This window comes from Pedococcus sp. P2_E2 (genome assembly GCF_056403955.1).
Genome location: NZ_JBFUEM010000008.1, coordinates 1 through 55,722 on the forward strand (window position 1 = coordinate 1; position 55,722 = coordinate 55,722).

Genomic DNA, 55,722 nt, shown 5'->3' on the forward strand with positions numbered 1-55,722 from the left:
CCTGGGTGAGCCGGCCCTGGGTGAGCCGGCCCTTTCCGTCACCCCGGAAAATCGGCCACTCGCCCGGAAGCAGCCGGGGTATGCCGCGTGCTCACGACCGCGCGTAGGGTCGCGCCATGGACCCGCAGCGCTCGTTCCACATCTCGCAGGTCACCACCGACGACCTGGTCGACCTGCTGCCCCTGATGCGGGCGTACTGCACGTTCTACGAGAGCAACCCGGCCGACGAGGACCTGCGCGCGATGGCCGCCGCCTTCCTCGACGAGGGTGCGGGCGGCACCCAGCTGATCGCTCGCGAGGGCTCGGGTCAGGCGCTCGGCCACGCCACGATGCTCTGGACCTGGGACACCACCCTCGCCCAGCCGCTGGCGGTGATGGAGGACCTGTTCGTCACGGAGCACGCCCGTGGTCGGGGAGTGGGTGCGGGGCTCATCGAGGCGTGTCGTCGGCTCGCAGCCGACCGCGGGGCGGGCTGGCTGGCGTGGGAGACCGCGCCGGACAACGAGACCGCCCAACGGCTCTACGACGGGCTGGGGGCCCAGCGCGACACCTGGTACGCCTATCGCCTGCCGACGGACCGGCCCGCATCCTAGGCTGGGGCCATGCAGAGTCCGCTCTTTGACCAGGCCAACCTCGAAGTCCAGGCGCAGCAGCGGTTCGCGCTGCAGAACCCCCAGATGCTGCGGGTCCACCTCGGTGGCGACGTCCTCGCCGTCAAGGGAGCGATGGTGTCCTACCAGGGGCAGATCCGCTTCGACCACGAGAAGGCAGGCAGCGTCGGCAAGCTCTTCAAGAAGGTCGTGACCGGCGAGGACGTCTCGCTGATGCGGGTCTCGGGGGAGGGCGACGTCTTCTTCGCGTCCGAGGCGGGCTTCGTCTTCCTCATCGACCTCACCGGCGACGCGTTGTCGGTCAACGCCCGCAACCTGCTGGCCTTCGACTCCACCATCGAGTGGGACATCAAGCGGGTGCAGGGTGCCGGGATGCTCAGCGGCGGGCTGTTCAACACCACCCTCCACGGCACCGGGACGGTCGCGATCCACACGGTCGGGCAACCGGTGATCCTCGACTGCAGCCAGCAGCCCACCTACGTCGACGTGCAGGCCTGTGTGGGTTGGTCGGCCAACCTGGTGCCTCAGGTGGTGTCGAGCATGAACGTGCGTTCGATGCTGCGCGGTGGTTCGGGCGAGGCCTTCCAGTACGCCTTCTCCGGGCCGGGCTTCGTCGTGGTCCAACCAAGCGAGTGGACGCCGCCCGCGGCCCAGGGCGGTGGCGGCGGAGGCGGGTTCAACCTCGGCGGCCTGCTCGACGGATGACCACCCCCACACCGCGCGCCGACGCCGAGCTGGTCGCCCGCCTGCGGGCCGACCTGGTCGCCGCGGCATACACGGTCGAGGCGGTCGGTGAACTGCTGGGACCACTCGCGGCAGCGGCCCTCGCCCGGGAGCAGGTGCTGCCCGCGCAGCGGGTCACCGTCGACGTCGGCACCCCGCTCGCGACCCTGGTGCGCCTCTTCGCGCTGGGAGACGCCGTCGACAGCGAGGAGGCGGCGGCCGCTCTCCCCACCCTGGGGTTGTCCGGTGCGACGGCGCTGCGCCTGGTGGCACCGCAGGGGCCGGGCGTCGTCTCGACGTGCGACCTGCGGCCCTACGGCGACGACGACCACGCGTGGTGGATCGCCTCCGACCTCACCGAGCTGCAGACCCGGGCGCCCCTGCGCGAAGACCACGTCCTCGGGATCGGCGGTGCATCGACGACGCTGGCGTCCTGGACGCCGCGGCCGGCTGTCGAGCGAGCCCTCGACCTCGGCACGGGATGCGGGGTCCAGGCCCTGCATCTCGGCGCACACGCCAAACAGGTCACGGTCACCGACATCTCCACGCGGGCGCTGGACTACGCCCGGTTCAACGCACTGCTCAACGAGTGCGAGTGGGAAGTCGTCGAGGGTTCGATGCTGGATCCCGTTGCAGGACAACGCTTTGGGCTCATCGTCAGCAACCCGCCGTTCGTCATCACGCCGCGGACTCCAGACGTCCCGCTGTTCGAGTACCGCGACGGCGGCCAGGCCGGCGATGCGGTCGTCGCCGACCTCGTGCGCTCCATCGGGGCCCATCTCGAACGCGGTGGGGTGGCGCAGTTCCTCGGCAACTGGGAGGTCGTCGGTGAGGCCGACTGGCGCGACCGGGTGCGCGGCTGGGTTGCCGGCACCGGACTCGATGCCTGGATCGTCCAGCGCGACGTGCAGGACCCGGCGCAGTACGCCGAGACCTGGTCCCGCGACGGGGGTCACCACAGCGCCACGACCGAGTTCGCGACGATGTATGCCGCGTGGCTCGACGACTTCGCGTCGCGCGGCGTGAGTGCGATCGGTTTCGGGGTGATCACCCTGCAGCGGCCACTGGAGGAGCGGAGTCCCTTCGTCGAGCTGACCGAGGCGACCGGTCCGGTGGCCGCACCCATGGGTCCGCACGTCCTCTCCGGACTGCGGGCCCGCACCTGGCTGGCCGAGCACACTGACGACGAGGTCCTGGCCGTCGCGTGGCGTTGCGCCGACGACGTGACCGAGGAGCGGCACGGCCGGCCCGGTGCCGAGGACCCGTCGGTGATCCTGCTGCGCCAGGGTGGCGGGCTGCGCCGGGCGGTCCGGCTCGACACGGTGGGGGCGGCGCTGGTCAGCGTGTGCGACGGGACGCTGCCTGCCGACGCTGCCGTGGCGGCGATCGCCGAGCTGCTCGGCTCCGACGTGGGCGAGGTGCGCGCCTCGGCGGTCCCGCTGCTGCGCGAGCTCGTCGCCGACGGCCTGCTCGTCTGACGACGGCCCGCTTCCGGGACTGGCGGGGGCTCGCGAGTGAGTGACCTCTGGGACATTCGTCATGGGCGGGGCCGTTTGTGCAGGTGGGAAACCCTGTTGTGAGTGAGTGCTCACTCACTCATACTGATCCTCATGTCACCACGCGCCCCCGCGATGGCCCCCGAGGACCGCCGGGCCTCGATCATCTCCGCCACGATCCCGCTGTTGCGGGACAAGGGCCGGGGGATCAGCACCCGCGAGATCGCCAAGGCCGCGGGGATCGCCGAGGGCACGATCTTCCGGGTGTTCGAGAGCAAGGACGAGATCATCCACGCGTGCGTCCACGAGGCGTTCGACACGGCCGCCGTGAAGGCCGAGCTGGCCGCCGTGGACCGCGACCTGCCCCTGCGCGAACGCCTCGCCGCCGCGGTCACCGTCATGCAGAAGCACCTGCAGGGCATCTTCGCCCTGATGAGCGTCCTGCAGTCGTCCGGCCAACCGCTGCACCGCCCGATGGACGCGAAGGCGCTGCGGCGCCGCCAGGAGGGGACCGCCGAGCTCGACGAGGCCTTCACCTCCCTCATCGGTGACGATGTCGCCCTGCTGCGCATCCCGGTCAAGAACTTCATCGGCTACCTGCGGATGCTGACGCTCTCCAGCGTCCACCCGATGCTCGATGGCCAGGACTCCACGGCGGCCGAGCTCGTCGACGTCGTCCTCGAGGGCGCTCTCGCCCGCCCGACCACCGCGACCACGTCGCCCACCTCCAGGGGGAAGAAGTAGTGCTGATCCGGATCATTCGTGACTACCTGAAGCCCTACCAGGGCCTGGTCGCCTTCCTCGTGGGGCTCCAGCTGGTCGGCACCATGGCCTCGCTCTACCTGCCCAGCCTCAACGGCCGGATCATCGACGAGGGCGTCGCCAAGGGCGACACCGGCTACATCGTCAGGACCGGCGGATGGATGCTCGCCGTCTCGTTGGTGCAGATCGTCGCCACCGTCGCCGCGACCTACCTGGGGGCGAGGTCCGCCGCGGGTCTCGGCCGCGACCTGCGCGCCGGGATCTTCGCGAGGGTGGGCGACTTCTCCGCCCAGGAGGTGTCGCGGTTCGGCGCCCCGACGCTCATCTCGCGCAACACCAACGATGTCACCCAGGTGCAGACGGTCGTCTTCATGGGTGCGGCGATGATGGTGTCGGCTCCCATCATGATGGTCGGCGGCATCATCATGGCGCTGCGCGAGGACGTCGGGCTGTCGTGGCTGGTCGCCGTCGCCGTGCCGGCCCTGGCGCTGTCCGTGGCGCTGGTGATCCGCAGGATGATCCCGAACTTCCGCCTCATGCAGGAGTCGGTCGACTGGGTGAACCGCGTCCTGCGCGAACAGATCACCGGGATCCGGGTGGTCCGGGCGTTCGTCCGCGAGGACCACGAGCGGGCCCGGTTCGCCGAGGCCAACACGCAGTACACGGGGACGGCGCTCGCGGTCGGTCGGCTGATGGCGCTGGTCTTCCCGATCGTGATGCTGATCTTCAACGCCTCGACCGTGGCTGTCCTGTGGTTCGGGTCGCACCGGGTCGAGAACGGCCAGATGCAGATCGGCGAGCTGACCGCCTTCATGAGCTATCTGATGCAGATCCTCATGTCGGTCATGATGGCGACGTTCATGTCGATGATGATCCCCCGCGCTGCGGTCTCGGCGGGACGCATCACGGAGGTGCTCCACACCGACTCGACCGTCGTCCAGCCCTCCAGGCCGATCGCGATCCCCCGCACGGGAACGAGTGTCGAGCTCCGCGACGTCGAGTTCTGCTACCCCGGCGCGGATGTGCCTGTCCTGCAAGGCGTCTCGTTGACCGCCGAACCAGGGCGGACGACCGCCATCATCGGCAGCACCGGCTCCGGCAAGTCGACCCTCCTGTCCCTGATCCCCAGGCTCTACGACGTCACCGGCGGGTCCGTCCGCCTCGGCGGGGTCGACGTCCGGGACGCGACGCTCGAGGACGTCTGGTCGCGGATCGGACTGGTGCCGCAGAAGCCCTATCTCTTCACCGGTACGGTCGCCTCCAACCTGCGCTACGGCGACTCCGACGCCACGGACGACGAGCTGTGGGAGGCGTTGCGCATCGCCCAGGCGGACGACTTCGTGCGGGCCATGCCCGAGGGCCTGAACGCGCAGATCGCCCAGGGCGGCACGAACGTCTCGGGTGGGCAGCGCCAGCGGCTGGCGATCGCGCGGGCGCTGGTCTCCCGGCCCGAGGTGTTCCTGTTCGACGACAGCTTCTCCGCCCTCGACCTGTCCACCGACGCCAGGCTGCGGTCGGCGCTCAAGCCGGTTACCCGGCACACGGCGGTGATCGTGGTGGCACAACGGGTCTCGACCATCATCGACGCCGACCACATCGTCGTCCTGGACGACGGCTTGGTGGTCGGCGCAGGCCGCCACGACGAACTGCTCGAGACGTGCCCGACGTATGTCGAGATCGTCGAGTCGCAGCGATCTGCAGAGGAGGTGGCGGCATGAGCTCGGAGGGTGTGAAGACCGAGGAGGAGAAGGCTGCGGAGGCGCGGCGCGGTCCGGTGGCGAACGCCGCCCAGCGGCGGGGGCCGATGTCGATCGGCCTGCCGTCGGAGAAGTCTCGCAACTTCGGCCCCTCGGCCAAGCGACTGCTGTCCCTGCTCCGCCCCGAGCGGGCAGCCCTGTATGCCGTGTTGGCGCTGGCCGTGTGCAGCGTCGCCCTGAACGCCGTGGGGCCCAAGATCCTCGGCAAGGCGACCGACCTGATCTTCGCGGGGGTGGTCGGGAAGTCGTTGCCGCCCACCGCTACTCGCAACCAGGTCGTCGAGGCGTTGCGCGCGCGCGGCGACGACACCTTTGCCGACATGGTCGCCAGGATGCCCCACCTCGTGCCCGGTTCGGGGATCGACTTCGGTGCGGTCGGTCGGGTCCTGCTGTTCGTGCTCGCGCTCTATGCCGTGGCCAGCGTGCTGTCGTGGGCGAGTGGCTGGATCCTCACCGGCGCCGTCAACCGCACGATCTTCATCCTGCGTCGCGACGTGGAGGACAAGCTCAACCGGCTGCCGTTGCAGTACTTCGACGCGCAGCCGCGCGGTGAGCTGCTCAGCCGCGTCACCAACGACATCGACAACGTGGCGCAGAGCCTGCAGCAGACGATGAGCCAGCTGCTGACGTCGCTTCTCACGGTGGTCGCGATGGTCGGGATGATGCTCTACATCTCGCCGCTGCTCGCCCTGATCGCGCTCGTCACCATTCCCGTCTCGATGTTCGTCACGGCCACGATCGGCAAGCGCTCACAGAAGCACTTCGTGCAGCAGTGGAAGAGCACCGGTGAGCTGAATGCGATCGTCGAGGAGACGTTCACGGGGCACCAGCTGGTCAAGGTCTTCGGCCGGCAGGACGAGGTGCGCGCCGCCTTCCGGACCAAGAACGACGACCTGTTCGACGCCGGCTTCGGCGCGCAGTTCATCAGCGGCATCATCATGCCGACGATGATGTTCATCGGGAACCTCAACTACGTCGTGATCGCGGTGGTCGGCGGGCTCCGCGTGGCGAGCGGGTCGATGAGCCTCGGTGACGTGCAGGCGTTCATCCAGTACTCGAGGCAGTTCACCCAGCCGCTGACCCAGGTGGCGTCGATGGCGAACCTGCTCCAGTCCGGGGTGGCTTCTGCCGAAAGGGTTTTCGACGTCCTGGACGCTCCCGAGCAGCGCCCCGACGCAGCGGAGCCGACGACTCTGGAGGACCCGCACGGACGGGTGCAGTTCGAGGACGTGTCGTTCTCCTACGACCCGGCCAACCCCCTCATCGAGCACCTCGACCTCACCGTCGAGCCCGGTCAGACGGTGGCCATCGTCGGGCCGACCGGGGCCGGCAAGACCACCTTGGTCAACCTCATCATGCGGTTCTACGAGCTGGACTCCGGCCGGATCACACTCGACGGGGTGGACATCACCGACCTGACGCGGCACAACCTGCGCAACGAGATCGGCATGGTCCTGCAGGACACCTGGCTGTTCGGCGGCACCATCCGCGAGAACATCGCCTACGGCCGGCCCGGCGCCAGCGAGGAAGAGGTGCTGGCCGCCGCCACGGCGACCTACGTCGACCGGTTCGTGCACTCCTTCCCCGACGGCTACGACACGGTGCTGGACGCCGAGGGCGGCAACATCAGCGCGGGCGAGAAGCAGCTCATCACCATCGCGCGGGCGTTCCTGTCCGACCCGGCGCTGCTCATCCTCGACGAGGCGACCAGCTCGGTCGACACGCGCACCGAGCTGCTCGTGCAGAAGGCGATGTCGGCCCTGCGGCACGACCGCACCAGCTTCGTGATCGCGCACCGGCTCTCCACCATCCGCGACGCCGACGTGATCCTCGTGATGCGCGACGGCCAGATCGTCGAACAGGGTTCACACGACGAGCTGCTCGCCCGGGGTGGCGCCTACGCGGAGCTGTATGCCGCGCAGTTCAGCGGTGCGGCCGTGGACGTCGACACGGGCGAGGCCCCCGCGCCGGACCTGGCGGGCGCCAAGGTCTGAGCCAGCCCTGGCTGGTGGCGGCGTGCGCCCGGGTGCCGATTCGCGGCATACGCCCTAGGTTGGGCTGACCTCCGTCGACGCACCGCCCAGGAGCCGCTGATGTCCTTCCTCGCCCCTCTCGCCGTCCCGGCTGCCGACACCCTCATCGACGCCAACTGGCTGGACTACTCGCTGGTCGCGATCTACTTCGCGTTCGTCCTGGGGATCGGCGTCATCGCCCGGCGCTCGGTGTCGGACTCCATCGACTTCTTCCTGTCGGGTCGCTCCCTGCCTGCGTGGGTCACCGGTCTGGCGTTCATCTCTGCCAACCTCGGCGCCGTCGAGATCATGGGGATGTCGGCCAACGGCGCCAAGTACGGTCTGCCGACGGTGCACTACTTCTGGGTCGGTGCCATCCCGGCCATGCTGTTCCTCGGCGTCGTGATGATGCCCTTCTACTACGGCTCCAAGGTGCGGTCGGTCCCCGAGTTCATGTTCCGGCGGTTCGGCACCGGGGCCCACCTGGTCAACGCCATCAGCTTCGCCGTCGCCCAGCTGCTCATCGCCGGGGTGAACCTGTTCCTGCTCGGCTCGATCGTGCACGCGCTGCTCGGCTGGCCGCTATGGGTCGCGTTGATCGTCGCGGCGCTGATCGTGCTCTCCTACATCACCCTCGGCGGTCTGTCGGCCGCGATCTACAACGAGGTCCTGCAGTTCTTCGTCATCGTGGCGTCGCTGCTGCCGCTGACGCTGATCGGGTTGCACCGCGTCGGCGGGTACGGCGGGCTCAAGGACAAGCTGACCGCCTTTGCGGAGGCTGCGCCCGCGTCGGCCAAGGTCCCGCCTGCCGCCCAGCAGCTCGAGTCCTGGCCGGGGCAGGCGTTGTCCGGCTTCGACTCGGGGTTCCTGTCCGTCATCGGGATCGTCTTCGGCCTCGGCTTCGTGCTGTCCTTCGGCTACTGGACGACGAACTTCGTCGAGGTCCAGCGCGCGATGGCCTCGAAGTCCATCTCGGCCGCTCGCAAGACGCCGATCATCGGCGCCTTCCCCAAGATGTTCGTGCCCTTCATCGTGATCCTCCCCGGCATGGTCGCGGCCGTGCTGGTGAAGGAGATCATGGACCTGAAGAACGGCGGCACCCCTGCCGGTGGGGCCAGTGGCGAGGGGGTGAAGTACAACGACGCGTTGCTGCTGCTGATGCGCGACGTCCTGCCGAACGGCCTGCTGGGACTGGCGATCGCGGGCCTGCTCGCGGCATTCATGGCCGGCATGGCAGCCAACATCTCGGCCTTCAACACCGTCTTCAGCTACGACCTGTGGCAGCGCTACATCCGCAAGGACCACAGCGACGACTACTACCTGCGGATCGGCCGGCTGGCCACCGTGGGGGCGACCGTCGTCGCGATCTTCACCGCGTCGATCGCCGGCAGCTTCTCCAACGTCATGGACTATCTGCAGACGCTCTTCGGCTTCTTCAACGCCCCGCTGTTCGCGACGTTCATCCTCGGCATGTTCTGGAAACGGATGACGGCCACCGCCGGTTGGGTCGGCCTCGTCAGCGGCACCCTGTCGGCCGTCGTGGTCGCCTTCCTCTCCGAGGACGCCTTCGGGTCGGCGAGCCTCGGCGTGATCCACCTGGCGGGTCAGGGAGCCAGCTTCGTCGCGGCCTCGGCTGCCTTCGTCGTCGACATCATCGTCAGCGTGCTCGTGACGATGGTGACGAAGTCGACCCCTGCGTCGGAGCTCAAGGGCCTGGTCTACTCGGAGACACCCCGGGAGGACCTCGTCGACCCCGAGGAGGCTTCGCTGCCCTGGTTCCAGCGGACCCTGCCCTTGGCCGGGATCGCCCTGGTCATGGTCCTCGTCCTCAACTTCGCCTTCTGAGAGGAGTAGTCATGACCGACAAGAAGTCCGACCCCACGGCCAAGGCATCGGGTGGCCACGCGGCTGGTGCCTTCGACATCCGCAACATCATCGGTGCCCTGCTGGGCATCTACGGTGTGCTGCTCCTCCTGGCCGGGTTCTTCATGGACACGGCGGAGGCCAAGACCGGAGGGGTCAACGCCAACCTGTGGACCGGGCTCGCGCTCGCTGTCGCCTCAGCGGTGTTCCTCGTCTGGGCCCGCCTCAAGCCGATCATCGTGCCGGAGCACGTCGAACCGGTCGAGGACGACCCGACCCGTCCAGCTCCGCGACGCCGCCCCGGCGGCCACTGAGCCCCACCGCCCGACGGTGAGGGTATGCCGGGTGCTCACCACCCGGCATACCCGGCTGCATGTGTCGTGGATCAGTGGGTCTCGTGAACCGGTTGGCGACGCAGGGCCTGGCTGCCGGTGAAGGCGAGGACCGCCGCGGCGGCCACGCCCAGTGCGCCGCCGCTCACCCACATCAGTCGGGGGCTGAGCTCGAACAACGCCCCGGCAAGCGGTGGCGCGATGACCGTGCCGCCGATCGAGGCCGCGCCGTAGAGGCTCTGGTAGCGGCCGTGCATGCCGTCGGGCGCACGGTCCGACGCGTGAGCGGTAGCCGTCGGCTTGTAGAGCATCTCGCCGGCGGTCACCACGGCGACGGCGACGAGCACCACCGCGATGCCCGGTGAGGGCGCCACCACGACCCACCCCACGCCGACCAGCAGGAACCCGAGCGCGATCAGTCGCTCGGGCGCGCGCTCGCGCAGGCGGTGCGCCAGCCACGGCTCGAACACCACGATGAGCGCGCAGTTGAGCGAGATGGTCGTGCCGTAGATCCACGGGGCCGCACCGAGCGCGTCGAGCTGCCAGGGGACGGCGGAGTAGGCGAACCGGTAGGCGGTGTCGGCGGCCACGACGGTCAGCAGGAGCAGGACGAAGCGCGGGTCCTGGCGCAGCGCGGAGAGCAGGCGGGTCGGCGTGCCCTCCGGCAGGGGGATGCGCGCGGCCGTCGGCACGACGAACAGCACGACGCCCAGCATCAGCAGGCTCGCCACGGCGTCGATGACGAAGATCGCGCCGAAGTGGTGCACGGCCAACAGCCCGCCGAGCGGTGGGCCGAGGACGGTGCCGGCGTTGTTGACCGCTCGCATCGACGCAGTGGCCTGGCGGCGGTGCTGGGTGGGCAGGGCGCTCGTGACGAGGGCGAACGACACGGGTCGGCCCACGCCTCCGAGCGCGCCCATGAGCGCCAGCACCACTGGCAGGGCAGCGGTGGGAGTCAGGGGGACGAGCAGGCAGCCGACGGCCGAGGCCAGCGATGCGAGGGCGAGAGTCCGGCGCAGCCCGAAGCGGTCGCCGACCGAGCCGCCGGCGAGGTTGCCGGCGATCATCCCCAGACCCCAGACGGCCGCGATCGACCCGGCGGCGCCCTCGCTCAGGCCGCGGTCGGACACCAGGTAGAGCGGGATGAAGACCCACGCCATCGAACCCAGTGCGTTGACGAAGCGGCCGACGAGGAGCCACTGGACCCAGCCCGGGAGCTCCTTCACGCAGGAGTCCCCACCGGGAGCACCCTCACCACATGGCCTCGAGGTCGGGGTGTCCGAGGGCGGGCGGGTCGTAGGTCGGCTGGTAGAGCGTCATCGTCCCGGCGCCGGGAACCTTGAGCTGGATGGTCGAGCCCCACTGCTGCTCGGTGACCTCGCCCTCGAACTCGGCGCCCCGCCCACGCAGCTCCGCCACGGTGGCGGCGAGGTCGTCGCAGATGAGCGAGAGGTCGAAGCGCTGGTCCGTGCCGCCGGACTGTCCGCCGTGCTCCCACGACGCCGGGTGAACCCCGAGCTCGCTCGGGCCGGAGGCGAAGATGAGCCATCCGCCGCCGGTGTCGGTTGCGGGGAACTGCAGGACGTCACGGAAGAACGCACGAGCCGCGTCGGGATCCTCGGCGTAGACGAGGGTGTGCAGTGCGGTGATCATGAGTCCACGGTAGAAGCCCGGCGGCGCTCCAGCCCGTCGAGGAGGACGTCGAGCCCGAACTCGAACTCGCTCTGGTCGTCGCACCAGCCCAGGGTCGAGCCAGGGTCGTCGTGCGCGACCTCGCCGAGCATCTCGACGAGGTGGGGGATCTGCACCGCCATGGCCGCGAGCAGCTCCTCCGACGCGCCGTCCGCGGCAGCGTCGCCGGGGTCGAACAGCTCCTGCGAGAACCCGATGACCCTGCTGCCGAGGGCGTGCAGGGAGTGGTGCGTCAGGTCGTTGCTGAACCCGCCGGCCCGCAGGATCGCCACGACGCCGTCGAAGTACCGGACGATGTCGAGGCTCATCGTCGTGCGCGTCTCCAGGACGCCGGGCGCCCAGCGGTGGCGCAGCATGACCTCGCGGGCGGCGAGGGCTCGCGCTCGCAGTGCGCCACGCCAGTCGGTCGCCGGGTCGGGGGAGTCGAGGGACGCCACGGCCGCCACGATCTCGGTGGCCACCTGCTCCACCATCGCGTCGAGCAGGGCCTCCTTGCCGGCGACGTGGTTGTAGAGCGACATGGCCTCGACGCCGAGCTCCTGCCCGATCCGGCGCATCGACACGGCCGCGATGCCCTCGGAGTCCGCCACGTCCACCGCGGCACGCATGACGCGCTCGCGGCTGAGCGGCGTGCGAGGGGCGTTCTTCGCAGCGTCGCGCGTGTCGCTCTCGACGGTGTCGGTCACGGGTCCTCCCGATCGGCGTGCTTCTCGTCACGAATGCTAGCCGTCAGCCATTGACAGACTTACGGCGTAGGGCTAACTTACACCGTATATTTACACCGTAAGTATCCATCACGAGGTGGGGAGCCACGATGAACGACCTCGACCACACCACCACCTCGGCGCGCGAGCAGGAGGCGACCGGGACGGCATACCGCGAGAGCTCCGGGCCGACGCCCACGACGATGCGAGCGGCTGTCCACGAGCGGTATGGACGGCCGGAGGACGTGGTCGCGGTGCGCACCGTGCCCGTTCCGTCGGTCGGTGCCGACGACGTGCTCGTGCGGGTCGGAGCGGCCTCGGTCAACGCGCTCGACTGGCACTACGTCACCGGGCTGCCGATGTTCGCCCGCCCCAGCCTCGGGCTGCGCCGGCCGAAGCGGCAGGTTCCCGGCGCCGACGTCGCCGGGGTGGTCGAGGCGGTGGGCGCGGCAGTCACGCGCTTCCAGCCGGGCGACCGGGTCTTCGGGGAGGTGTCCGGTGGCGGCTTTGCGGAGTTCGTGGTGGCGCCGGCGGACTGGCTGGTGCCGGTTCCCGACGGCGTCGGGATCGATCAGGCCGCCACCGTCGGCGTGGCCGCGGAGACCGCCCTGCAGGGCCTGCGCGACTGGGGCGGCCTCCGACCCGGCCAGCGGGTCCTGGTCAACGGTGCGTCCGGTGGGGTGGGCAGCTTCGCCGTCCAGCTGGCCAAGGCCCTGGGCGCCTCGCACGTGACGGCGGTGTGCAGCACCGGCAACGTCGAGGCGGCGCGTCGCGGCGGGGCCGACCGAGTCGTGGACTACACGAAGGAGGACGTGCGTTCGCTGGGGGAGACGTTCGACCTGTTCTTCGACAACGCGGGGAGCCTGACCCTGCGCGAGAGCCGGCGCCTGGTGTCACCGGGTGGCAGCTACGTGATGGTCACCTCGCCCAAGTCGAAGTGGGTGCGCCCCCTGCCGCGGATGCTCAGCGTGCCGGTCTACTTCGCCTTCGGCAGCCGGCGCGCCCCTGCCTTCAAGGTCGCCTCCCGCAACCGCGCCGACCTCGAGCTCCTCATCGACCTCGTGGCCCGCGGGCAGGTGAGTCCCGTGATGGACCGGCGGTGGGCGCTCGCGGACGCCGCCGAGGCCTTGCGCCTCCAGGGCGAGTTCCACTCGCGCGGCAAGTCCCTCGTGATCCCCTGACCGGGCCGAGCGGTCAGGCGAACTGCCAGGACCGCTTGCTCAGGCCGAACCAGAAGCCGTCGATGACGCTCTCGTTCTCGAGGCTGCCGGACTCGTATGCCGCGCCGAGACTCACGTACAAGGGCGCCCAGTGCTCGGTGCGCGGGTGGGCCTCACGGGCGGCAGGAGCCTTCTGCATGAAGTCGAGGATCGCGTCGACGTCCTGGCGCTCGAGCGCCTCGGCGGCCCAGTTGTCGAACTCGGCGGAGGCGGCCGGCGGGGTTCCGTCAGGGCCGGCAGCCGGGTTGAACCAGCGCAGGTTGTGGGTGGTGAACCCGGACCCGACGATCAGCGTGCCCTCGTCACGCAGTGGCGCGAGCTTGCGGCCCAGGTCGAACAACGCCCGGGGGTCCAGGGTCGGCATCGACATCTGCAGCACCGGGATGTCGGCCTCGGGATACATCTCCACGAGCGGGACGTAGGCGCCGTGGTCGAGGCCGCGGGTCTCGTCCCGGTGGACGGGGGTGTCGCCGGAGTGCATGAGCTTGGTGACGTCGGCCGCGAGCTGAGGTGCGCCGGGCGCGGCATACGTGACCTCGTAGTAGTGGCGCGGGAAGCCGTAGAAGTCGTAGACGAGGGGGACGTCGCCGGAGGTGGCGGACAGCGACAGCGGCGCTTCCTCCCAGTGGGCCGACACCATGAGGATGTTGGTCGGCTTGCTGAACCTCGTCGACCAGGTCGCGAGCTGGTCGGTCCACACCGGGTCGTCGGCCAATGGGGGCGCGCCGTGGCTGAGGTACAGCACGGGCTGGCGGCTGGCGGTCGCGGACTGGCTCATGGCTGCAGCATACAACGACTAAGGTTGAACATTCAACTAACTCTCCCCATCGTGAGTGAGCCCGCTCCACCGTGAGCGACGACGACCAGCCACGCCTCGCGAAATGCGGACGAGGCGTGGCGGATTTGACCCTCTCGGATACCGTCATCCGCGATGCCGTGTCCATGCAGCGACGAATCCGCTGCACACGGGTCAGGAACTGAGGTTGAACCATGAGTGAGGGGCGCAAGCTCGTCATCGTCGAGTCGCCGGCCAAGGCGAAGACGATCGGCGGCTACCTGGGCAAGGACTGGGACGTCGAGGCGTCGGTCGGCCACATCCGCGACATCCCGACCCCGTCGGAGATGCCCGCCGACATGAAGAAGGGCCCCTTCGGCCGGTTCGGCGTGGACGTCGACAACGGCTTCGAGGCCTACTACGTCGTCGACGCCGACAAGAAGAAGAAGGTTTCCGAGCTCAAGCGACTGCTCAAGGGCGCCGATGAGCTCTACCTCGCCACTGATGAGGACCGCGAGGGCGAGGCCATCGCGTGGCACCTGCTCGAGGTGCTCCAGCCCAAGGTCCCGGTCAAGCGCATGGTCTTCCACGAGATCACCAAGGAAGCCATCCAGCGCGCCGCCAACAGCACCCGCGACCTCGACGTCGCCATGGTCGACGCCCAGGAGACCCGGCGCATCCTCGACCGCCTCTACGGCTACGAGGTCAGCCCGGTCCTGTGGCGCAAGGTCAAGGCCGGCCTGTCCGCCGGCCGCGTCCAGTCGGTCGCCACCCGCATGGTGGTCGAGCGCGAGCGCGACCGGATGGCGTTCGTCCGTGCGTCCTACTGGGACGTCGAGGGGGACTTCACCCCGGACGGCACGTCCAACCAGTTCGGAGCCCGCCTCAGCGCGGTCGACGGTGCGCGCGTGGCCACGGGTCGCGACTTCGCCGACGACGGGTCCCTCAAGGCCAAGGGGGTCGTCCACCTCGATGAGGAGACCGCGAACTCCATTGCGCGACAGGTGATCTCGGCCCAGGTCAAGGTCACCAGCGTCCAGGAGAAGCCGTACACCCGGCGCCCCTCCGCACCCTTCACGACCAGCACCCTCCAGCAGGAGGCCTCGCGCAAGCTGCGCCTGTCCTCCAAGAACGCCATGCGCGTCGCCCAGCGGCTCTACGAGAACGGCTACATCACCTACATGCGCACCGACAGCACCACGCTGTCGGAGGCCGCCCTCACCGCGGCCCGCCAACAGGCGCGGGACCTGTATGGCGCCGAGTACGTCCCGGACGCCCCTCGCCGCTACGAGAAGAAGGTCAAGAACGCCCAGGAGGCGCACGAGGCCATCCGTCCCGCCGGTGACCGGTTCCGCACCCCGGCGCAGGTCGCCGGCGAGCTCCGCGGCGACGAGTTCGCCCTCTACGAGCTGATCTGGAAGCGCACCGTCGCCTCCCAGATGGCCGACGCCCGCGGGTCCACCGCGACGGTCAAGCTCGGGGGGACCCTCGAGGACGGCCACGTCGTGGAGTTCAGCGCCTCGGGCACGGTCATCACCTTCCGCGGGTTCCTCGCGGCCTACGAAGAGGGTCGTGACGAGGAGCAGATCAGCAGGGCTCAGGAGGCCGACGAGGAGCGTCGCCTGCCCAAGCTCAGCGAAGGCGTGGCGATCACCACGCTGCGCGCCGAGGCCGACGGGCACGAGACGTCCCCGCCCCCGCGCTACACCGAGGCAACGCTGGTGAAGGCCATGGAGGAGAAGGGGATCGGTCGACCCTCCACCTACGCCTCGACCGTGGGCACCATCCAGGACCGTGGCTACGTCAACACCCGCGGAAACGCCCTCATCCCGACCTGGCTGGCCTTCGCCGTGACCCGGTTGCTCGAGGAGCACTTCACCGAGCTGGTGGACTACGACTTCACCGCCTCGATGGAGGAGGACCTCGACCGCATCGCTGGTGGCGACGAGCAGCGCGCACGATGGCTGCACCGGTTCTACTTCGGTGGTGACGGCCTCGGTGTCCCGGCGGTCGGCGGCAGTGGCGGCGGCCTCGTCGGTGGTTCCGGGCAGGGCCTCAAGCACCTGGTCGAGGACCTCGGCGAGATCGACGCGCGTGCGATCTCCACCATCGAGATCGGCGAGGGCATCGTCGTGCGGGTCGGACGCTACGGGCCGTACGTCGAGGAGACCGTGCCCCAGGGCGTCGACCTGTCGACCGGTGAGATGAGCGACGATGCGGCGACCACCCCGCGCCGCGCCACCATCAACGACGACATCGCTCCCGACGAGATGACGCCGGCCAAGGCACGCGAGCTGCTCGAGCAGTCCGCCGACGACGGCAAGGTCCTGGGTCAGGACCCCACCAACGGCCGCGACATCGTCGCCAAGGCCGGTCGCTACGGTCCCTACGTCACCGAGGTGCTGGACGAGGAGACCGCAGCCCTCAAGGGCAAGGCCAAGGTCAAGCCGCGCACCGCCAGCCTGTTCAAGGACATGGACCTCGCGACCCTCGACCTCGACACCGCGCTCAAGCTGCTCAGCCTGCCCCGGGTCGTGGGGATCTCCAAGGAGGAGGACGGCACCGAGGTCGAGATCACGGCGCAGAACGGCCGCTACGGCCCCTACCTCAAGAAGGACACCGACTCCCGCTCGCTGGCCACCGAGCAGCAGCTCTTCGACATCACCCTCGAGGAGGCGCTGGCGATCTACGCCCAGCCCAAGCAGCGGGGTCGCGCGTCCACGGCTCCCCTCAAGGAGCTCGGCAGCGACCCGGTGTCGGGCAGGCTGATGGTGGTCAAGGATGGCCGCTTCGGGCCCTACGTCACCGACGGCGAGACCAACTCGACGCTGCGCAAGGGTGACGACCCCGAGTCGATCACCCCCGAGCGCGGTGCGGAGCTGCTGGCCGAGAAGCGCGCCAAGGGGCCGACCACCCGCAAGCGGGCCGCGAAGAAGACGACCAAGAAGGCTGCCACGAAGAAGACGGCTGCCAAGAAGTCGACCGCCACGAAGTCAGCGGCCAAGAAGGCCTAGGGCCCATGCCGATCGAGCAGACCACCGCCCGAAAGCTGGACCAGCGCCTGGCGCGCGAACAGTCCGACAGGCGGCTGCCGTCCGTGTGTGCTGGCCTGGTGCGCGGTGGCGAGCTGGCGTGGTCGGGCGCCGTGGGCACGCTGTCGGGTCGCGCCGACGGTGAGCCCGCCACCGCGGACACGCAGTACCGCATCGGCTCGATCACCAAGACGTTCGTCGGCGTCGAGGTGCTGCGCCTGCGTGACGAGGGACGGTTCGAGCTCAACGACGCGATCAGCGGCCACCTCGCCGAGACGGCCGACACCGCCTTCGGCGGCGTCACGATCGCCCAGCTGCTCTCGCACACGTCTGGCCTGCAGGCCGAGACCTCGGGACCGTGGTGGGAGCGGACGCCGGGTGGCAGCTGGTCCGACCTGGTGGCCAGCCGACCGGCCCTGCGGTTCCGTCCGGGTGCGCGGTTCCACTACTCCAACGTCGGGTATGCCGTGCTCGGCGAGCTCGTGGCGCGGCTCCGCGGCATGCCGTGGGGTGACGTCGTCCGCACGAATCTCCTTGACCCGCTTGGCATGTCTCGCACCTCCATGCGTCCCGTCGCACCCGCGGCGCCCGGCTGGGCGGTCCACCCGCTCGCCGACCTGCTGCACGTCGAGCCTGAGCACGACGCGGGCTCGATGGCCCCTGCCGGGCAGCTCTGGTCGACCGTGACGGACCTCAGTCGCTGGGCCACGTTCCTGGCCGGTGACACCGCCGGCCTCCTGAGCCCGCAGACCCTCGACGAGATGTGCCTGCCCATCGCCGTCAACGACAACCCGGGCCAGGCCTGGACGGGCGCGCACGGTCTGGGTTGGCAGGTCTGGAACCTCGACGGCGTCCGGTATGCCGGTCACGGCGGTTCGATGCCCGGCTTCCTGGCCGGCCTCCGCGTCAACCGCGACACCGGCGACGGCTGCGTGGTCTTCGCGAACGCCACGTCGGGGATGGCCCTCGGCAACGACCTGTTGGACCTGCTCGTCGACCACGAGCCCCTGCCGGTCAAGCCCTGGTCCGCCGACGCGGACCAGGCCTCCGGGCTGGAACTGGTCGGTGACTGGTACTGGGGCACCACGGCATACGACCTGCGCCTGTCGGCCGACGGGCACCTCGTCCTGGGGGAGCCGGGCGCCAACCGCGGCTCCCGGTTCCGGCCCACGGAGACCGGGTGGGTGGGCCTCGACGGCTACCACGAGGGTGAGCCGCTCGTGGTCGTCCGCGGCGCGGACGGCCGGCCCAGCCACCTCGACCTGGGGTCGTTCCGCTTCAGCCGGACGCCCTACGACCCGGCGGCCGACATCCCCGGCGACATCCACCCCGACCGCTGGCACTGACGTACCCAACCAGAGGAAAACGGGTGAAATCGTGACACGCGCCTGATGTGTGCGGAGGACATGTTCTGTCAGGGTTGTGTGGCGAACCCGGCCATATCAGGCGTCACGGCGCGCGCCTAGGGTTCTGCAGAACGCGACGGCTCCGCACCGTCGCACCGAGCCGCACGAGGAGGTGCCGGTGCCCCGCGACGCCACCACGGACACGGATGGAGCCCTGCTCCAGACCCGCGCCCTGACCAAGGAGTTCCGCGGTTTCCGCGCTGTCTCCGACGTGAGCCTCAGCGTCACCGAAGGCACTGTCCACGCCCTCGTCGGGCCCAACGGTGCGGGCAAGACCACGCTGTTCAACCTGCTCACCGGCTTCCTCGCGCCGACCTCGGGGCAGATCCTCTTCCGCGGCGACGACATCACCGGCCGCCAGCCCGAGCAGATCGCCCACCTCGGCATCGCGCGCTCGTTCCAGATCACCAGCCTGTTCGACCAGATGAGCGCCGTCGACCACGTCGAGCTCGCCCTCGCGTCGCCCACCGGGCTCGGCTACCGGTTCTGGCGGTCGTCCTCGCAGATGCGCCAGTTCCGCGACCGCGCCATGGACCTGCTCGGGCAGGTCGGCCTGGCCGACCGCTCCGGTGCCGCCGCGGGGTCACTGGCATACGGGCAGAAGCGGGCCCTCGAGCTCGCCCTGGCCCTGGCCCTGGATCCCCAGCTGCTGCTGCTCGACGAGCCGACAGCCGGGATGGGCCTCGAGGACGTCGATCGCACCATCGCCCTCGTCAAGCAGGTCGCCGAGGGACGGACCGTCGTCCTCGTCGACCACAACATGCACGTGGTGGGGTCGTTGGCCGACACGGTGACGGTGCTGCAGGCCGGGCAGGTGCTGGCCGAGGGCAGCTACGACCAGGTGCGCCACGACGAGCGCGTCATCACCGCCTACCTCGGACAGGCAGGGTGACCCCGATGGCTGGTGAGGTCCTCGAGATCGACGGGCTGTCGGCGTGGTACGGCGAGGCTCGCGTGCTCTCCGACGTCGACCTGCGCGTGGCCCCGGGAGAGGTCGTGACCCTCGTGGGCCGCAACGGCGCAGGGAAGACCACGTTGCTGCGCTCCGTGATGGGTCTGCACCGGCAGGTCGAGGGCACCGTCTCGTGGGCCGGCCAGGCGCTCGGCAGGTCCAGCGCCGACAAGCGGGCCAAGGCCGGCATCGGCTGGGTGCCCGACGACCGGGGCATCTATGCCACGTTGTCGGTGCAGGAGAACCTGCTGCTGCCGCCGATCACCAGCAAGGCAGACGCCTGGAGCCTCGAGCAGGTCTACGAGCAGTTCCCCGTGCTCCAGGAGCGGCGGGACTTCCCCGGCACCAAGCTGTCCGGTGGCGAGCAACAGATGCTGGCCATCGCCCGAGTGCTGCGCACCGGCTCCCGCCTGCTCCTGCTGGACGAGCCGTCCGAGGGCCTGGCGCCCGTGATCGTCCAGCAGATCGGCGACATCATCCGCCAGATCAAGGACCAGGGCGTCTCCGTGCTCCTCGTCGAGCAGAACGTCACGTTCGCCTCGACGGTCGCCGACCGCCACTACCTGCTGGCCCAGGGACGGGTCGTGGAGTCGCTCGACAACGACTCGTTCCAGTCCCGCACCTCCGAGCTGCTCGAGTACCTCGGCATGTGAGCTCCGCTCCCACCAACCGCACCGCCCCACCCGCTCCCACCACCCGCTCCCACCAGCAAGAGACAGACACCCGTACAAGGACCCCAGGAGGGGAACATGCAGCGCACCAAGACCAGACAGTCCATGGCCTTCATGGCCATCGCTGTCACCGGCAGCCTCGTTCTCGCCGCCTGTGGCGGGGCCGGCGGCCCCAGCTCCGCCGGCGGAAAGATCAGTGACGACAAGGTCGTCATCGGTCTGCTCAACGACCAGTCCGGCGTCTACAAGGACCTGTCCGGCCCCAACTCCAAGATCGCGATCCAGATGGCGGTCGACGACTACAAGGCCAAGTACGGCGACAAGGCGGTGGCCAAGAACATCGAGATCGTCGCGGCTGACCACCAGAACAAGCCCGACATCGCCAACACCAAGGCCCAGGAGATGTACGACCGCGACAAGGCCGACATCATCCTCGACGTGCCGACCTCGTCGGCGGCGCTCGCCGTCGCCACCCAGGCCAAGGCGAAGAAGAAGCTGTTCATCGACATCGGCGCCGGCAGCACTGCCCTGACTGGCAAGTCCTGCAACAAGTACACGTTCCACTGGGCCTACGACACGGCCATGCTGGCCCGCGGCACCGGCAGCGCGGTCGTCGAAGGTGGCGGCAAGAACTGGTCGATCGTCTACCCCGACTACGCCTTCGGCCAGGACATGACCAAGTCGTTCACTGCTTCCGTCAAGGGGGCGGGTGGGACCGTGCAGCAGTCGATCGCGACGCCGTTCCCGAACGAGAACTTCGCCACCTTCATCACCAAGGCGGCATCGTCCAAGCCCGATGTCGTCGGGATCATGGCCGCCGGTGGAGACCTGGTGAACTTCGTCAAGCAGTACAACCAAGCCGGCATGCAGGAGAAGGCGCAGCTGGCCGTCGGCCTGATGTTCATCACCGACATCCACTCCCTCGGTGTCGACGCGTTCAAGAACACGACGTTCACGGACGCCTGGTACTGGAACTTCGACGCCAAGAACAAGGCCTGGGCCGACAAGTTCAAGACCAAGACCAACACCCGTCCCTCGTTCGCGCACGCGGGCAACTACTCCGCGGCCCTCAACTACCTCGAGGCGATCCAGGCGGCGGGGACCGACAGCTCCGACGCCGTCGTGAAGCAGCTCGAGGGCAAGAAGATCGACGACCTGTTCCTGCGCAACGGCGAGGTCCGGGCCGCGGACCACAACGTGATCCACGACTCCTACCTCGTGAAGGTCAAGAGCAAGGACCAGGTCAAGGAGGACTGGGACTACGAGGAGGTCGTCAAGACCATCCCCGCGGCCGACGCCTACGGGCCCGCCTCCACCGAGTGCACGATGTGACCCTCGGTCACCACGACTGAGTCACCACAGCGGGAGGTATGCCGCCCGCTCGTCTCGAGCGGGCGGCATACCTCCTCCCCACCCCGACAACCACGGGAAGACGCGCATGAGTGCCTTCATCCAGTACACGCTCCAGGGCCTGGCCCTCGGCGGCTTCTACGCGCTGGCCGCGCTCGGACTGGCCGTGATCTTCGGTGTCCTCGGGGTGGTCAACTTCAGCCACGGCGCCTGCTACATGCTCGGCGCGGTGGGGGCCGCCGTCCTGCTCGACTCGACCGGTCTGGGCTTCTGGTGGGCACTGCCGATCATGACGATCGCGATGTTCCTGTTCGGCGTGCTCATGGAACGCCTGCTGGTCCAGTGGCTGCTGCGGCTCGACCCGCTCTACAACTTCCTGCTGACCTTCGGCCTGACCCTGCTGCTGGTCGACGTGGTCAAGAAGAAGTACGGCGTGTCGGGGCTGCCCTACCCGCTCCCTGCCGGCCTCGGGGGACGGATCACCATGGGTGCGGTCTCGCTGTCGACCTACCAGGTGTTCGCGGCGGTCTTCTCGATCGTCGTCTGCCTCGGCGTCTGGCTGGTCCTGACCAAGACCCGCGTGGGCATGATCGTGCGCGCCTCAACAGAGGATGCCGAGCGGTCGCGAGCCCTCGGCATCAACGTGAGTCGTTGGGTGACACCGGTATTCGGGTTCGGCATCGCCCTGGCGGGCCTCGCCGGTGTGCTGCGCGCCCCCACGGGCTCGGTGAATGCCGACATGGGCAGCTTCTTCATCATCATCCTGTTCGCAGTCGTCGTGATCGGCGGGCTCGGCTCGATCCTGGGCGCCGTCGTGGCCGGCTTCCTGGTGGGTCTCGTCGAGGCCTACGGCCAGGGGTATGCCGGCCGGTTCAGCCAGGTCTTCATCTTCATGCTCATGGCGGTGGTGGTGCTGGTCCGGCCCTCGGGCCTGTTCGGCCGCGAGGAGGCTGCGTCATGAGTGCCCAGCTCGAGAACAAGGTCGACGTCGAGCTGCCCGCCGGGCCGGTGGTGGCCGCTCAACGCCCCCTCGTGCGCTGGGTGATGCTGGGCGTCGGGCTGCTGGTGACGCTCGCCCTGCCGTGGTTCATCTACCCGCCCGTGGCGATGGACATCGCGGCCTGGGCGCTGTTCGCGATCTCGGTCGACCTGTTGCTGGGCTACACCGGCCTGCTGTCGTTCGGCCACGCCGCGTTCTGGGGCACGTCGGCATACACGACGGGCCTGATCGCCAGCCATGTCGGGTTGCCCTTCCCCGTTGCGATCCTGGGCGGCGCCGTCGTGGCGATGGTGCTGGCCGTGCCGATCGGCTATCTGTCGGTCAAGCGGACCGGCATCTACTTCGCGATGGTGACCCTGGCGTTCGCGCAGATGATCTACTTCATCGCCAACCAGTGGCGCTCGGTGACCGGTGGCGAGAACGGCCTGCAGGGGATCCCCAAGAACCTCGGCCCGCTGACCGACACCATCAACGCCGACTCGTTCTACTTCTACTACGCGGCGCTGCCGATCATCCTGCTCGGCGTCTTCATCGCCTGGCGCACGGTCAACAGCCCGTTCGGCCGGGTGCTCGTCGCGATCCGGGACAACCCGGCGCGGGCCAGGGCGCTGGGCTACGACGTGGAGCGCTACAAGATCATGGCGTTCGTGCTGTCGGCCGGGCTCGCGGGTCTGGCGGGCGGGGTGTTCTCGATCAGCCACGGGTTCGCCTCGCTCCAGGAGCTGATCTGGACCACGTCCGGCAAGGTCGTGCTCATCACCGTGCTCGGCGGGATCGGCACGCTGTGGGGCGCAGTGGTCGGCGCCGCCCTGGTCGTCACCCTCGAGGACCAGCTGGCGTCGTCGGGCTTCAACGGCATCGGGATCGTCACCGGCGCGATCTTCGTCATCATCGTGCTGGCGTTCCGCCACGGCATCTGGGGCACCGCTCGCAACGGCCTGAGCTCCTGGCTCCGCAAGCGCCGCCACGCCAGGGACTCCTGACCCCGCCCCCGCGCAGGGGGACTTGACCCTCACGCGGCGTGAGGCGTCACAGTGGTGCGCATGACCGATCGCACGACCAAGGCGCAGCCACTCACGGTGGGGCAGGTGGCCGAGCAGCTCGACGTGACGGTGCGCACGTTGCACCACTACGACGAGATCGGGCTCCTGCGGCCGAGCGAGCGATCGTCGGCGGGCTACCGGCTCTACACGGCTGACGACCTCACGCGCCTGCAGCACGTGGTGGTCTACCGCCGCCTGGGGTTCGCCCTCGAGGAGATCGCGCTCCTCCTGGACCACCCCGAGAGCGTCGAGCAGCACCTGCGTCGCCAACGCGCGGCGGTCCAGCAACGGCTCGACGAGATGAGCGACCTCGTCACGGCCATCGACCGAGCACTGGAGAGAGAGATGAACGACGAACACGCCACGGCAGAGGACCTGAAGGAGCTCTTCGGCGAAGGCTTCGAGGACGCCCAGGCCGAAGCGGAGCAACGTTGGGGCGACAGCGACGCGTGGCAGCAGTCGCAGCGGCGCACGAAGAGCTACACCAAGGCCGACTGGGAGGCGGTCAAGGCCGAGAGCGACGCCCTGCACAAGGGGTTCACCGACGCGATGGACGCGGGGGAGCCGCCAACGAGCGTGGCGGCGATGGACGCCGCCGAGGCCCACCGGCTCAACATCAACGAGCGCTTCTACGACTGCCCGCCGCAGTTCCACCGCAACCTGGCCGATATGTACACCAGCGACCCACGGTTCACGGCGACGTACGACGAGATCCGGCCGGGGATGGCGCACTACGTCCGTGACGCGATCTACGCCAACGCCGACCGGCAGGAGCAGCCCACCGCCTGAGCCGGTTGTTGGGGCGGGATTTCAGGTGCAGCAACGCCGACCCTGCTGGCTACCCTCGGACGATGAGCAGGTCGGCAGTGGACTTCAGCACCGTGCCCTGGCCGGTACGCACCCGCCGTGCCTCCCTGCGACCGGTCAGCGCTGATGACGTCGACGGGGTGCTCAGGCACCGGTCGCTTCCAGAGGTGGCCGAGTTCATCAGCCGTGGGCCGCTCGACCGCGCCGAGGTGGCCGAGCGCATCGCCGGCGACATGGCGCGGAGCCAGCCGGGCCACCCGGAGCCGCTCCTCGGCCTCGTCATCGAGGTGGAGGGCGCGGTGGTGGGCGACGCGATGATCCGGCTCGAACCCGACGACAACGGCATGTGGGTGGCGGTCCTCGGCTACACGGTCCACCCCGACTGGGCCGGGCGGGGGCTGGCGACCGAGGTCGCCGAGGCGCTGGTCCGCCTGTGCTTCGCCCACGTGGGGGTGGCGATGGTCCAGGCCGACGTGTTCGTCCCGCACCGCGCCTCGCAACGGGTGCTGGAGAAGGTCGGGCTGCGGCGCGTGGCCGAAAGGCGCGCGGGCAGTGACGGCGACGGGCGCCCCCGGATGGACGACTACGTGTATGCCGTGACCGCGGCAGAGTGGGCCGCGTCCAGCTCGTCGTCGCGGCCGGCAGCGGACGAGGACCGAGCGCGCCGATGAGGTACTACGACCATCGCCCAATACCGCGCGACCACGACGCGGCCGCACTGTGGATCCGTCACAATCCAGTACGGAAGGATCCGCCATGAAGCGCACGACCATCACCCTGGCCGCCCTGCTGGCCGCCCTCGTCCCTGCCGCGGTCGGGCTCTGGGGGAACGCGTCGTTCTCGCAGGCCGTGCCGGTGCGCGTCCCTGCGAGCGCACAGGTGGTCACGCCGACGACCGGGGCCACCACGGCTGACGACCGCGGTGGCGACACCCCGCGCGACCAGCGCACCGAGCCTGGCGACGACCGCGACGACCGCTCGGCCACCTCTACCGGGACCGCCACCTCGAGCGGGACGCGGACGACCGAGGCCGGCGACGACCGCGGTGGCGACATCCCGCGCGACCAGCGCACCGAGCCAGGCGACGACCGCGACTCCGGTTCGGGTGGGTCGGGTTCGGGCTCGAGCTCGGTCGACAACTCTGGTCCGGGGTCCGCCTCCAGCGGTTCCGGTTCCTCCGGTTCCTCCGGCTCCGGTTCCTCCGGCTCCGGTTCCTCCGGCAGCAGCGGTTCCGGCTCCGGCTCCAGCGGTTCGGGCCAGTCCGGCTCCGGCCCCTCCGGTTCCGACGACGGTGGTTCGGACGACCACGGCGGCCACGGAAGCGACGACTGAGTGGACCAACGCACCTCTTCGGTCGCCCCGACGCAGCCCCTGCGCGTCGAGGCGACCGATGCTGCTCCCTGGGTGACGGTCTCCCGCCGCAGCGACACCGCGGCGGCGCAGTCGCCGGTCAGCCCGCGCAGGGTCCTCACCCAGGTCGTGGGCGGCCTCGCGGTGGTGCTGTTGGTCGTCGGGCTCCTGGGGTCGTGGGCCGCCCAGCGACTCGCCGAGCGCGAGGCGGTCACCGACGCCGCCACCATTGCCGACGTCCTCGCCGAGGCCGTCATCACCCCCTCGCTGACCGACGCCCTGGCGGACGGCGACCCCGCCGCCGTGGCCGCCATGGACGCCGCCATCCGTGAGCGGGTGCTGGGTCCTCGCATCATGCGGGTGAAGCTCTGGTCTCCCGAGGGCAAGGTCCTCTATGCGGACGAGCCCCAGCTGGTGGGTCGCACCTTCGCGCTCAGCGAGGACCAACGGGTGGCCCTCTCGCAGCCGCAGACCAAGGCCGAGGTGTCGGAGCTGGACTCGACCGAGAACGAGTTCGAGACCGGCGGGCGCGCCCTGGAGGTCTACCGACCCGTATGGACTCCCAGTGGGCGTGAGCTCCTCTTCGAGACCTACTCGCCGTATGACTCCGTCAGGCAGCGCAGCAGCCAGCTCTGGCGCGGGTTCGCCGGGGTGACCGTCAGCAGCCTGCTGCTGCTCGTGGTCCTGACGGCTCCGATCCTCTGGCGGCTGCTGCGTCGCCTCAGTGAGGCGCAGCGCCACCGCGAGCGGTTGCTCGAACGCACTCTGGAGGCGTCCGACGCCGAACGTCGCCGGATCGCCGGCACCCTGCACGACGGCCCGGTCCAGGACCTCGTGGGATCGGCGTTCGTCGCCGCGGGTTCGGCTGCCAAGGCCGAGTCGTCCGGGCAGCCGCGGATGGCCGACGACCTCCGAGGCCTGGCCGCCTCGGTGCGTGGCAACATCCGGACGCTCCGGACGCTCCTGGTCGACATCTACCCGCCGAGCCTCGCCAGCGCCGGGCTGGCCACGGCACTGGTCGACCTGGCCCAGTCCGGCGCCGCCCGTGGCCTGACGGTGCACGTCGATGTCGAAGGGGCCGACGACCTCGGGCTGACCCAGGACCAGGAACGACTCGTCCACCGGGTTGCCCAGGAGTGCCTGCGCAACAGCGCCAAGCACGCAGCCCCGGGCACCGCGACGATCCGGCTCGGCCGTGAGGACGGCTCGGTCGTGCTCGACGTGCTCGACGACGGGCCCGGCTTCGAGACGTCCAGGCTCGAGGCCCCTGACCAGGGGCACTTCGGGCTGCGCGTGCTGGCCGACCTCGCGAGCGACGCCGGCGCGGTGCTCCAGGTGGCGTCGCGCCCCGGTGCCGGGACGCACTGGCGGCTCGTGGTGCAACCGGAGCAGACCCCGTGATCCGGGTCGTGGTGGTCGACGACCACGCGATGGTGCGCACTGGGCTCGCGGCTCTCCTCGAGGCCAGTGACGACCTCACGGTGGTGGGCCAGGCTGCCGACGGTCGCGCGGCCAGGGAAGTCGCCGTCGAGACGCTTCCGGACGTCGTGCTCATGGATCTGTCGATGCCCGTCATGGACGGTGTTGCCGCGACCCGGGAGGTGTTGGCGGCGGTCCCCGACGCGAAGGTCGTCGTCCTGACGTCGTTCTCCGACCGGCGACGGGTGAGTGAGGCGCTCGACGCGGGGGCGGTGGGCTACCAGCTGAAGGACTGCGAACCAGCCGATCTCCTCGCGGCGGTCCGTGCCGCCGCGGCCGGTCACGCCCCCCTGGACCCCCGGGTTGCCAAGGTCCTGCTACCGGCGCCGGGGGCGCGTCCGGCGGACGGGCTGAGCCGTCGCGAACAGCAGGTGCTCCGCCTGGTCGCCGACGGCCTCGCGAACAAGCAGGTCGCGCGAGCCCTGGGCATCACCGAGCGCACGGTGAAGGCCCACCTGGGACGCGTGTTCCGCCAGATCGGCGTGCTCGATCGCACGAGCGCCGCCCTCTGGGCGCGCGAGCACCTCGACGACGAGGGCTGACGGGGGGCCACCCATCCCGAGCACGAGGTATGCCGCGTGGTCACCCGGCCGCGCGGCATACCTCCGCGGGCGGGGTGTGTCCCCCCGCTGGCCTAGGCTCGGCCCGTGACCGACGGACTCTTCATCGCCTTCGAGGGCGGCGACGGCGCGGGCAAGTCCACCCAGGTGGCCCTGCTCCGCGAGGCCCTCGAGACCGCCGGGCGCACGGTGACGGTCACCCGCCAGCCCGGTGGCACCGACCTGGGCCGGGAGATCCGCGACCTGGTGCTGCACGGCGCCCATGTGGCGCCACGGGCCGAGGCGCTGCTGTTCGCGGCGGACAAGGCCCACCACGTCGACCAGCTCATCCGGCCGGCACTCGACCGTGGCGAGGTGGTGCTGACCGACCGCTACACCGACTCGGCCGTGGCCTACCAGGGCGCGGGGCGAGACCTCGGGGCGGAGGAGATCCACGACCTCAACATGTGGGCGGTCGACCACCTGGTGCCCGACCTGACCGTCGTCGTCGACGTGTCGGCCGAGGAGGGTCGCCGCCGCCGTGGCGACGTCCACGACCGGCTCGAGGCCGAGGCGGACGCCTTCCACCAGGCGATCCGCGCGCACTACCTGGCCATGGCACAGGGCAACCCCGAGCGCTACCTCGTCGTCGACGGGACGCTGGCCCCCGACGCGATCCATGCCCAGGTCGTGGAGCGGCTCCAGACGATGGGAGCACTGCCGTGACCGTGTGGCGCGACGTCATCGGGCAGGCCACGGCGGTCGCGACCCTGCAGCGGGCGGTCACCGACCCCAGCGCCATGACGCACGCCTGGCTGCTCACCGGGCCACCCGGGTCCGGGCGATCGGTGGCGGCCCGGGCGTTCGCCGCCGCGCTCGAGTGCCCCCAGCACGGCTGCGGCGAGTGCCGCGAGTGCCGCACAGCGGTCGACGGCACCCATGCCGACGTGGATGTCATTGCCACTGAAGGACTTTCGATCAAGGTGGAGCAGGCTCGCGAGCTCGCTGCGATGTCGGCGCTACGGCCGTCGGTCGGCCCGTGGCGGGTCATCATCGTCGAGGACGCCGACCGTCTGACCGAGCGCGCCGCCGACGCCCTGCTCAAGGCGATCGAGGAGCCAGTGGCCCGCACGGTGTGGATCCTGTGCGCTCCCTCGCTGGAGGACGTCGTCATCACCATCCGCTCGCGCTCGCGGCACGTCCGGTTGCGCACCCCGCCTGCCGAGGCGGTCGCCGAGCTGCTGCACCGCCGCGACGGCGTCGAGATGCCGATGGCGATGTATGCCGCGCGGGCGGCACAGAGCCACGTGGGGCTCGCCCGGCGGCTGGCCCGCGACGAGGGCGCGCGGATCAGGCGCCGCGACGTGATCAGCCTGGCGGGGCGGATCCACGGCGTCGGAGACGCGATCGGTGCTGCCGCCGACCTCGCCTCGATCGCCGACGAGGAGTCCAGCGCGGCTGCGGCGGAGCGCGACTCGGCGGAGCGGCAGCGGCTGATGGAGGTGCTGGGAGCGGACCCGTCGGCCCGCACGCAGCCACCCCACATCCGCAGCCAGCTCTCCGGCCTCGAGAAGGAGCAGAAGGCGCGGGCCACCCGGCACTCGCGCGACGTCCTCGACCGGTCGCTCGTCGACCTGTTGTCGGTCTATCGCGACGCCCTCATCCTGCACAGCGGAGCAGCCCTCGGGCTGGTCAACCAGGACAGCCTGCCCATCGTCCAGGGGGTGGCCCGCTCGATGAGCGCCGAGCAGCTGCTCCAGGCGATGGACGCCATCGGCACGGCCCGCGAGCGGATCGGCCTCAACGTTGCCCCGCTGCTGGCGCTGGAGGCCATGGCCATCTCGCTCCGGGTGCCGCGGTGAGTCGGCCCCAGCTGCTCGGGATACGGTCGACTGCATGAAGGTGAAGGCGCAGGTCCTGGTGGGTGCTGCTGCCGCGCTGGCCGTCGGCCTGTCCGGCTGCTCGGTGCTGGGCGGCGGTTCCAGCGAGGCGTCCACACCGGTGCCGAAGGCCGCGCGCACCGCCCCGCCCGGGTCGGAGGCGCTCGCGAAGTTCTACGGGCAGACACTGGCCTGGAAGAAGTGCGGTCCCGGGCAGTGCGCCGGGCTGACCGTTCCCCTGGACTACGCCCAGCCGGACGGCGAGACGATCACCATCCGGGTGCTGCGGGTGCGCGCCACCAAGAAGGGGCAACGGCTGGGGTCCCTGGTGGTCAACCCGGGCGGGCCCGGGGGGTCCGGTATCGACTACGCCGCCGCCGCGGACACCATCGTGGGCAAGCCGGTGCGCCAGCGGTTCGACATCGTGGGCTTCGACCCTCGCGGGGTCCAGCGGAGCAGCCCGGTGGACTGCCTGGGCGATGCCGAGATGGACGACTTCCTGGCACAGGACCCCACCCCCGACGACCCCGCCGAGGTGCAGACCTACCTCGCGTCGATGAAGGACCTCGGCGACAGCTGCCTCGCCCGGACCGGGCCGCTGCTCGGTCACATCTCCACGGTGGACACCGCCAAGGACATGGACATCCTGAGGTCGGCCCTCGGTGACGTGAAGCTCAACTACCTCGGCAAGTCCTACGGCACGCAGCTGGGCGCTGTGTACGCAGGGCTGTTCCCGTCGCTGGTCGGCCGGTTCGTCCTCGACGGTGTCCTCCCTCCCGACCTGACCTGGGAGGAGTCGGCCGTCGGTCAGGCGGAGGGCTTCGAGCGCGCGGCGCACGCCTGGGCGAGGTACTGCGTCGCCAAGGGCACCTGCCCCCTGGGCGACAGCGAGTCCGCGGTCATGACAGGTATGGGGGACCTGCTCGCCCGGCTCGACGCGTCACCGGTCCCCATGCGGGACGGACGTGAGTCCCAGCTCACCGAGGGGTGGGCCACCCTCGGCGTCGCCCAGGCGATGTACGACCCACGGTCGTGGAAGGCGCTCACCGAGGCGCTGCGCCAGGTCGTGGCCAAGGACGACGGCACCAAGCTGATGCTGATCTCCGACCAGTACGCGCGACGCACCGCCAAGGGCAGGTACGTCGAGAACCTGCTCGAGGCCTTCTACTCCATCAGCTGCCTCGACAACCCCGGCAGCCCCGACCCCGCGTACTACGAGGGCATCGTCGCGAAGGCGAGAGTCAAGGCCCCCGTCTTCGGCCCGGCCCTCGCCTGGGGCGCGGCGATCTGCACCCAGTGGCCGGTCAAGACGGGCCAGGTGCCCCACAAGATCAGCGCCGAGGGCAGCGGACCCATCGTCGTGATCGGCACGACCCGTGACCCGGCGACGCCGTACGAATGGGCTGTGCGCGAGCGCGACCAGCTCGCGAACGCGCGGCTGCTGACGTTCGACGGTGACGGGCACACCGCCTACACGCGGTCCAACAAGTGCATCGACAACGCGGTCAACAACTACTACACGAAGGGCAAGGTCCCGGCCGACAACACCAGGTGCTGACCCGGCATACCGACGGCAACTGTCAGCGGAAGGCGTAGACCACGGTGACGGTCACGCCGACCTTCTCACTGCCGACCTGGATCGGGACCGGCGACGACGAGTCCTTGGCGACCGCGGCGGAGCGCATGTCGTAGTTGACCGGGGGAGGGTCTGCCACGGTCTCGGTGATGCTCACGACGGCGCCGAGGCCGCGGCCGGAGGCCTTGGCGTACTGCTCGGCCTTGGTCTTCGCGTTCGCGACCGCCTGGTCGCGGGCGGCGGTGAGGAGCTTGCCGTTGTCCTCGAGGTCGAGGCTGATTCCGTTGACCTGCACCGCATTTCCCCCGGCGGTGACCGCTGCGGTGATGGCGTTGCCGGCCTTGCCGAGGTTCCGGAGGGTGGCGGTGACGCCTTCGCTGACGACGTAGCCCTTGATGACCGGGGTGCCGTTCACGGGGTAGGAGTACTCGGGCTGGACCTGCAGGTTGGACGTCTGGATATCCTTGCCGGCAACGCCGTTGCGGGTGAGCGAGGACTGGACGCGGGCGGTGAGGGAGTTGGCGGCGTCAAGCGCCTTGCCGACGGTGGCCCCACGGGTCTGGACACTGAGGTCGAGGCGCAGGGTGTCCGGCTTGCCGGCGACCTGGGCCGTGCCGGTGACGGTGATGCCGGGACTGCCGACAGCGGTGCCGGTGGTGCCGGGGCTGGTCGGGCTGGGGTAGGTGACGAGGGTCGCGGCGGAGGCTTCGCGACCGGAGTGGGAGCCGACCCAGAAGGCGCCTCCCAGCAACACCGCGGCCGCGACGGCGACCGCTCCACGGGACATCGGCTGGGTGCTCATGGCGATGGGACGGTATGCCGCGTGGCCGGGTTCCGCGCGCGGCTCGGGTGGGTTCGGCAGGCCGGTCGGCGATCACCCCAGGAGGCGCTGTCGGGCGGTCGTTCGGCCGGTTCGGAAATCTGCTGGGTCATCCGTATACTCATCGTCCGTGCCTTCGGGCACCCGCCTCCTTAGCTCAGTCGGCCAGAGCGATTCACTCGTAATGAATAGGTCATCGGTTCGATTCCGATAGGAGGCTCAGCGGCACCACCCAGAAGAAGGCCCCCGTGACTCCGGTCCCGGGGGTCTTTTCTGTTCGGTGAACGTCCGGTGAACAGGGCCACCATGCCCGTGACCACCTCCGCCGCATGGCGTTGTCGGGGCATGAGCATCACACGCAGACACCTCCTCGCGGGCGCGGGCGCCGCGTTGGGCGGGGCCGCACTCGGCCTGCCCGACAACGCATCCGCGGCTGCGGCCGCCACGGTCCTGCCCGACCCGAACCGCAGCGGCATCGAGCACGTGGTCGTCGTCATGATGGAGAACCGGTCGTTCGACCACTACCTCGGGTGGCTGCCGGGGGCGCGTGGCAAGCAGGCCGGACTGACCTTCACCGACCGCTACGGCGTGCCGCACAACACCCACCACCTGACCGACTACCAGGGGTGCGCGCACCCCGACCCCGACCACTCCTTCGAAGGTGGTCGCGTCGAGTACAACAACGGCCGCTGCGACGGCTGGCTCAAGGCGGGCGACAACGACACGTTCGCCATCGGCTACTACACCGACGCCGACCTCGCGTTCTACGGCCAGGCAGCACGCGACTGGACCGTGTGTGACAACTACTTCTCCGCCATCCTCGCCGAGACCTACCCGAACCGGTTCTACCAGCACGCCGCCCAGACCGATCGCATCCACAACTCGACCGACGTCGCGACGATGCCGACCATCTGGGACCGACTCGCCGAGGCCGGAGTGAAGGGCACGTACTACTTCTACGACACCCCGTTCACCGCCCTCTGGGGCAGCAAGTACCTCGACATCTCCAAGCCCTATCCGCAGTTCCTGGCCGATGCGGCAGCCGGGACCCTGCCGGCCGTGAGTTTCGTCGACCCGAAGTTCCTCGACGAGGGCACGGGTTCCAGCGCCGACGACCACCCCCACGCCGACATCCGCGCGGGCCAGCACTTCCTCGACCAGGTCTACGACGCGGTCACCTCCGGCCCCGGCTGGGACAAGACCGTGTTGGTCGTCAACTACGACGAGTGGGGCGGCTTCTACGACCATGTCGCCCCCACCAGCGCACCCGACGCGCACCCCGAATGGGGCATGCGCGGCTTCCGGGTGCCGTGCCTGGTCGTCTCCCCACGTGCCCGCCGCGGCCACGTCGCCAAGGACGTCTACGACCACACCTCTGTCCTGAAGATGATCGAGTGGCGATGGGGACTGCCTGCACTGACCCCGCGTGACGCTGCTGCCCGCAACCTCGCCGAGGTGCTCGACTTCACCAACGCCCCGAACACCGACGTCCCGCGATACGCCGTCCCCCCGTTCGTCGGCACGCCGTGCCCGCCGGCAGGAACGGCCGACTACGAGGACTGGCACGCGCTCAAGGACCTTGCCAACACCCATGGATGGAGCCTGTGATGACCCGCCCCCGCACCTTCGGCCACCGCCCGTCGCGGGCTATTCGTCCCCGAGCTGCTGGCACCCGCCTCGCCGCCGCCGTGACTGCCGTACTCGTCGGCATCGTTGCCACGACAGCGATCTCGCTGGGCGCGTCAGCCGCGCCCGCGCGCGCACCCAGGCCCGCGGCATACCTGCCTGCGGTCAAGCACGTCTTCGTCATCAACCTCGAGAACAAGGGGTATGACGAGACCTGGGGTCCCGGGTCGGCGGCGCCTTATCTGTCGCAGACGTTGCGGGCGCAGGGGAACCTGCTCACCCAGTACTACGGCACCGCGCACAACAGCCTGCCGAACTACATCGCGCAGGTCAGCGGGCAGGGGCCCAATCCGCAGACGCAGGGCGACTGCCAGGTGTTCAGCGACTTCGCCGGCGCGGGCACAGCGGCACCCGGTCAGTACATCGGGGACGGGTGCGTCTACCCCAGGACCGTGCCCACCCTGCAGGGCCAGCTCGACGCCGCCGGTCTGACCTGGCGCGGGTACATGGAGGACATGGGCACTCCTTGCCGACACCCCGCGGTGGGCGCCCCCGACGACACCCAGAAGGCGGAGGTCGGCGACCAGTACGCGGCGCGCCACAACCCGTTCGTGTACTTCCACTCCGTCATCGACGACCCGGCCTACTGCGCCGCCCACGTCGTCGACGCCGGAGCGCTCGACTCCGACCTTGCCGCGACGGCGACCACGCCGAACCTGACCTACATCACGCCCAACCTGTGTCACGACGGGCACGACACGCCCTGCGTCGACGGGCAGCCCGGCGGCTTGGCCTCAGCCGACGCGTGGCTAAAGGCGACCGTGCCGAGCATCCTCAACGCCCCCGCGTTCAAGACGGATGGCCTCCTGCTTATCACGTTCGACGAGTCCGACGGTCCCCAGAGCGATGCCACCGCGTGCTGTGGCGAGGGGCCCGGGCCGAACAGCCCGCTGCCCGGCATCACCGGGATGGGCGGCGGTCGCGTTGGCGCCCTCGCCCTGTCACCGTTCGTGCGCCCCGGCAGCCTCAGCAGCACGCCGTACAACCACTACTCGATGCTCGCGAGCATCGAGGACCTGTTCGGCCAGGCCCGCCTCGGCTATGCGGCACAGAGCGGCCTCAACCGGTTCGGGCTCGACGTCTACAACCGCTGACCGTTCGCCTTCATCGCCGAACGCGTTTGGGGGCAAGCAAGTACGCTCACGGGATGAGCCGGATCTTCTCCGTCAGTGTCTCCTCGGTGTACCCGCACTACGTGACCAAGGTGGAGAAGAAGGGCCGGACCAACGCCGAGCTGGATCAGGTGATCGAGTGGCTGACCGGCTTCGACGAGTCGGAGCTCAAGGGACGGCTGGCCGACGGGACGACGTTCGAGGAGTTCTTCGCCCAGGCACGGCTGAACCCGCGGGCCTCGTCGATCACCGGCGTGGTGTGTGGGGTGCGCGTCGAACAGATCGACGATCCGTTGATGCAGAAGATCCGCTACCTCGACAAGCTCGTGGACGAGCTCGCCAAGGGCAAGGCGATGGACAAGATCCTGCGGAGCTGAAGGGTGCCCTCAGGAAATCGTCCCTGAGCAGTGTCGGATCGGGGCCCACGCGTTCGTAGTAGGGGTGAGGAGGTGCCGTTCCGGTGAGCGTGGATGACGTAGCGCCGGCGATCACCCGGGCCCACCACGAGGAGTGGGCGCGGGTCGTCGCCTCGCTCACGAGGCGCTTCGGCGACCTCGACATCGCCGAGGAGGCGGCGGCCGAGGCGTTCGCCACGGCGGTCGAGCGGTGGCCGGCACACGGCATACCTCCCAATCCGGGCGCGTGGCTGACCACCACCGCGAACCACAAGGCCATCGACCGGATCCGGCGCGAGAACAAGCGGGACGGCAAGCAGAAGGAGGCCCAGTTGGTGTACGACGACGACCCGCCGGAGCCTCTCGGAGCCATCGACGACGATCGGCTGCGACTGCTCTTCACGTGCTGCCACCCGGCGCTCGCGATGGAGTCGCGCGTCGCGCTGACCCTGCGGATGGTCGGCGGCCTGACCGTGCCCGAGATCGCCCGGGCCTTCCTCGTGCAGGAGACCACCATGGGGCAGCGGATCACCCGCGCCAAGGCCAAGATCAAGGCGGCCCGCATCCCGTACCGGGTGCCGTCCGCGGACGACCTGCCCGCCCGGGTCTCAGGCGTCCTGGCCGTCCTGTTCCTCGTCTTCAACGAGGGCTACCTGGCGACCGGTCCTGACACCGATCCCCTCCGTCACGACCTGACCGCCGAGGCGATCCGGCTCACCCGCCTGATCCGGGCCCTGCTGCCGCAGGACGGTGAGGTGGCCGGGCTGCTGGCGCTGATGCTCCTCATCGAGGCCCGCCGCACCGCCCGCGTGTCCCCGACCGGCGAGCTGGTCACCCTCGACGAGCAGGACCGTGGGCGCTGGGACGCGGCGCTGGTCGCCGAGGGTCATCGGCTGGTGCGCGAGCGGCTGGCCACGGGCGTGGCTCCGGGGCGGTACCAGCTCCTCGCAGCGGTCAACGCCGTGCACACCTCCGCCCGCGACGTGCGCGACACCGACTGGTCCCAGGTCGTCGCACTCTACGACCAGCTCGTCCGCCTCGACCCCTCACCGGTCGTCGCCCTCAACCGCGCCATCGCGGTAGCCGAGCTCGACGGGCCGGACGTGGCGTTGGCCCTCGTCGACCGCCTGGAGGGAGCGTTGTCGGGCTACCACGCCTACCACGCGACGCGGGCCGACCTGCTGCGTCGGCTGGGCCGCAGCCAAGAGTCCCGCGCCGCCTACGACGCCGCGCTCGAGCTGGCCGGCAACACGGCCGAGACCGCCTACCTCACCCGCCGCCGCGACCAGCTCGCCTAGTGGCACTGGCGCGTATGCCGTGGGCGTGCTTTCCCAGTGGTGGCTTGGTTCCGCGCGTCCTACCATCGACCATGGTCCGAATCGGCCGCAGGCAGCAGGAACCGCGAGACGCCAACGACGAGGACCCCGTGGTCCGCCAGTACCGCTTCCTCTTGCGGGAAGCCTCGCCTGACGCGGTGGAGGTGGCGCACACCGAAGCGCTTTCCCGGCTCGGCGAGGACAACCGCCGGGTCATCCTGACGGCCGTCCAGCGTGGGCTGGTCGCGGGTCAGCGGCTCCAACCGGGCGACGCCGCCCAGATCGCGCACCTCATCGTGCTCGGGGAGCGGCGCTCGCCGAACGCCTTCCTGTCGTCCTGCGAGCCGGCAACCTTGCTGGCTCTCTCACAGGCCGTGATCCACACCGAGGCCTGCTTCGGGCTGTTCGGGAGGTATGCCGCCTGGGACGGCGCCGACCCGGAGCCCGAGGAGGAGGGGGCTTGGGCCGAGGCCGGCTTCAATCCCGACAGCGGCCGCTGGAACCTCGCGAGGCAGAACCACCTGAACGCCGACAATGGTGCCGGCATGGGCTTCGGCGGAGGCGGAGCCGGAGGAGGGGGCGATGGCGGCGGGGGAGGCTGACGGCCGGCCCGGGCCCGTCAGGCCGAGTCCTGGGCGTCCTCGGCTGCGCCGCTCTCGAGGCTGAGCAGGATGTCGAGCAGGCAGCGGACCGGCTCCTCGCGGGCGAAGGCGGGATCGGCCAGCCCGGCGATGATGTACTCCGCCACGCGCACCAGCTTGGTGTTGTGCTGGTTGGAGTAGGTGCGCAGCATCTCGAAGGCCGCGTCCTCCCCGATGCCGAAGCTGAGCATGAGGGCACCCTTGGCCTGCTCGATCGCGGCGCGGTGCTCGGTCGAGGCCAGCACTGCTTCCGCGGCTCCCTCACGGAGGGACTGGGTGATGTCGACGATGAACCCCGACAGTCGTTTGACCTCCCCGCCGGCATCCTCGCTCTGGCCCACCAGGACCAGGCGTCGGGTGCGGCCGGCCGGGTCGACGAGCCGGTACTCCAGGGAGAACGGGCGCGCGCGGGTCAGCACCTCATGGAACCGTTCCAGGACAACGGTTCGGTCCTGCTCGACGACGCGTTCGAGCATCAGGTCCGTTGTCGGGTCCTGCCCGAGCGGGATGCCGTACAGCTCCCGGAGATCGGTTGAGCAGGTCCACCGGTCTGCGGTGGCGTCGTACTCGAAGAACAGTGCAGGTTCGTCCGTCAGGGACGCGAGAAATGACATCAGACCCTCCATCGCCAGAGACCGCCGTGGGACAGCAACCACGAGTTCAGAGAGGCCACTTCTTGACCTTCGGCCAAATAATACGAATGGCCGCTCGCGCGTCAAGCCCATCTCGGCGGAAGTCTCGAGCGACACCTTCGCGGGGTGTCTAGGGCAGCCATAGCTCGATGTGATGACGCTCGAAAGGCGTACTCCGCACGCATGTGAATGACGTACGACCCCGGCGTCGGGTCGCCCTAGTGTCGGGAGATGGTCGACCGCCCCGACGACTCGGAGATGACGGACGCAGTGCTGCGCTCGGAGATCGAGCTCTTGGCTGACCTGATGGCGGCCGTCTGTGAGTTTCCCGGGCGGCTCACGGACACCCAGATCGATGCTGTCCTCGGTCTGACCCCTCCCGTTCGGCGGGCCGACGAGGACGCTGGCGGTACGCCACCAGCCCACATGGCGTCGTGAAGGTCGTCGACACCCCTACTCTGACCACGTGCCCTCCTTCGACCGCGTCGTCCTGATCTTCAACCCACACAGCACCGGAGAGGCCAAGGAGCTGGCCGAGGAACTGCGTGAGGACCTCGCCGAGCGCGTGCCGACGCTTGCCGTCGAGCTGCTTCCCACCCAGCACGCGGGCCACGCCGTCGAGCTGTCGCGGGAGGCCGCAGAGGTGGGGGCGCCACTGGTCGTGTCCGTCAGCGGTGACGGCGGCTACAACGAGGTCGTCAACGGCGTCATGCAAGCCGACAACGACCGTGCCTTCGCGGCGGTGCTGGCAGCAGGAAACGCCAACGACCACCGCCGCACGACCAAGGAGCGTCCGATCGCCGAGGCCATCGCCGATGGCTCCGTGAGCCGGATCGACCTCCTCCGCTTCACGGCGGGGGGCGCGGCCGACGAGGTGGTGCGCTACGCGCACTCGTACATCGGCCTGGGCCTGACACCCGTGGTTGCGGTCGACCTCGAAAAGGGAGGCAAGGGTTCGTTGCGCGAGATGGTCACCGTCGTGCGGACGTTCGCGAAGTTCCGCCCGTTCGAGATCGAGATCGAGGACGGCACCCGCCAACAGTTCGACAGCCTCGTCTTCGCCAACATCGCGCAGATGGCGAAGGTTGCCACGCTGGCCGAAGACGAGGGCAAGCCCGACGACGGACTGTTCGAGGTCATCACCCTCCGGCACACGTCGAAGCTGCGGATCCTCGCGATGGCCATCAAGGCGAGCACCATCGGCCTGGGCAAGCAGCCCAGCGTTCGCAGCTACTCGTTCACGACGGTGACCCCGCTACCGCTGCAGATCGACGGCGAGGTCGTCGACCTGCCGGCGGGAGCGACGGTGCAGGTGGACATCCTGACCAAGGTCCTGCAGACCGTCCTGTGAGCGAGGCCACGACCCAAGGGTCGAGCCCCATCGTGGTCTTCGTCCCCGGACTGGGTCTGGACCGCAGATCCTGGCAGCGGGTCCGCCACGAGCTGCGCGGGCAGAGCACCGTCGTCCTGCTGCCCTCCATGGGGCAACCCGTGCCGCGCGGCACCGGGGTTTCAGTCGAACTTCAGGCCGAGCGCCTTCTGCACAGACTGCCGAGAGGTGCGTCGACCATCCTGGTAGGTCACTCGGCCAGCTGCCCCGTCGTGGTCGAAGCGGCCCGCCACACTGACGACGTCGTGGGACTCGTCCTCGCGGGCGCGGTGACCGATCCCGCGGCCCACACCTGGCCGAGGATGCTGGCCCAATGGGGCCGCACCGCCATTCACGAACGCCCGGGTGAAGCCCGTGTGCTCGCCCCGCAGTACCGGCATACCGGGATCCTCAGCATGCTCCGGGGGATGGATTCGCTGCGACGCTTTCGCACGGACCACGCACTGAGCGGGCTGGATCTGCCGGTGGAGGTCGTGCGCGGGGACAAGGACCGAATCGCCTCGCACGAGTGGTCATCGGTTCTGCGGCGCGCGTCCAACGGAGGTCTGAGCACAATTCACGGCGCCGCTCACATGGTTCCCCTGACCCATCCCGCCGCCGTCGTGGCTGCCGTCGACCGAGTGCGCCTGGCCGCCGAGCGGCCGTCCGCCCGGCTTCCGTAGGCGTCGCCCGCCGAGCCGTGTTTGCCCGCGGCCCTGGGGGGGTAGGTGCTGAACAGACAGTCGTGGCCGAGCTTTCCGTCGCGAGCTGATTCGCCGCATCGCGAGAGGGAGTCATGTCGAAGAAGAACACGACGAAGCTTGGTTCGACCCGGGCCGGCGCGGGGAAGGCGAAGGCTTCTGCGGCGGGGCAGCCTGCCACGCAGCCCGCCGCGATCCTCGGTTCCGGGGGAGAGGTGCACCAGCCGGTCCAGGGCGGTCAGGTACTCACCACGGCCCAAGGCGCTCCGCTGTCCGACGACCAGAACAGCCTGCGTGCCGGCCAACGCGGACCGACCCTGTTGGAAGACTTCGCCATGCGGGAGAAGATCTTCCACTTCGATCACGAGCGCATCCCCGAGCGCGTCGTGCACGCCCGCGGCTACGGCGCTCACGGCACCTTCGAGACCACCGCCGACCTGTCAGAGCTCACCAGGGCAGCCATCTTCTCGACCGTCGGCAGGAAGACCGAGGCGTTTGTTCGCTTCTCGACAGTGGCCGGCGCCAAGGGATCCTTCGACCTCGCGCGCGACGTACGTGGGTTCGCGGTGAAGCTCTACACGACCGAGGGCAACTGGGACATCGTCGGCAACAACATCCCGGTGTTCTTCATCCAGGACGCCATCAAGTTCCCCGACCTCGTGCATGCGGTCAAGGAGTCCCCTGACCGGGCGTTCCCCCAGGCGCAGTCGGCTCACGACAGCTTCTGGGACTTCGTGTCCTTCACGCCCGAGGCGATCCACATGACCGTGTGGCAGATGTCGGACCGGGCGATCCCGCGGTCGTTCCGCTTCATGGAGGGGTTCGGGGTCCACACGTTCCGCTTCGTGAACGCCGACGGGGTGTCGACCTTCGTGAAGTTCCACTGGCGACCGCTCCAGGGCCTGCAGTCGGTCGTGTGGAACGAAGCGGTCAAGATCAACGGTGCCGACCCTGACTTCCACCGGCGTGACCTCTGGAACGCGATCACCAGCGGGGACCTGCCGCAGTGGGACCTTGCCGTGCAGGTGTTCGACGAGTCGTTCGCCGAGGAGTTCGACTTTGACGTGCTGGACGCGACCAAGCTGATCCCGGAGGAGCTGGTGCCGCTGCAGGTCGTCGGACGGCTGACGCTGGACCGGGTTGTGGACAACGACTTCGCCGAGACCGAGCAGGTCGCCTTCCACACGGGGAACGTCCCGCCGGGCATCGACTTCTCCAACGACCCGCTGCTCCAAGGGCGCAACTTCTCCTATCTCGACACCCAGCTCTCCCGCCTGGGCACGCCCAACTTCACGCAGCTGCCGATCAACGCACCTCGGTGCCCGGTGGCACACTTCCAGCGCGACGGCAAGATGCAGTACGAGGTGCCGACGGGCCGAGTCAACTACGAGCCCAACGGTTTCGGCGCCGCCGAGCGCGGACCTCGAGCGGACGCGGCAGCGGGCTTCCAGAGCCATGAGGAGCCGCTCGAGGGCACCAAGGTGCGGGTGCGTTCGGCCACCTTCTCCGACCACTACAGCCAGGCCCGACAGTTCTTCATCAGCCAGACGCCGGTCGAGCAGGACCACATCGTGAAGGCCTACACGTTCGAGCTGAGCAAGTGCGAGATCCCGCAGGTGCGGACGCGCATGCTGGCTCACCTGCTCAACGTGCACGAGGACTTGGCGACTGGCGTGGCAGGCGGCCTTGGTATGCCGTTGCCCGAGGCAGAGTACCGCCGATGGCTCGACCTCCCGCCTTCGGACGCGCTCAGCATCCTCAAGAGGGGTCCGGGCAGCTTCGCCGGCCGCAAGCTGGGAGTGCTCGTCACCGACGGCACCGATGCCGCGGTGCTCACGGCACTGGCGGACGCGTTCGCCGAGGCTGGCGCCGTCCTGGAGACGATCGCCCCCGTCGTGGGTGGGGTGACCCTCAGCGACGGCTCGGTGCTGCTGGCCGACCAGATGATCGACGGTGGACCCTCCGTGCTCTACGACGCGGTGGTGCTGCTGCCGGGCGCCAAGGCCGTCCCGGCGTTGGCCGTCCGCAGCACCGCCAAGGACTTCGTCTCGGACGCCTTCGCCCACCACAAGTTCGTCGGGTACAACGCCGCCTCACGCCCGCTCCTGGAGGCGGCCGGGGTGGCCGACCTGCTCGATGCCGGGTGTGTGAAGGTCACCAAGTCGACTGCGACCACGTTCGTGAAGAAGTGCGGCGCGCTGCGTTACTGGGAGCGCGATGTCCAGCCCTGACGGGCGCTGCTCACTGCCCGCTGACGCGTTCGCGGCGTTTGCCCTCGGCGATGTACGCCAGCCGGCGCAGGGCCTCGACATTGCGCGGGCCGATGGCGAGCTGCCGCAACGGGCGGGGCAGCAAGGTGCCGGGCCCTGACACGGCGTCCTCGGCCATGGCCACAGTGCACGACTCGTCGCTGCCGGGGATGATCGTGAGTACGACCTTCGCCTCACCCACGGGCCAACCGCGGGCCTTGAGGACGAGCTCGCTGGGCTCGCTGGAACTCAGGACGTGCGTCGTGTCACTCAGAACCGTGGGCCACACCCCGAAGGAGTGGTGGATGCGCGCGCCTTCGGCCGGCCATTCGGGGTCGACGCCCCTCACTCTTGACGCGCCGACGACCCAGGTGGCGTAGAACCAGCCGTCGGCGAGCACGTCCCAGACGGCTTGCGCAGGAGCATCGATGTCTCGGGTGACGGTGATGACGCCTGTGGTCGGGAGTTCCATGGTCAGCTCTTCCTCCAGTCGGGCGGGTGGACGCTGCAACGGCAACGGTAGCGCCGTCGGCGGCTGCGAGACGGGTGTGGGACGGGGCGGCGCGTATCTGGCGGCTGACGCCTTCGAGGGCCGGACATGACGCGAGTGTCAGTGGCTGGCCGGCTTCCCCACGCTGGGATGGTGGCGCGCAGCCGCCCCGCGAACCACAGATCCCGCGTCATGTGGCTGCCGACCGGAGTCTTCATCTGTGTGGACAGGAACCAGATGGACCTACAGGTCCACGCCTAGCCAAGGAAGAACAAGCCCCTACGGAGCTCCACCCGGGCTCCACCGAAGGAGCAAGTCATGTTGAAGACCAAACTTGTCGGAACCGGCACGGCCATTCTCTTGGCCGGGGCAGTTGGACTCGTCCCGGCTGCCGCCTCTGCGAGTGCGGCGCCCACAGCGAAGGCCGTGGCTCCCACCGCACAAGCCGCAGCCACGACCCTGCCCGTGACGGGCACCTTGCCCAACGGCACGGCGTTCACGGGTCAGCTGAGCAACCTGACGACCTCGGTCGTCAATGGTGTCGTCCAGCTCTCCGGGACCATCACCGGCACCGGACTGCCCGCGGGCGGGACGACCTTCACGGCACCGCTGCAGGACGTTGCGGTGACGCAGGGCTGCAGCATCCTGACCCTTGACCTCGGCCCGCTCCACCTCGACCTGCTGGGTCTGGTCATCGACCTCGCCCCGGTGTCGTTGGACGTCACGGCGGTCCCCGGTGCGGGCAACCTCCTGGGCAACCTGCTGTGCGCCGTTGCCGGCCTGCTGGACGGGCCGGGCAACGCTCTCGGTGGCATCGCAGCGCTGCTCAACCGTCTGCTGACAGGTCTCGGCCTCTGAGCCGCGTGAGCGACTGACGTGGCAGTGGCGTCCCTGCGCCGCCCCTCACCGCAGGGGCGCCGCTGCCACCCCCCAAAGCCCGGCGACAGCGCCCGACGCAATTGGAGCTCGTGATGACCGTGATCGCCTTCAGACCTCGTCCCCGGCGTGGTGCGCGTCCCCCGGACGGCGACGGCACGCCCATCAGTGGGACGTTCCGATCTCCGCGGGGACGTTCAGGGGCCATGACCGGGTCGCTGCGGCTCCAGCGACTGGTCATCGTGCCGCGCGGTGCCTTCATCACCGGGGTCTTCACGGGTCAGCTCCGTGAGCCGGACGGAACCCTGGTCGGAGTGGACAGCCGTCGCGCCACCGCCCCGGTCGACCTGGTGCGTGACGACAGCGGCCTACGACCCGTGGTCCGACCACTGCAGCTCGACCTGATGGGGATCACCGTCCACGTCGAGCGTTTCACGATCGAACCTTCGCTTGCCTTTCCTCGCGGGGAGAGCAGCACCGGAGGGAGGGCACGCACCACCCGCACGAGTCGGGCTCGCGTGGAACCGCTGTGAAGGCCGTCGCGCTGGCTGCGCCGGGTCTGGTGCTCGGGCTGCTGCACGTTCTCCAGAAGCTGGAGTCGTGGACCGTGGAGGACAGCGCGCCAGCTGTTTCCCGCAGACCGCCCCCGGCACCGTTTCCGCACCCAACGGCCCTCGAAACCAAGGACCACTGACCAGCGAGGGCGCTCCACCTGCTGATGGTGACGGGACCAGCCGCGCGGCGCCGGGATGCGAGGTTCCTCTCCCGGCGCCACGCGGTGTCCACCCGCTCTCGGTCACGGCACGGGGCGTCCTGCCTGTCGCCGCTGGACGCCAACTGTGCAGGTCAGAGGGGTGGAAATGCTCGGTGCGGCGTAGTGTCGCACCCGTGAGCACGGCCGGGGCGGCCGACGAGCCGAGGGAGCCAACAGGGGCGGCAGATGTCGCGGCCCTGATCCCCATGCTGCGCCGGATCGTCGCAGCCCGGGTCGGCCAGCACCCCGCGGCGGAGGACCTGGTCCAGGAGACGCTGCTCCGGGTGCTGGCGGCCGAGAACCGGATCGAGCCCGGCATGATCGAGCCATACGCGATCGCCACGGTCCGCAACGTCATGGCCACCATGTGGCGCAACGACGACCGAGAAGTCCGCAACAGGCACCGGGTGCTCGACCCGAGCGAGCCGGAGGAGGCCGAAGAGGTCGTCGTCGCCTCGGAGGAACAGTCCGCCATCAACGAGGCGCTTCGCCGGCTGACCGACCGCGAACGAGAGGTCCTGCTGGCGCATGAGGTGAGTGGTCGCGCCACCCAGTCGCTGGCGGAGGAGACCGGAAGCACGGCCGGTGCTGTGGCCGCCCAGCTGAAGCGGACCCGAGCCCGGTTGCGGGTCGAGTACCTGCTCGCGCTGGAGCGGGCCGAGCCCCCCACAGACAGATGCAGGCCTGTGCTGCTGGCCCTCTCCAGCGCGGACCGACGACGACAGCGTGAGGTCGATGCTGCTCGACACCTGCTCGAGTGCGAGCTCTGCGCCCGGCTCAGCGAACCACTGCTCGGCAGGGGGCCGGTGCGGGACGACGAGGTGCACGTGCCAATCAGCGCGGACCCGGACATCGTCACGGTGCGTCAAGCCGCTCGCGAGCTGGCGGTGCGCGCCGGCTTCAGGGGCACAGACCTGACGCTGCTCGCCACGGCCGTGTCGGAGGTGGCCCGCAACATCGTCCGGTTCGCCTCACCCGGGGAGGTGACGATCGAGCTGCTCGAACGTCCACGTCCCGGCATCCGGGTCGTCGCCCGGGACACCGGACCCGGCATACCGGACGTCGAGAAGGCCATGGAAGACGGCTACAGCACCTACAGCGGACTCGGCCTCGGGCTTCCCGGAGCCAGACGGCTGATGGACGAGTTCACCATCGTCTCCGAGGCGGAGCACGGCACCACTGTGAGCATGACCAAATGGTTCGACAAGAAGGGATGAGCATGAACGCCCAGAACACGGAGGACCCGACGGAGCACGAGCCGTCCCTGTCCGGCAACCAGCTGCTTCCCCAGCTGGTGGCCCACCTGAGGGAACATCGCGCGAAGCTCCGCAACGAGTGGGCGTCCCGCATCCGCGATGCCCACCTGCTCGAGGCCATGACCCCGCAGGAGATGATCGCCGAGACCACGTCGGTCTATGACAACTACGTGGAGGTGCTCGAGACCGGCAGTGTGGAAGCGTTGCAGCACTATGCCCGCGACCTGTCGGAGCGGATCATCCCGCGGGGGGTCGAGACGCATGAGGTGGTCGGCATCGTGTTGCTGCTGAGGGATGTCCTGGCGCGGTCGCTCTTCGAGAAGTACCAGCGGGACTTCGCCCTACTCAACCAGATCCTCGACGCGTACGAACCGGCGGCGAACCGTATCGCCAACACCGTGGCCGTCAGCTTCGTCGACGAGCGTGAGCGCGTCATCCGCCAGCAGCAGGACGCCATCAAGGAGCTGTCGACCCCGGTGCTGCCCGTTCGGGAGAGGCTCCTCATCCTGCCGATCATCGGCGTTTTGGACAGCGAACGGGCCAGGCAGCTCACCGAGCAGCTGCTGAGCGGCATACGCACCCATCGCGCCAAGGTGGTCGTCATCGACATCACGGGGGCCCCGGACGTCGACGAGACCGTCGCGAACCACCTGGTGCAGACGGTAGACGCCTCGCGGCTGATGGGTGCCAGCGTCATCATCACCGGCCTGTCGCCCACGATTGCGCAAACCCTCGTCACGATCGGCGTGGACCTGAGCAAGATGAACACCATCGGCGACCTCCAGGGCGGCCTCGAGGAGGCCGAGCGGCTGCTCGGCTACGCGGTGACGCGCAAGGCGGTGACTGACGGCTCGTGAACTCCGGACCGGCCCTCGTCTCCATACTGCGTCAGGGTGACACCCTCGTCGCGTCGGTCCACACTGCCCTGGACGACTCGGAGATGGTCCGGTTCCAGGACGACCTCGTCCGCCAGATCGGTGAGCACCGCGCGCGTGGCGTCATCATCGACGTGGCAGCACTGGACGTGATCGACAGCTTCGGGTCGCGCACGCTGCAGTCGATCGCCGACATCGCCCGCCTGCGCGGCGCGGCCACCGTCATCGTCGGCATCCAGCCCGAGGTCGCGTACGCCATGGTGCGCCTGGGTATGGGGATGGGTGAGGTCCCGACGGCGCTGGATCTGGAGGAGGGCCTCGACTACCTCACGAGGATCCGTGGACAGGGGAACAGGCATGAGTGACGTCGAGGACCTGACCCTCGACTACCGTGCCGCGTTCCAGCGCTACCTGCCCCAGCGCAGTGAGGCGGCGCTGACGCTGGGCTACCAGCTGGGGCGCCAGGCGATCGTCCGGGGGGTGAGTCTTCTCGACCTGGTCCACGTCCACCACCTCGTCCTCGCCGAGGTCCTCGAAGACAGCCCGGAAAATGACGTGCGCGGGGTCACGGCTGCCGCCTCCGAGTTCCTGCTGGAGGTGCTCTCGACGTTCGACATGGCACACCGGAGCCTGAGCTCCGCGACATCGAAAGCCGTGCAGGGCAGGGGCAACGGATGACATCCCGCTACCGAATCATCATGGCCCTCACGTCCCTGGCCACAGTGTCGGGCTGCGCGGGCCAGGGGAACGTCGAGGCCGCCACCGTGAAGGCAGCGGCCAGCACGTTCGTCCGGTCCGTGAGCACCGCGCCCGCGACGGCCTGCGGGCTGCTGGCCCCCGAGACCCTTCGAGCCCTCGAGGAGTCCGACGGCCCTTGCGCGGAGGCCTTGCAGTCCTCCGCGGAGGAGAAGGGCTCCACCTCGGTGGAGTCCGTGCAGGTCTACGGCAAGGACGCTGTGGTGCACCTGTCGACGGACACGATCTTCCTCGCCCGGTTCAAGCAGGGATGGCGCGTGACCGCCGCGGGCTGCAGCCGGCAGCAAGACGGCCGGCCGTATGACTGCAAGGTCAAGGGAGCCTGACGTGCGTGCATGGTTCGCCGGGTACCTGCTGTTCATCGGACTGGGACTCACCTTCTGCTTCGCCATGGGGGTGACCCACCGATGAGGACGTGGCTTCGTGAGAACAGCCTCACCCTGGCCTTCTCGGTGCTACTCCTGGTTGCCCTCGTCGGTCAATCACTCACCGGGGAGGCCTCGTACAACGAGGCGGCGATGGACGCCGGGCTACCCACACTCACCTTGCGGGAGTACGTCACCTCGTCGCAGTTCGCGGTGGACGTTGCAGAGAACTGGCAGTCGGAGTACCTGCAGTTCCTGCTCTACATCCTCCTGACGGTGTGGCTCCTGCAGAAGGGGTCCCCGGAGTCCAAGCCCCTCGACCACGCCGGTCGTGGGTCGGACAAGGACCAGAAGGTCGGACGCTATGCGGACGTGGGGTCGCCCACGTGGGCCAAGGTCGGGGGTTGGCGGACCAGCCTGTACTCACGCTCCCTCGGACTGGCGATGGGGGCGGTCTTCCTCGGGTCGTGGACGGCGCAGCTGGTCGCCGGTCGCAGTGCCTACAACGCCGAGCAGCTGCAGGACCTCCAGGATCCGCTGACGTGGAATGGCTACCTGCACGCTCCGGACTTCTGGAATCGCACCTTCCAGAACTGGCAGTCGGAGTTCCTCGCCGTCGGCAGCATGGTGGTGTTCAGCATCTACCTGCGGGAGCGCGGGTCGCCGGAGTCCAAGCCGGTCGGGAGCGCCCACAGCAGCACGGGAGTCGAGGGCTAGGCGCCCTGCCCTCCGGAGCCGCGGCAGCTACGCGCCGGGCGAGGCTTCCGGTCGGGCACTCCGGAGGGCGTCGTGCAGTGCGGCGAGGTCGGGGAAGGTGAGCTCGGCTCCGGCGTCGTGCAGCTCGGGCGCACTGGTCCCCCCGGTCGCGACCCCCACCCCGGAGGCCCCGACGCGGGTCGCGGCCTCCATGTCCCAGACGGAGTCACCGACCACCATCAGGTCCTCGGGCTCGAGGTCCGCTCGCGTCATGACGGACTCGAGCAGGTCCTTGCTGGGCTTCGAGCTCGCCACGTCGTCGCCCGTGACGATCAGGTCGAAGTCGGGCTGGTCCAGGACCTCGAGCATCGCCCACAGGTCCCGTTCCCCGCCGGACGTGGCGAGCGCCACCGTCAGCCCGGCGTCCCGACACCACTGCAGGAGTGAACCGGCGCCCGGAAGCGGGTGCAGACGGTCGTGCCACGTGCCGAACAGTGCATCGTGGGCAGCCGTGATGGCGCTGTCCTGGCTCCGGTTCCGCCGGTCACCGAGCACGTGGTCGAGCAGGTTGTCGGCCCCCATCCCCACCGCGTGGTGCACCATCGCCATGGGCCGGTCGTGACCGAACTGCTGCATCGCCTCCCACCAGCTGATCGTGTGGACGTAAGTCGAGTCGACCAGGGTGCCGTCGAGGTCGAAGACGATCCCGCTGACGCGGGTGAGCACGTCAGACATGCTTCCTTCCCCGCATCGCCCGCCCTGCGAGGACCGTCCCGCCCGCGGCGCCGAGGGCGAGGACCGCCGTGACCTCCTTGGGGCGGTGGGAGAGCTCCTGCTGCCAACTGCGGCCCTTCGCCCGGTCGTCGAAGGAACCGTGGGCGCCGAAGTCCCGGCCGCCGGGACCGTCCGCCGCGTCCCACAGGTTGGCTGGGTCGGCTGGGTCCCGGGGTTCGTCGGTCTGCTGGGCGTTGTATGCCGTCCGAGCCAGGTAGCGATCGAGCAGGCCGGGCGCGACGGCGTTGGCGACCAGGGTGCCGACGGTGGAGGCGCCGACCCAGTACTCCCGCCGACGGGGGTGGTCGGCTGCGTAGACGACCGCACGCGCAGCGACCTCGGGCTGGTAGATCGGCGGGACGGGCTGGGCACGTCGAGGGAGCTTCGACAACACCCAGCCGAACTGAGGTGTGTTGAGGGCCGGCATCTGGACCATCGTGACGCGGACGTTGCTGCCATCGTGCAGCAGCTCGCAGCGGAGCGACTCGTGGAAACCCTGGACGGCGTGCCGTGCACCGCAGTACGCGGTCTGGAGCGGGATTCCCCGATAGGCCAGCGCTGACCCCACGTGGACGATCGTTCCGCGGTTGCGCGCCCGCATCCGGGGAAGGGCCGACATCGTGCAGTACACGTAGCCGAGGTAGCTCACCTCGGTGGCGCGGCGGAACTCGTCGGCGGTGACCTGGCTGAACGGCGCGAACACGGAGGTGAACGCCGCGTTGACCCACACGTCGATCGGACCGAGCTCGTCCTCGATCCGGGCCACGGCGCTCTCGACCGCCTCTGCGTCGGCGACATCCACGGGCACCGAGAGGGCCTTGACCCCAGCCTGCTGTGCCTCCCGGACGGCAGCCTCGAGCCCCGAGCTGCCTCTCGCGATGAGAGCGACGTCGTCGCCTCGCCGCGCGAACTCACGGACGCAGGCGCGTCCCACGCCTCCACTCGCACCCGTCACGACCACCACTCGTTTCATCGGACTGCTCCTCTCCTTCGTTGGTCCTTCCCGATGCGGTCAGGCGATCCGCTCGTCGCCTTCGCGAATAACCTGCAGCCACCTGCACCCGTAGCCGTCGAGGTCGACCTCGACCGTCGGAGCGCCCGAGCCGTCTCCGACCGGCTCGAGGCGGTAGTCCGCGAGCAGGTCGGTCAGGTGGACGATCGGCGGCAGGTCGTCGCCGGCGATCGTGGCCAGCGAGAGCGGCACGCGACAGGCCTCCGAGCCGAGGTTGTGGACCGCGATGGTGGCCCAGGGGTCTACGCGGGCGACGTGCGCCAGGACGGCGTCGAACGGCTGCTCGAGCGGGTGGAACCGACCCCATCCGAGCTCGGGCGACTGGCGGTAGCGGCGGATCAGCTGGGCCACGAAGGTCCACAGCGAGTCGGGGTCGTTGCGCTGGGAGGCCACGTTGACGTGGTCGGGTCCGTAGGCGCCCTCCGTGACGGGCCGCGGCAGCCGGCCCTTCGCCGCACGGGAGAAGCCGCCGTTCTTGGCCGCGCTCCACTGCATCGGCGTCCGCACGGCATACCGGCCCGGCACGTCGAGGTTCTCGCCCATGCCGATCTCTTCGCCGTAGAAGAGAACCGGGCTGCCGGGCAGCGAGAACATGAGGGAGTAGGCCAGCCGGATGCGGCGGGGGTCGCCGTCGAGCATCGTCGGCAGCCGGCGGCGCAGGCCGCGCCCGTAGAGCTGCATTGCGGGGTCGGGTCCGAAGGCGTCGAAGACCTCCTGGCGCTCCTCGTCGGTGAGCTTGTCGAGGGTGAGCTCGTCATGGTTGCGGAGGAAGTTCACCCACTGGCTCTCCTCGTCGGCCTCCGGCCTGCCCTGCAACGCCTTGCCCAACGGCCGTGCGTCGCCGCGCGCGAGGGACAGCCAGGTCGCCTGCATGCCGATGAAGTCGAACTGCATGGTGAGCTCGTCCCCGTCCGCTCCGCCGAAGAAGGCCGTCTGCTCTGCGCGCGGCACGTTGACCTCTCCGAGGAGGACGACGTCGCTACCCCGCCGCCCGCAGAACGCCTTGACGTGGCGCAGGGTCTCGTGGGGGTCCCACTCGAACTTCTGGTCCTTCTTGGGCACGGTGTCCCGCGCGAAGAGGAACGGCACCGCGTCGATGCGGAAACCCGAGACGCCCAGCTCGAGCCACAGACCCATGACTTTGACGATCTCGTCGCGGACCTTGGGATTGGCGGTGTTGAGGTCAGGCTGGGTCTTGTAGAAGTTGTGCAGGTACCACTCGTCGGTGCGGGGGTCCTTCTCCCAGATGCTGTCCTCCTTGTCGGGGAAGACGACCATCGCCGACGTGTCCGGTGGGGCCGTCGAGCGCCACACGTAGTAGTCCCTGTACGGGTTGTCGGTGCCCTTGCGGGCCTGCACGAACCACGGATGGTGGTCCGACGTGTGGTTCATGACGAAGTCGAGGATGACCCGGATGCCGCGCGACCGCGCGGTCCGGACCAGCTCGACGAAGTCACCCAGGTCGCCCAGCCGGGGGTCGACGCCCAGGAAGTCGGTGATGTCGTACCCGTCGTCCACGTCGCGCGTCGGGTAGAGCGGCATGAGCCACAGGCACGTGACGCCGAGGTCGGCCAGGTAGTCGATCCGGCGCGCCATGCCCGCCAGGTCGCCCTGCCCGTCCCCGTCGGCATCGAGGAAGGTCTGGACGTCGGCGCAGTAGAACACCGCGGTCTTCCACCACAGGTCGGCCGTCTTGGACATCTGCATGTGTCCTCACTACCACCGTTGGCCCGAGCCAGCCACCGCGAAAGCGCTGGTCAGGAGGCCGCGCCGATCTCCCGACCCCCAAAGATCGTCCGGCCGGGTTCTTGGCGATCCCGAGCCGCGGCAGGCGCTCGCTGTCATCATGTCGGCATGACACAGGGGTCTGGCATCGAGGCGCGGCTCGACTACCGCCTGACCGGACTTGCCCGCGTGACGGCCGAGCTCATCCGGGCGGCCAGCGCAGAGGACGTCACCAGGATCGTGGTCGAACACAGCTCCGAAGCCGTGGGAGCGACCATGGCCTCGCTCAGCCTGAAGGACGGGCCCGACACGATCCGGCTCATGGGGCTGCGGGGTGGGGACGAGGGAGATGCCGAGGCCTTCGCGACCTACCCCTTGTCGATGCCGAGCCCGGCGGCTGACGTCATCGTCTCGGGTCGTCGCATCCTGTTGTCCGGTCGTGAGGCGATCCTCGATGCCTATCCGGACACCCCGCGGATAGATCGCGGCGACCGCTCGGTGCTGGTCCTGCCGTTGAACACCGCGAACGACACCCTCGGGGCGATCGGGCTGTCCTTCCCCGGACGACGCAGGTTCGAGCCCACGGAGCTCGACTGCCTCGACATCCTGGCCGACACCTGCGCCCAGGCGTTGCAGCGCGTGCAGGCCGAGCAGGAGGCAGCCGACCGCCAGACCAAGCTGACCTTCCTCGCCGAGGCCTCGGCCGAGCTCGCGAGCAGCCTCGACTACGAGTCCACCCTGGCGCGGGTGGCCCAGCTCGCAGTGCCGACCTTCGCCGACTGGTGTGCGATCGACCTGGTCAAGGACAACCGGCTGCGCCGGCTCGCCGTGGCCCATGTCGACCCGGCCAAGGTGGCGTACGCGCACGAGCTCGCGGAGCGGTACCCCAGCGACCCGAACTCCGCCAGCGGTCCGTGGCAGGTGATGAGGACAGGGCGCAGCGAGCTCATCGCGGAGATCACCGACGAGATGCTCGTCGCCGGGGCCCGGGACGAGGAGCACCTCCGGATCGCGCGAGAGCTGGCGTTGTACAGCGCGGTGACCGTCCCCCTCGTCGCGCGCGGACGAACCCTCGGCGTCATCACGTGGGTGAGCGCGGAGTCCAAGCACCGCTACACGGAGGGCGACCTCGTGTTCGCCGAGGACATCGCGCGCAGGGCGGCCGTCTCGATCGACAACTCCGAGCTGCACAGCGAGACCCTGGCGGTCGCCACCCGGCTGCAGCACGCCGTCCTCCCGGTCGGGCTGCCGGTGATCGAGGGCTGCGATGTCGCGGCGCGCTACCTGCCGTCTGGCCGTACCGAGGTGGGGGGCGACTTCTACGACGTGGTCGCCCTCACGGACGGGCGGGTGGCGGTCTTCGTCGGAGACGTGATGGGGCGTGGGGTCGAGGCCGCCGCGTCGATGGCGCAGATGCGGGCATCGGTGCGCGCCTACATCGCCGCGGACCCGCTCCCGGACGTGGTGCTGACCAAGCTCGACCTGATGCTCGCTGCCTACGGTGACGAGCAGTTCGTCACGCTGGCCTACCTGCTGGTCGATCCGGGACGGAACGACCTGCTGGTCGCGAACGCCGGACATCCGGCGCCGATCCTCCTGCGAGCAGACAATTCCGTCGAGCAGTTTCCCAGTGCCGACGGTGGGCCCTTGGCCATCGGAGAGGGACGACGTCGTCGCCATCGGATGTGGTTCGGTCCCGGCGACACCGTCCTGCTCTTCACCGACGGGTTGATCGAGCGGCGCACCGAGGACATCGACGTCGGTCGAGAACGACTCACGGCTGCCCTCGCCGGCCTCACGGACCCGGACCTGTTCCGCGGCCTGTGCGGCACCATCGCCGCGGTCGCGGACGAGACGCATGACGACGACGTGGCTGCGGTCGCCCTGCGTCGGCACGCCGCGGTGCCGACGGCGCGAACCCTCGAGAACGCCGCCGCCGGCGCCGAGGACCTCGAGCCCGCGCCCTGACGACCGCGCGCCCTGACGACTTCCAGGCGCCCTGCGACTGTCAGGCGCCCTGCGACTGTCAGGCGCCCTGCGACTGTCAGGCGCTCTTGCGACGCAGGTAGGCCCAGGCCAGGAGCGCGCAGGCCAAGCCGTTGGCCATTCCCACCAGGATGTCGGTCAGGTGGTGCATGCCTCGGTAGAGGCGGGCCCACGCCACCAGCACAGGGATGACGAGGCACACCGCCGTCACGGCCCGGCGCAGCACGGGTGACTCGATCCGCTGGGCCAGGAGCGCGAAGCTGACGTAGAGCGCGGTGGCCGCACCGACGTGACCGCTCGGGTAGCTCGAGGTCGGCGGAGCCGGGTCGAGGTGGGCCACGTGGGGCCGGGGCCGGCCCACGACGGCCGTGGCGATCACGAAGACGGTGGCCTGGAGGGAGATCGCGATGGCCGGTATGACGGCCACCCACCACTGCCGCGTGCCCCACCAGAGGAGGCCGACGGCGATCACGCACACCCCGATGACGATCTCGGTGTTGCCGATGTGGGACCACACCAGCGTCACGTCGTCCCACCGCGGGGTGCGCACGCCCTGGGCGTCCTTGCTGATGCCCTCCTCGGAGGGCAGGCCGCCGAGAGGTCCCTTGATCAACAGCCCGATGCCCACGATGGCAGCCCAGAGGGCAACTGCCGGGGCGACGGCGCGGACGAACGCGTCCCGGACCGCGGAGCCGACTGGAGGCGACGAGCGATCGTCGGTGTAGCGCGTCAAGAAGGCCATGGTGTCCTACTCCGGTGGGGGTGCACAGCTTGACGAGCCTAGCGCCCAAAGCCTCGGCCACGGGTCGCTGACCTGCGCAGATGCTGAGCCGGCAGGTGGGACACCGGAGTCGCGCTGCTCCGTCAGTCCCGAAGCCCAGCCAGGGCGCGGACCGCGGCGAGGCCTTCGGGGCTGCCCGGCCAGTGCCGCTCGAGCGCCTCCGCCCCTGCGCGCCGGGTGACCGAGCGCAGTACCAGGGCCACGAGGATGGCGTCGTCGGCATAGCCGATGACGGGGAGGAAGTCCGGCACGACGTCGACCGGGCTCGCGAGGTAGGCGAGCAGCAGCCACAGGCGCACTCGCGCGGCACGCGGCACCGTGGCGTCCACGGCCAGGCGTCGCAGCAGGCGAAGGAGGTCGGGCAGCAACCGCAACGCCTCCCGCAACCGCAGGTCGTCCGGACGGGCCCACCACAGTGCCACCACCAGGACGACCCAGAGCAGCACCAGGCCGCCACCGACGGTTGCGGCCAGCGACCACCACGCGGGCGCGCCGTCGGCCAGGTCGATCCGCGGGAGGGGCATCCCGTCAGTCTCGCCCATGCCCAGGCCGCGTATACCGGCGACACCGCAGGCACGCTGGTTCGCCCCTCCGGGGTGGTCTAGTCCGTTCGGTCAGAACTACGCAGGCCAAACGTGCCAACCGCCGTTGGATACCTATCCCTGCCCCCTGTGGGCGCACGTATGTTGCCGTTCGCCCAAGTTTTCGTCGTGAGGAAGGTGGCTCCGTGTCCAGACTGCAGTCGGCGGCTGGCCGTGTCCCCCAACGCTGGTCGTTCGGTCAGTGGCCCCTCCGTCGCAAACTGGCAGCCGCCATCGTTCTTCCCGTGCTGCTGGCCTTCGTCTTCGGTGGCCTCCGCGTCAAGAACGACTTCGACTCCTCTCGCAAGCTCTCGCGGGCCGCGGACACCGTCCTCGTCATCCGCCCCGTTGTCGAGTACAACCTCGCAGTCCAGCGGCTGGCTGCTGCCGAGAGCGTCGGCGGCGGCGGCGTCATCGCCGCCATCACGAAGTACGAGTCCGCGGCGGCGAACCTCCGCATCGCCATCAAGGTCCCCGGCGTCCCTGACTCGGTGAAGGAGAGCGCCACGACGGCGCTGTCGCTCGGGCAGGCAGTGCGTACGGCCAAGACGCAGAACGGCTTCTCCGACACCGTCATCGACAAGTCGGGCAACACCGCCACCCTGATGTCCTCGGCGGTCTCCGACCTCGGCCTCAGCGACGACTCGGCCTCCGCCAAGCTCGTCGTGGCCCTCCAGGACGCCATCGCCGCCCAGCGCGCCATGACCGGCGAACAGGTCAACCTCGCCAACACTGACGACGCAGCCGCCAACCTGCGCGCCGTCGGTCAGGTCGGCGCCGAGACCGCAGCCCTGACGCGACTCATGTCGGCCTCGACGGGCGAGCAGGTCGGACAGGTCCGC

Annotated in this window: 55 protein-coding genes and 1 tRNA gene (1 of these 56 only partly in view); 44 read left to right on the top strand and 12 right to left on the bottom strand. The window is 69.6% G+C overall.

What is annotated here, in order from left to right; all coding sequences use genetic code 11:
* Positions 1-116 precede the first annotated feature (116 nt).
* From AC1DWR_RS16905 to AC1DWR_RS16940, 8 genes are all read left to right on the top strand, one after another.
* Entirely contained in the window at positions 117-593 is a 477-nt protein-coding gene (locus AC1DWR_RS16905; protein WP_477613884.1) for a GNAT family N-acetyltransferase, read from the top strand.
* A gap of 9 nt (positions 594-602) precedes the next feature.
* Positions 603-1,316: an AIM24 family protein gene (locus AC1DWR_RS16910; protein WP_477613883.1), complete on the top strand. Its 714-nt coding sequence runs from the start codon at positions 603-605 to the stop codon at positions 1,314-1,316.
* A complete protein-coding gene (locus tag AC1DWR_RS16915; protein ID WP_477613882.1) occupies positions 1,313-2,812 on the top strand; it encodes a DUF7059 domain-containing protein in 1,500 nt (499 codons plus the stop codon). The genes AC1DWR_RS16910 and AC1DWR_RS16915 overlap by 4 nt, the downstream gene beginning before the upstream one ends.
* 132 nt (positions 2,813-2,944) lie before the next feature.
* A complete protein-coding gene (locus AC1DWR_RS16920; RefSeq protein WP_477613881.1) occupies positions 2,945-3,574 on the top strand; it encodes a TetR/AcrR family transcriptional regulator in 630 nt (209 codons plus the stop codon).
* Positions 3,574-5,310 carry an ABC transporter ATP-binding protein gene (locus AC1DWR_RS16925; protein WP_477613880.1) on the top strand — a complete coding sequence of 579 codons (1,737 nt, stop codon included), beginning with the start codon at positions 3,574-3,576 and terminating at the stop codon, positions 5,308-5,310. The genes AC1DWR_RS16920 and AC1DWR_RS16925 overlap by 1 nt, the downstream gene beginning before the upstream one ends.
* On the top strand, positions 5,307-7,343 hold the full coding sequence (locus AC1DWR_RS16930) for an ABC transporter ATP-binding protein (protein ID WP_477613879.1): 2,037 nt from the start codon (positions 5,307-5,309) through the stop codon (positions 7,341-7,343). The genes AC1DWR_RS16925 and AC1DWR_RS16930 overlap by 4 nt, the downstream gene beginning before the upstream one ends.
* A gap of 99 nt (positions 7,344-7,442) precedes the next feature.
* On the top strand, positions 7,443-9,206 hold the full coding sequence (locus AC1DWR_RS16935) for a sodium:solute symporter family protein (protein ID WP_477613878.1): 1,764 nt from the start codon (positions 7,443-7,445) through the stop codon (positions 9,204-9,206).
* Between the two features lie 11 nt (positions 9,207-9,217).
* Positions 9,218-9,538, top strand: coding sequence for a hypothetical protein (locus AC1DWR_RS16940; protein ID WP_477613877.1), 321 nt, complete (start codon positions 9,218-9,220; stop codon positions 9,536-9,538).
* Between the two features lie 71 nt (positions 9,539-9,609).
* Here AC1DWR_RS16940 and AC1DWR_RS16945 read toward each other — a convergent pair whose 3' ends face one another.
* The 3 genes from AC1DWR_RS16945 to AC1DWR_RS16955 are packed head-to-tail and all read right to left on the bottom strand — an operon-like array spanning position 9,610 to position 11,934.
* Positions 9,610-10,782 (bottom strand): MFS transporter, encoded by a 1,173-nt coding sequence (locus AC1DWR_RS16945; protein ID WP_477613876.1) that lies wholly within the window; start codon positions 10,780-10,782, stop codon positions 9,610-9,612.
* A gap of 25 nt (positions 10,783-10,807) precedes the next feature.
* On the bottom strand, positions 10,808-11,209 hold the full coding sequence (locus tag AC1DWR_RS16950) for a VOC family protein (RefSeq protein ID WP_477613875.1): 402 nt from the start codon (positions 11,207-11,209) through the stop codon (positions 10,808-10,810).
* Positions 11,206-11,934 carry a TetR/AcrR family transcriptional regulator gene (locus AC1DWR_RS16955; protein WP_477613874.1) on the bottom strand — a complete coding sequence of 243 codons (729 nt, stop codon included), beginning with the start codon at positions 11,932-11,934 and terminating at the stop codon, positions 11,206-11,208. The genes AC1DWR_RS16950 and AC1DWR_RS16955 overlap by 4 nt, the downstream gene beginning before the upstream one ends.
* A gap of 128 nt (positions 11,935-12,062) precedes the next feature.
* On the opposite strand from AC1DWR_RS16955, the gene AC1DWR_RS16960 reads away from it, so the two are divergent.
* Positions 12,063-13,133, top strand: coding sequence for an NAD(P)-dependent alcohol dehydrogenase (locus AC1DWR_RS16960; protein ID WP_477613873.1), 1,071 nt, complete (start codon positions 12,063-12,065; stop codon positions 13,131-13,133).
* A gap of 13 nt (positions 13,134-13,146) precedes the next feature.
* Here the strand turns inward: AC1DWR_RS16960 and AC1DWR_RS16965 are convergent, their stop codons facing one another.
* The gene (locus tag AC1DWR_RS16965) at positions 13,147-13,950 is read right to left on the bottom strand and encodes a dioxygenase family protein (RefSeq protein ID WP_477613872.1); all 804 of its coding nucleotides are present in this window, start codon (positions 13,948-13,950) and stop codon (positions 13,147-13,149) included.
* Between the two features lie 212 nt (positions 13,951-14,162).
* Here AC1DWR_RS16965 and topA point away from each other — a divergent pair, with 212 nt between their 5' ends.
* The 15 genes from topA to AC1DWR_RS17040 all read left to right on the top strand — a co-directional run bounded on the left by topA (position 14,163) and on the right by AC1DWR_RS17040 (position 31,014).
* The gene (gene topA / locus AC1DWR_RS16970) at positions 14,163-16,961 is read left to right on the top strand and encodes a type I DNA topoisomerase (protein WP_477613871.1); all 2,799 of its coding nucleotides are present in this window, start codon (positions 14,163-14,165) and stop codon (positions 16,959-16,961) included.
* Positions 16,962-16,966: 5 nt separating this feature from the next.
* Positions 16,967-18,325, top strand: a complete 1,359-nt coding sequence (locus AC1DWR_RS16975; RefSeq protein WP_477613870.1) for a serine hydrolase domain-containing protein — start codon at positions 16,967-16,969, stop codon at positions 18,323-18,325.
* A 178-nt stretch (positions 18,326-18,503) separates the two neighbouring features.
* Positions 18,504-19,277, top strand: a complete 774-nt coding sequence (locus AC1DWR_RS16980) for an ABC transporter ATP-binding protein (protein ID WP_477613869.1) — start codon at positions 18,504-18,506, stop codon at positions 19,275-19,277.
* Between the two features lie 5 nt (positions 19,278-19,282).
* Positions 19,283-19,990, top strand: a complete 708-nt coding sequence (locus tag AC1DWR_RS16985; RefSeq protein WP_477613868.1) for an ABC transporter ATP-binding protein — start codon at positions 19,283-19,285, stop codon at positions 19,988-19,990.
* A 96-nt stretch (positions 19,991-20,086) separates the two neighbouring features.
* Positions 20,087-21,340, top strand: coding sequence for an ABC transporter substrate-binding protein (locus AC1DWR_RS16990; protein ID WP_477613867.1), 1,254 nt, complete (start codon positions 20,087-20,089; stop codon positions 21,338-21,340).
* A 106-nt stretch (positions 21,341-21,446) separates the two neighbouring features.
* A complete protein-coding gene (locus AC1DWR_RS16995; protein ID WP_477613866.1) occupies positions 21,447-22,319 on the top strand; it encodes a branched-chain amino acid ABC transporter permease in 873 nt (290 codons plus the stop codon).
* Positions 22,316-23,341 (top strand): branched-chain amino acid ABC transporter permease, encoded by a 1,026-nt coding sequence (locus AC1DWR_RS17000; RefSeq protein ID WP_477613865.1) that lies wholly within the window; start codon positions 22,316-22,318, stop codon positions 23,339-23,341. The genes AC1DWR_RS16995 and AC1DWR_RS17000 overlap by 4 nt, the downstream gene beginning before the upstream one ends.
* 60 nt (positions 23,342-23,401) lie before the next feature.
* Positions 23,402-24,190 (top strand): MerR family transcriptional regulator, encoded by a 789-nt coding sequence (locus tag AC1DWR_RS17005; RefSeq protein ID WP_477613864.1) that lies wholly within the window; start codon positions 23,402-23,404, stop codon positions 24,188-24,190.
* A gap of 62 nt (positions 24,191-24,252) precedes the next feature.
* Positions 24,253-24,879, top strand: a complete 627-nt coding sequence (locus tag AC1DWR_RS17010; RefSeq protein WP_477613863.1) for a GNAT family N-acetyltransferase — start codon at positions 24,253-24,255, stop codon at positions 24,877-24,879.
* Between the two features lie 85 nt (positions 24,880-24,964).
* On the top strand, positions 24,965-25,540 hold the full coding sequence (locus AC1DWR_RS17015) for a hypothetical protein (protein WP_477613862.1): 576 nt from the start codon (positions 24,965-24,967) through the stop codon (positions 25,538-25,540).
* The gene (locus tag AC1DWR_RS17020) at positions 25,541-26,959 is read left to right on the top strand and encodes a sensor histidine kinase (RefSeq protein ID WP_477613861.1); all 1,419 of its coding nucleotides are present in this window, start codon (positions 25,541-25,543) and stop codon (positions 26,957-26,959) included.
* On the top strand, positions 26,956-27,579 hold the full coding sequence (locus tag AC1DWR_RS17025) for a response regulator (RefSeq protein ID WP_477613860.1): 624 nt from the start codon (positions 26,956-26,958) through the stop codon (positions 27,577-27,579). Before AC1DWR_RS17020 ends, AC1DWR_RS17025 begins: the two co-directional genes overlap by 4 nt.
* 105 nt (positions 27,580-27,684) lie before the next feature.
* A complete protein-coding gene (gene tmk, locus AC1DWR_RS17030; RefSeq protein ID WP_477613859.1) occupies positions 27,685-28,302 on the top strand; it encodes a dTMP kinase in 618 nt (205 codons plus the stop codon).
* Positions 28,299-29,438 carry a DNA polymerase III subunit delta' gene (locus AC1DWR_RS17035; protein ID WP_477613858.1) on the top strand — a complete coding sequence of 380 codons (1,140 nt, stop codon included), beginning with the start codon at positions 28,299-28,301 and terminating at the stop codon, positions 29,436-29,438. The genes tmk and AC1DWR_RS17035 overlap by 4 nt, the downstream gene beginning before the upstream one ends.
* A 34-nt stretch (positions 29,439-29,472) precedes the next feature.
* Positions 29,473-31,014: an alpha/beta hydrolase gene (locus tag AC1DWR_RS17040; protein ID WP_477613857.1), complete on the top strand. Its 1,542-nt coding sequence runs from the start codon at positions 29,473-29,475 to the stop codon at positions 31,012-31,014.
* 22 nt (positions 31,015-31,036) lie between these two features.
* Here AC1DWR_RS17040 and AC1DWR_RS17045 read toward each other — a convergent pair whose 3' ends face one another.
* A complete protein-coding gene (locus tag AC1DWR_RS17045; protein ID WP_477613856.1) occupies positions 31,037-31,834 on the bottom strand; it encodes an SIMPL domain-containing protein in 798 nt (265 codons plus the stop codon).
* A gap of 164 nt (positions 31,835-31,998) precedes the next feature.
* On the opposite strand from AC1DWR_RS17045, the gene AC1DWR_RS17050 reads away from it, so the two are divergent.
* The 6 genes from AC1DWR_RS17050 (at position 31,999) to AC1DWR_RS17075 (ending at position 36,963) form a co-directional block, all read left to right on the top strand.
* A tRNA-Thr gene (locus AC1DWR_RS17050) sits at positions 31,999-32,072 on the top strand.
* Between the two features lie 125 nt (positions 32,073-32,197).
* Positions 32,198-33,460 (top strand): alkaline phosphatase family protein, encoded by a 1,263-nt coding sequence (locus AC1DWR_RS17055; protein ID WP_477613855.1) that lies wholly within the window; start codon positions 32,198-32,200, stop codon positions 33,458-33,460.
* Positions 33,460-34,632 (top strand): alkaline phosphatase family protein, encoded by a 1,173-nt coding sequence (locus tag AC1DWR_RS17060; RefSeq protein ID WP_477613854.1) that lies wholly within the window; start codon positions 33,460-33,462, stop codon positions 34,630-34,632. Before AC1DWR_RS17055 ends, AC1DWR_RS17060 begins: the two co-directional genes overlap by 1 nt.
* A 53-nt stretch (positions 34,633-34,685) precedes the next feature.
* Entirely contained in the window at positions 34,686-35,027 is a 342-nt protein-coding gene (locus tag AC1DWR_RS17065; protein ID WP_477613853.1) for a DUF2200 domain-containing protein, read from the top strand.
* An 83-nt stretch (positions 35,028-35,110) separates the two neighbouring features.
* Positions 35,111-36,343: an RNA polymerase sigma factor gene (locus tag AC1DWR_RS17070; RefSeq protein ID WP_477613852.1), complete on the top strand. Its 1,233-nt coding sequence runs from the start codon at positions 35,111-35,113 to the stop codon at positions 36,341-36,343.
* A 71-nt stretch (positions 36,344-36,414) separates the two neighbouring features.
* Positions 36,415-36,963 carry a hypothetical protein gene (locus AC1DWR_RS17075; RefSeq protein WP_477613851.1) on the top strand — a complete coding sequence of 183 codons (549 nt, stop codon included), beginning with the start codon at positions 36,415-36,417 and terminating at the stop codon, positions 36,961-36,963.
* A gap of 17 nt (positions 36,964-36,980) precedes the next feature.
* Here the strand turns inward: AC1DWR_RS17075 and AC1DWR_RS17080 are convergent, their stop codons facing one another.
* A complete protein-coding gene (locus tag AC1DWR_RS17080) occupies positions 36,981-37,616 on the bottom strand; it encodes an ANTAR domain-containing protein (RefSeq protein WP_477624868.1) in 636 nt (211 codons plus the stop codon).
* Positions 37,617-37,865: 249 nt separating this feature from the next.
* Here AC1DWR_RS17080 and AC1DWR_RS17085 point away from each other — a divergent pair, with 249 nt between their 5' ends.
* The 4 genes from AC1DWR_RS17085 to AC1DWR_RS17100 all read left to right on the top strand — a co-directional run bounded on the left by AC1DWR_RS17085 (position 37,866) and on the right by AC1DWR_RS17100 (position 41,935).
* Positions 37,866-38,072, top strand: a complete 207-nt coding sequence (locus AC1DWR_RS17085; RefSeq protein ID WP_477613849.1) for a hypothetical protein — start codon at positions 37,866-37,868, stop codon at positions 38,070-38,072.
* 28 nt (positions 38,073-38,100) lie between these two features.
* Positions 38,101-38,985 carry a diacylglycerol/lipid kinase family protein gene (locus AC1DWR_RS17090; RefSeq protein WP_477613848.1) on the top strand — a complete coding sequence of 295 codons (885 nt, stop codon included), beginning with the start codon at positions 38,101-38,103 and terminating at the stop codon, positions 38,983-38,985.
* Positions 38,982-39,686 (top strand): alpha/beta fold hydrolase, encoded by a 705-nt coding sequence (locus tag AC1DWR_RS17095; RefSeq protein WP_477613847.1) that lies wholly within the window; start codon positions 38,982-38,984, stop codon positions 39,684-39,686. Before AC1DWR_RS17090 ends, AC1DWR_RS17095 begins: the two co-directional genes overlap by 4 nt.
* Positions 39,687-39,799: 113 nt before the next feature.
* Positions 39,800-41,935, top strand: coding sequence for a catalase (locus AC1DWR_RS17100; RefSeq protein ID WP_477613846.1), 2,136 nt, complete (start codon positions 39,800-39,802; stop codon positions 41,933-41,935).
* 10 nt (positions 41,936-41,945) lie between these two features.
* Here the strand turns inward: AC1DWR_RS17100 and AC1DWR_RS17105 are convergent, their stop codons facing one another.
* The gene (locus AC1DWR_RS17105; protein WP_477624869.1) at positions 41,946-42,425 is read right to left on the bottom strand and encodes an SRPBCC family protein; all 480 of its coding nucleotides are present in this window, start codon (positions 42,423-42,425) and stop codon (positions 41,946-41,948) included.
* A 336-nt stretch (positions 42,426-42,761) separates the two neighbouring features.
* Between AC1DWR_RS17105 and AC1DWR_RS17110 the strand changes: the two genes are divergently transcribed.
* The 8 genes from AC1DWR_RS17110 (at position 42,762) to AC1DWR_RS17145 (ending at position 48,042) form a co-directional block, all read left to right on the top strand.
* Positions 42,762-43,301: an ABC transporter substrate-binding protein gene (locus tag AC1DWR_RS17110; RefSeq protein WP_477613844.1), complete on the top strand. Its 540-nt coding sequence runs from the start codon at positions 42,762-42,764 to the stop codon at positions 43,299-43,301.
* Between the two features lie 224 nt (positions 43,302-43,525).
* Positions 43,526-43,852, top strand: a complete 327-nt coding sequence (locus AC1DWR_RS17115; protein ID WP_477613843.1) for a hypothetical protein — start codon at positions 43,526-43,528, stop codon at positions 43,850-43,852.
* A gap of 355 nt (positions 43,853-44,207) precedes the next feature.
* The gene (locus AC1DWR_RS17120) at positions 44,208-45,290 is read left to right on the top strand and encodes a sigma-70 family RNA polymerase sigma factor (protein ID WP_477613842.1); all 1,083 of its coding nucleotides are present in this window, start codon (positions 44,208-44,210) and stop codon (positions 45,288-45,290) included.
* A gap of 2 nt (positions 45,291-45,292) precedes the next feature.
* Positions 45,293-46,186 (top strand): STAS domain-containing protein, encoded by an 894-nt coding sequence (locus AC1DWR_RS17125; protein ID WP_477613841.1) that lies wholly within the window; start codon positions 45,293-45,295, stop codon positions 46,184-46,186.
* Positions 46,183-46,569, top strand: coding sequence for an STAS domain-containing protein (locus AC1DWR_RS17130; RefSeq protein ID WP_477613840.1), 387 nt, complete (start codon positions 46,183-46,185; stop codon positions 46,567-46,569). Before AC1DWR_RS17125 ends, AC1DWR_RS17130 begins: the two co-directional genes overlap by 4 nt.
* Positions 46,562-46,882, top strand: a complete 321-nt coding sequence (locus AC1DWR_RS17135) for a phosphatase RsbU N-terminal domain-containing protein (protein ID WP_477613839.1) — start codon at positions 46,562-46,564, stop codon at positions 46,880-46,882. Before AC1DWR_RS17130 ends, AC1DWR_RS17135 begins: the two co-directional genes overlap by 8 nt.
* Positions 46,879-47,286: a hypothetical protein gene (locus AC1DWR_RS17140; RefSeq protein WP_477624870.1), complete on the top strand. Its 408-nt coding sequence runs from the start codon at positions 46,879-46,881 to the stop codon at positions 47,284-47,286. The genes AC1DWR_RS17135 and AC1DWR_RS17140 overlap by 4 nt, the downstream gene beginning before the upstream one ends.
* Before the next feature lie 81 nt (positions 47,287-47,367).
* On the top strand, positions 47,368-48,042 hold the full coding sequence (locus AC1DWR_RS17145; protein ID WP_477613837.1) for a DUF6766 family protein: 675 nt from the start codon (positions 47,368-47,370) through the stop codon (positions 48,040-48,042).
* Between the two features lie 27 nt (positions 48,043-48,069).
* Here AC1DWR_RS17145 and AC1DWR_RS17150 read toward each other — a convergent pair whose 3' ends face one another.
* Genes AC1DWR_RS17150 through AC1DWR_RS17160 form a run of 3 tightly spaced genes read right to left on the bottom strand, consistent with a single transcriptional unit; the run spans position 48,070 to position 51,514 of the window.
* Positions 48,070-48,756, bottom strand: coding sequence for an HAD family hydrolase (locus tag AC1DWR_RS17150; protein ID WP_477613836.1), 687 nt, complete (start codon positions 48,754-48,756; stop codon positions 48,070-48,072).
* A complete protein-coding gene (locus AC1DWR_RS17155; protein WP_477613835.1) occupies positions 48,749-49,768 on the bottom strand; it encodes an SDR family oxidoreductase in 1,020 nt (339 codons plus the stop codon). Before AC1DWR_RS17155 ends, AC1DWR_RS17150 begins: the two co-directional genes overlap by 8 nt.
* 39 nt (positions 49,769-49,807) lie before the next feature.
* Entirely contained in the window at positions 49,808-51,514 is a 1,707-nt protein-coding gene (locus AC1DWR_RS17160) for an alpha-amylase family protein (protein WP_477613834.1), read from the bottom strand.
* A 147-nt stretch (positions 51,515-51,661) separates the two neighbouring features.
* Here AC1DWR_RS17160 and AC1DWR_RS17165 point away from each other — a divergent pair, with 147 nt between their 5' ends.
* Entirely contained in the window at positions 51,662-53,500 is a 1,839-nt protein-coding gene (locus AC1DWR_RS17165) for a GAF domain-containing SpoIIE family protein phosphatase (RefSeq protein WP_477613833.1), read from the top strand.
* Between the two features lie 76 nt (positions 53,501-53,576).
* Here the strand turns inward: AC1DWR_RS17165 and AC1DWR_RS17170 are convergent, their stop codons facing one another.
* On the bottom strand, positions 53,577-54,260 hold the full coding sequence (locus AC1DWR_RS17170) for a phosphatase PAP2 family protein (protein WP_477613832.1): 684 nt from the start codon (positions 54,258-54,260) through the stop codon (positions 53,577-53,579).
* 122 nt (positions 54,261-54,382) lie between these two features.
* Positions 54,383-54,841 (bottom strand): YkvA family protein, encoded by a 459-nt coding sequence (locus AC1DWR_RS17175; RefSeq protein WP_477613831.1) that lies wholly within the window; start codon positions 54,839-54,841, stop codon positions 54,383-54,385.
* Positions 54,842-55,026: 185 nt separating this feature from the next.
* Here AC1DWR_RS17175 and AC1DWR_RS17180 point away from each other — a divergent pair, with 185 nt between their 5' ends.
* Positions 55,027-55,722 carry the beginning of an ATP-binding protein gene (locus AC1DWR_RS17180; protein WP_477624871.1) on the top strand. Its footprint extends 3,213 nt past the window's final position, so the window shows 696 of its 3,909 coding nt (coding positions 1-696); the start codon lies at positions 55,027-55,029; the stop codon falls past the right edge of the window.

Excerpts from the sequence above, each read along its gene's own strand:
- AC1DWR_RS16905 (WP_477613884.1), top strand. The coding sequence starts at position 117 with ATGGACCCGCAGCGCTCGTTCCACATCTCGCAGGTCACCACCGACGAC.
- AC1DWR_RS16910 (WP_477613883.1), top strand. The coding sequence starts at position 603 with ATGCAGAGTCCGCTCTTTGACCAGGCCAACCTCGAAGTCCAGGCGCAG.
- AC1DWR_RS16915 (WP_477613882.1), top strand. The coding sequence starts at position 1,313 with ATGACCACCCCCACACCGCGCGCCGACGCCGAGCTGGTCGCCCGCCTG.
- AC1DWR_RS16920 (WP_477613881.1), top strand. The coding sequence starts at position 2,945 with ATGTCACCACGCGCCCCCGCGATGGCCCCCGAGGACCGCCGGGCCTCG.
- AC1DWR_RS16930 (WP_477613879.1), top strand. The coding sequence starts at position 5,307 with ATGAGCTCGGAGGGTGTGAAGACCGAGGAGGAGAAGGCTGCGGAGGCG.
- AC1DWR_RS16935 (WP_477613878.1), top strand. The coding sequence starts at position 7,443 with ATGTCCTTCCTCGCCCCTCTCGCCGTCCCGGCTGCCGACACCCTCATC.
- AC1DWR_RS16940 (WP_477613877.1), top strand. The coding sequence starts at position 9,218 with ATGACCGACAAGAAGTCCGACCCCACGGCCAAGGCATCGGGTGGCCAC.
- AC1DWR_RS16950 (WP_477613875.1), bottom strand. The coding sequence starts at position 11,209 with ATGATCACCGCACTGCACACCCTCGTCTACGCCGAGGATCCCGACGCG.
- AC1DWR_RS16960 (WP_477613873.1), top strand. The coding sequence starts at position 12,063 with ATGAACGACCTCGACCACACCACCACCTCGGCGCGCGAGCAGGAGGCG.
- AC1DWR_RS16965 (WP_477613872.1), bottom strand. The coding sequence starts at position 13,950 with ATGAGCCAGTCCGCGACCGCCAGCCGCCAGCCCGTGCTGTACCTCAGC.
- topA (WP_477613871.1), top strand. The coding sequence starts at position 14,163 with ATGAGTGAGGGGCGCAAGCTCGTCATCGTCGAGTCGCCGGCCAAGGCG.
- AC1DWR_RS16975 (WP_477613870.1), top strand. The coding sequence starts at position 16,967 with ATGCCGATCGAGCAGACCACCGCCCGAAAGCTGGACCAGCGCCTGGCG.
- AC1DWR_RS16985 (WP_477613868.1), top strand. The coding sequence starts at position 19,283 with ATGGCTGGTGAGGTCCTCGAGATCGACGGGCTGTCGGCGTGGTACGGC.
- AC1DWR_RS16990 (WP_477613867.1), top strand. The coding sequence starts at position 20,087 with ATGCAGCGCACCAAGACCAGACAGTCCATGGCCTTCATGGCCATCGCT.
- AC1DWR_RS16995 (WP_477613866.1), top strand. The coding sequence starts at position 21,447 with ATGAGTGCCTTCATCCAGTACACGCTCCAGGGCCTGGCCCTCGGCGGC.
- AC1DWR_RS17000 (WP_477613865.1), top strand. The coding sequence starts at position 22,316 with ATGAGTGCCCAGCTCGAGAACAAGGTCGACGTCGAGCTGCCCGCCGGG.
- AC1DWR_RS17005 (WP_477613864.1), top strand. The coding sequence starts at position 23,402 with ATGACCGATCGCACGACCAAGGCGCAGCCACTCACGGTGGGGCAGGTG.
- AC1DWR_RS17010 (WP_477613863.1), top strand. The coding sequence starts at position 24,253 with ATGAGCAGGTCGGCAGTGGACTTCAGCACCGTGCCCTGGCCGGTACGC.
- AC1DWR_RS17015 (WP_477613862.1), top strand. The coding sequence starts at position 24,965 with ATGAAGCGCACGACCATCACCCTGGCCGCCCTGCTGGCCGCCCTCGTC.
- AC1DWR_RS17040 (WP_477613857.1), top strand. The coding sequence starts at position 29,473 with ATGAAGGTGAAGGCGCAGGTCCTGGTGGGTGCTGCTGCCGCGCTGGCC.
- AC1DWR_RS17045 (WP_477613856.1), bottom strand. The coding sequence starts at position 31,834 with ATGAGCACCCAGCCGATGTCCCGTGGAGCGGTCGCCGTCGCGGCCGCG.
- AC1DWR_RS17055 (WP_477613855.1), top strand. The coding sequence starts at position 32,198 with ATGAGCATCACACGCAGACACCTCCTCGCGGGCGCGGGCGCCGCGTTG.
- AC1DWR_RS17060 (WP_477613854.1), top strand. The coding sequence starts at position 33,460 with ATGACCCGCCCCCGCACCTTCGGCCACCGCCCGTCGCGGGCTATTCGT.
- AC1DWR_RS17065 (WP_477613853.1), top strand. The coding sequence starts at position 34,686 with ATGAGCCGGATCTTCTCCGTCAGTGTCTCCTCGGTGTACCCGCACTAC.
- AC1DWR_RS17075 (WP_477613851.1), top strand. The coding sequence starts at position 36,415 with ATGGTCCGAATCGGCCGCAGGCAGCAGGAACCGCGAGACGCCAACGAC.
- AC1DWR_RS17080 (WP_477624868.1), bottom strand. The coding sequence starts at position 37,616 with ATGTCATTTCTCGCGTCCCTGACGGACGAACCTGCACTGTTCTTCGAG.
- AC1DWR_RS17085 (WP_477613849.1), top strand. The coding sequence starts at position 37,866 with ATGGTCGACCGCCCCGACGACTCGGAGATGACGGACGCAGTGCTGCGC.
- AC1DWR_RS17100 (WP_477613846.1), top strand. The coding sequence starts at position 39,800 with ATGTCGAAGAAGAACACGACGAAGCTTGGTTCGACCCGGGCCGGCGCG.
- AC1DWR_RS17105 (WP_477624869.1), bottom strand. The coding sequence starts at position 42,425 with ATGGAACTCCCGACCACAGGCGTCATCACCGTCACCCGAGACATCGAT.
- AC1DWR_RS17110 (WP_477613844.1), top strand. The coding sequence starts at position 42,762 with ATGTTGAAGACCAAACTTGTCGGAACCGGCACGGCCATTCTCTTGGCC.
- AC1DWR_RS17115 (WP_477613843.1), top strand. The coding sequence starts at position 43,526 with ATGACCGGGTCGCTGCGGCTCCAGCGACTGGTCATCGTGCCGCGCGGT.
- AC1DWR_RS17125 (WP_477613841.1), top strand. The coding sequence starts at position 45,293 with ATGAACGCCCAGAACACGGAGGACCCGACGGAGCACGAGCCGTCCCTG.
- AC1DWR_RS17135 (WP_477613839.1), top strand. The coding sequence starts at position 46,562 with ATGAGTGACGTCGAGGACCTGACCCTCGACTACCGTGCCGCGTTCCAG.
- AC1DWR_RS17140 (WP_477624870.1), top strand. The coding sequence starts at position 46,879 with ATGACATCCCGCTACCGAATCATCATGGCCCTCACGTCCCTGGCCACA.
- AC1DWR_RS17145 (WP_477613837.1), top strand. The coding sequence starts at position 47,368 with ATGAGGACGTGGCTTCGTGAGAACAGCCTCACCCTGGCCTTCTCGGTG.
- AC1DWR_RS17150 (WP_477613836.1), bottom strand. The coding sequence starts at position 48,756 with ATGTCTGACGTGCTCACCCGCGTCAGCGGGATCGTCTTCGACCTCGAC.
- AC1DWR_RS17155 (WP_477613835.1), bottom strand. The coding sequence starts at position 49,768 with ATGAAACGAGTGGTGGTCGTGACGGGTGCGAGTGGAGGCGTGGGACGC.
- AC1DWR_RS17160 (WP_477613834.1), bottom strand. The coding sequence starts at position 51,514 with ATGCAGATGTCCAAGACGGCCGACCTGTGGTGGAAGACCGCGGTGTTC.
- AC1DWR_RS17165 (WP_477613833.1), top strand. The coding sequence starts at position 51,662 with ATGACACAGGGGTCTGGCATCGAGGCGCGGCTCGACTACCGCCTGACC.
- AC1DWR_RS17170 (WP_477613832.1), bottom strand. The coding sequence starts at position 54,260 with ATGGCCTTCTTGACGCGCTACACCGACGATCGCTCGTCGCCTCCAGTC.
- AC1DWR_RS17175 (WP_477613831.1), bottom strand. The coding sequence starts at position 54,841 with ATGGGCGAGACTGACGGGATGCCCCTCCCGCGGATCGACCTGGCCGAC.